52 protein-coding genes and 1 pseudogene (1 of these 53 running past the window's edge) are annotated in these 57,671 nt (G+C 54.7%); 17 read left to right on the forward strand and 36 right to left on the reverse strand.

What is annotated here, in order from left to right:
• Positions 1 to 706: 706 nt before the first annotated feature.
• The gene (locus TH2_RS16860) at positions 707 to 1,879 is read left to right on the forward strand and encodes a M23 family metallopeptidase (RefSeq protein WP_008891648.1); all 1,173 of its coding nucleotides are present in this window, start codon (positions 707 to 709) and stop codon (positions 1,877 to 1,879) included.
• 179 nt (positions 1,880 to 2,058) lie between these two features.
• Here the strand turns inward: TH2_RS16860 and TH2_RS16865 are convergent, their stop codons facing one another.
• Positions 2,059 to 3,855, reverse strand: coding sequence for an ABC transporter transmembrane domain-containing protein (locus TH2_RS16865; RefSeq protein WP_008891649.1), 1,797 nt, complete (start codon positions 3,853 to 3,855; stop codon positions 2,059 to 2,061).
• 49 nt (positions 3,856 to 3,904) lie between these two features.
• Complete coding sequence (cyaY, locus tag TH2_RS16870; RefSeq protein ID WP_008891650.1) at positions 3,905 to 4,243, reverse strand: iron donor protein CyaY; 339 nt, start codon at positions 4,241 to 4,243, stop codon at positions 3,905 to 3,907.
• Positions 4,244 to 4,510: 267 nt separating this feature from the next.
• Here cyaY and rpmE point away from each other — a divergent pair, with 267 nt between their 5' ends.
• Both rpmE and TH2_RS16880 read left to right on the forward strand, forming a co-directional pair.
• Complete coding sequence (rpmE, locus tag TH2_RS16875; RefSeq protein WP_008891651.1) at positions 4,511 to 4,735, forward strand: 50S ribosomal protein L31; 225 nt, start codon at positions 4,511 to 4,513, stop codon at positions 4,733 to 4,735.
• 256 nt (positions 4,736 to 4,991) lie between these two features.
• Positions 4,992 to 6,815 carry an adenylate/guanylate cyclase domain-containing protein gene (locus TH2_RS16880; RefSeq protein WP_008891652.1) on the forward strand — a complete coding sequence of 608 codons (1,824 nt, stop codon included), beginning with the start codon at positions 4,992 to 4,994 and terminating at the stop codon, positions 6,813 to 6,815.
• A gap of 116 nt (positions 6,816 to 6,931) precedes the next feature.
• Here the strand turns inward: TH2_RS16880 and TH2_RS16885 are convergent, their stop codons facing one another.
• Positions 6,932 to 7,378 carry a DUF1465 family protein gene (locus TH2_RS16885; RefSeq protein WP_008891653.1) on the reverse strand — a complete coding sequence of 149 codons (447 nt, stop codon included), beginning with the start codon at positions 7,376 to 7,378 and terminating at the stop codon, positions 6,932 to 6,934.
• Between the two features lie 490 nt (positions 7,379 to 7,868).
• Positions 7,869 to 8,063, reverse strand: a complete 195-nt coding sequence (locus TH2_RS16890; RefSeq protein ID WP_008891654.1) for a DUF1192 domain-containing protein — start codon at positions 8,061 to 8,063, stop codon at positions 7,869 to 7,871.
• A gap of 89 nt (positions 8,064 to 8,152) precedes the next feature.
• Here TH2_RS16890 and TH2_RS16895 point away from each other — a divergent pair, with 89 nt between their 5' ends.
• The 3 genes from TH2_RS16895 (at position 8,153) to TH2_RS16905 (ending at position 11,117) form a co-directional block, all read left to right on the forward strand.
• The gene (locus TH2_RS16895) at positions 8,153 to 9,160 is read left to right on the forward strand and encodes an NAD(P)H-quinone oxidoreductase (RefSeq protein WP_238538726.1); all 1,008 of its coding nucleotides are present in this window, start codon (positions 8,153 to 8,155) and stop codon (positions 9,158 to 9,160) included.
• A 300-nt stretch (positions 9,161 to 9,460) separates the two neighbouring features.
• A complete protein-coding gene (locus TH2_RS16900; protein WP_008891656.1) occupies positions 9,461 to 10,141 on the forward strand; it encodes a DUF1013 domain-containing protein in 681 nt (226 codons plus the stop codon).
• A 166-nt stretch (positions 10,142 to 10,307) separates the two neighbouring features.
• The gene (locus TH2_RS16905; protein WP_008891657.1) at positions 10,308 to 11,117 is read left to right on the forward strand and encodes a DeoR/GlpR family DNA-binding transcription regulator; all 810 of its coding nucleotides are present in this window, start codon (positions 10,308 to 10,310) and stop codon (positions 11,115 to 11,117) included.
• Here the strand turns inward: TH2_RS16905 and TH2_RS16910 are convergent.
• Together TH2_RS16910 and TH2_RS21970 are read right to left on the reverse strand one after the other, a co-directional pair.
• Positions 11,060 to 11,866 (reverse strand): LysR family transcriptional regulator substrate-binding protein, encoded by an 807-nt coding sequence (locus TH2_RS16910; protein WP_420794688.1) that lies wholly within the window; start codon positions 11,864 to 11,866, stop codon positions 11,060 to 11,062. The genes TH2_RS16905 and TH2_RS16910 overlap by 58 nt on opposite strands.
• Positions 11,846 to 12,025, reverse strand: a pseudogene (locus TH2_RS21970) (helix-turn-helix domain-containing protein); the annotation flags it as partial. The pseudogene TH2_RS21970 and the gene TH2_RS16910, both read right to left, overlap by 21 nt.
• Positions 12,026 to 12,125: 100 nt before the next feature.
• Between TH2_RS21970 and TH2_RS16915 the strand changes: the two are divergent.
• The gene (locus TH2_RS16915) at positions 12,126 to 12,698 is read left to right on the forward strand and encodes a GNAT family N-acetyltransferase (protein WP_008891659.1); all 573 of its coding nucleotides are present in this window, start codon (positions 12,126 to 12,128) and stop codon (positions 12,696 to 12,698) included.
• A gap of 98 nt (positions 12,699 to 12,796) precedes the next feature.
• Here the strand turns inward: TH2_RS16915 and TH2_RS16920 are convergent, their stop codons facing one another.
• Together TH2_RS16920 and TH2_RS20800 are read right to left on the reverse strand one after the other, a co-directional pair.
• Entirely contained in the window at positions 12,797 to 14,692 is a 1,896-nt protein-coding gene (locus tag TH2_RS16920; protein ID WP_008891660.1) for a propionyl-CoA synthetase, read from the reverse strand.
• A gap of 395 nt (positions 14,693 to 15,087) precedes the next feature.
• On the reverse strand, positions 15,088 to 15,252 hold the full coding sequence (locus TH2_RS20800; protein ID WP_008891661.1) for a YdcH family protein: 165 nt from the start codon (positions 15,250 to 15,252) through the stop codon (positions 15,088 to 15,090).
• A gap of 115 nt (positions 15,253 to 15,367) precedes the next feature.
• On the opposite strand from TH2_RS20800, the gene TH2_RS16925 reads away from it, so the two are divergent.
• The gene (locus TH2_RS16925) at positions 15,368 to 15,985 is read left to right on the forward strand and encodes a UbiX family flavin prenyltransferase (RefSeq protein ID WP_008891662.1); all 618 of its coding nucleotides are present in this window, start codon (positions 15,368 to 15,370) and stop codon (positions 15,983 to 15,985) included.
• A 12-nt stretch (positions 15,986 to 15,997) separates the two neighbouring features.
• Here TH2_RS16925 and TH2_RS16930 read toward each other — a convergent pair whose 3' ends face one another.
• Together TH2_RS16930 and TH2_RS16935 are read right to left on the reverse strand one after the other, a co-directional pair.
• Positions 15,998 to 16,462, reverse strand: coding sequence for a TIGR02444 family protein (locus tag TH2_RS16930; protein WP_008891663.1), 465 nt, complete (start codon positions 16,460 to 16,462; stop codon positions 15,998 to 16,000).
• A gap of 28 nt (positions 16,463 to 16,490) precedes the next feature.
• The gene (locus TH2_RS16935) at positions 16,491 to 17,597 is read right to left on the reverse strand and encodes an ATP-dependent 6-phosphofructokinase (protein ID WP_008891664.1); all 1,107 of its coding nucleotides are present in this window, start codon (positions 17,595 to 17,597) and stop codon (positions 16,491 to 16,493) included.
• A gap of 120 nt (positions 17,598 to 17,717) precedes the next feature.
• Here TH2_RS16935 and TH2_RS16940 point away from each other — a divergent pair, with 120 nt between their 5' ends.
• Positions 17,718 to 17,924 (forward strand): YdcH family protein, encoded by a 207-nt coding sequence (locus TH2_RS16940; RefSeq protein ID WP_008891665.1) that lies wholly within the window; start codon positions 17,718 to 17,720, stop codon positions 17,922 to 17,924.
• Positions 17,925 to 17,972: 48 nt separating this feature from the next.
• Here TH2_RS16940 and TH2_RS16945 read toward each other — a convergent pair whose 3' ends face one another.
• Entirely contained in the window at positions 17,973 to 18,785 is an 813-nt protein-coding gene (locus tag TH2_RS16945; RefSeq protein WP_040824468.1) for a GGDEF domain-containing protein, read from the reverse strand.
• Positions 18,786 to 19,068: 283 nt separating this feature from the next.
• On the opposite strand from TH2_RS16945, the gene purE reads away from it, so the two are divergent.
• From purE to TH2_RS16960, 3 genes are all read left to right on the forward strand, one after another.
• Entirely contained in the window at positions 19,069 to 19,569 is a 501-nt protein-coding gene (gene purE / locus TH2_RS16950; protein WP_008891667.1) for a 5-(carboxyamino)imidazole ribonucleotide mutase, read from the forward strand.
• Between the two features lie 103 nt (positions 19,570 to 19,672).
• On the forward strand, positions 19,673 to 20,758 hold the full coding sequence (locus TH2_RS16955) for a 5-(carboxyamino)imidazole ribonucleotide synthase (protein WP_008891668.1): 1,086 nt from the start codon (positions 19,673 to 19,675) through the stop codon (positions 20,756 to 20,758).
• 179 nt (positions 20,759 to 20,937) lie between these two features.
• Positions 20,938 to 21,618 (forward strand): thermonuclease family protein, encoded by a 681-nt coding sequence (locus TH2_RS16960; protein WP_008891669.1) that lies wholly within the window; start codon positions 20,938 to 20,940, stop codon positions 21,616 to 21,618.
• A 73-nt stretch (positions 21,619 to 21,691) separates the two neighbouring features.
• Here the strand turns inward: TH2_RS16960 and TH2_RS16965 are convergent, their stop codons facing one another.
• The 5 genes from TH2_RS16965 to TH2_RS16985 are packed head-to-tail and all read right to left on the reverse strand — an operon-like array spanning position 21,692 to position 25,514.
• The gene (locus TH2_RS16965; protein WP_008891670.1) at positions 21,692 to 22,483 is read right to left on the reverse strand and encodes a Cthe_2314 family HEPN domain-containing protein; all 792 of its coding nucleotides are present in this window, start codon (positions 22,481 to 22,483) and stop codon (positions 21,692 to 21,694) included.
• A gap of 60 nt (positions 22,484 to 22,543) precedes the next feature.
• Complete coding sequence (locus TH2_RS16970) at positions 22,544 to 23,239, reverse strand: COQ9 family protein (protein ID WP_008891671.1); 696 nt, start codon at positions 23,237 to 23,239, stop codon at positions 22,544 to 22,546.
• The gene (gene def / locus TH2_RS16975) at positions 23,240 to 23,824 is read right to left on the reverse strand and encodes a peptide deformylase (protein WP_008891672.1); all 585 of its coding nucleotides are present in this window, start codon (positions 23,822 to 23,824) and stop codon (positions 23,240 to 23,242) included.
• 51 nt (positions 23,825 to 23,875) lie between these two features.
• Complete coding sequence (locus TH2_RS16980; protein WP_008891673.1) at positions 23,876 to 25,108, reverse strand: HlyD family secretion protein; 1,233 nt, start codon at positions 25,106 to 25,108, stop codon at positions 23,876 to 23,878.
• Positions 25,101 to 25,514, reverse strand: coding sequence for a hypothetical protein (locus TH2_RS16985; protein ID WP_008891674.1), 414 nt, complete (start codon positions 25,512 to 25,514; stop codon positions 25,101 to 25,103). The genes TH2_RS16980 and TH2_RS16985 overlap by 8 nt, the downstream gene beginning before the upstream one ends.
• Positions 25,515 to 25,875: 361 nt before the next feature.
• Between TH2_RS16985 and rpsU the strand changes: the two genes are divergently transcribed.
• Positions 25,876 to 26,079: a 30S ribosomal protein S21 gene (rpsU, locus tag TH2_RS16990; RefSeq protein WP_008891676.1), complete on the forward strand. Its 204-nt coding sequence runs from the start codon at positions 25,876 to 25,878 to the stop codon at positions 26,077 to 26,079.
• A 152-nt stretch (positions 26,080 to 26,231) separates the two neighbouring features.
• Here the strand turns inward: rpsU and TH2_RS16995 are convergent, their stop codons facing one another.
• From TH2_RS16995 to TH2_RS17025, 7 genes are all read right to left on the reverse strand, one after another.
• Positions 26,232 to 26,996 (reverse strand): SDR family oxidoreductase, encoded by a 765-nt coding sequence (locus TH2_RS16995; RefSeq protein ID WP_008891677.1) that lies wholly within the window; start codon positions 26,994 to 26,996, stop codon positions 26,232 to 26,234.
• Between the two features lie 137 nt (positions 26,997 to 27,133).
• Positions 27,134 to 27,721, reverse strand: a complete 588-nt coding sequence (locus TH2_RS17000; protein WP_008891678.1) for a hypothetical protein — start codon at positions 27,719 to 27,721, stop codon at positions 27,134 to 27,136.
• Positions 27,722 to 27,840: 119 nt separating this feature from the next.
• Entirely contained in the window at positions 27,841 to 29,238 is a 1,398-nt protein-coding gene (locus tag TH2_RS17005) for an NAD(P)(+) transhydrogenase (Re/Si-specific) subunit beta (RefSeq protein ID WP_008891679.1), read from the reverse strand.
• 12 nt (positions 29,239 to 29,250) lie between these two features.
• Positions 29,251 to 29,682: an NAD(P) transhydrogenase subunit alpha part 2 gene (locus TH2_RS17010; RefSeq protein ID WP_008891680.1), complete on the reverse strand. Its 432-nt coding sequence runs from the start codon at positions 29,680 to 29,682 to the stop codon at positions 29,251 to 29,253.
• Entirely contained in the window at positions 29,675 to 30,838 is a 1,164-nt protein-coding gene (locus TH2_RS17015; RefSeq protein WP_008891681.1) for a Re/Si-specific NAD(P)(+) transhydrogenase subunit alpha, read from the reverse strand. The genes TH2_RS17010 and TH2_RS17015 overlap by 8 nt, the downstream gene beginning before the upstream one ends.
• A gap of 771 nt (positions 30,839 to 31,609) precedes the next feature.
• Positions 31,610 to 32,989, reverse strand: coding sequence for an ABC1 kinase family protein (locus TH2_RS17020; RefSeq protein ID WP_008891682.1), 1,380 nt, complete (start codon positions 32,987 to 32,989; stop codon positions 31,610 to 31,612).
• A 1-nt stretch (position 32,990) separates the two neighbouring features.
• Positions 32,991 to 34,766, reverse strand: a complete 1,776-nt coding sequence (locus tag TH2_RS17025) for a M3 family oligoendopeptidase (protein WP_008891683.1) — start codon at positions 34,764 to 34,766, stop codon at positions 32,991 to 32,993.
• A gap of 417 nt (positions 34,767 to 35,183) precedes the next feature.
• On the opposite strand from TH2_RS17025, the gene TH2_RS17030 reads away from it, so the two are divergent.
• Together TH2_RS17030 and TH2_RS17035 are read left to right on the forward strand one after the other, a co-directional pair.
• Entirely contained in the window at positions 35,184 to 37,004 is a 1,821-nt protein-coding gene (locus TH2_RS17030; protein WP_008891684.1) for an AMP-dependent synthetase/ligase, read from the forward strand.
• 27 nt (positions 37,005 to 37,031) lie between these two features.
• Positions 37,032 to 37,454, forward strand: a complete 423-nt coding sequence (locus TH2_RS17035; RefSeq protein ID WP_008891685.1) for an ATP-binding protein — start codon at positions 37,032 to 37,034, stop codon at positions 37,452 to 37,454.
• Positions 37,455 to 37,464: 10 nt separating this feature from the next.
• On the opposite strand, the gene TH2_RS17040 is transcribed toward TH2_RS17035, so the two are convergent.
• On the reverse strand, positions 37,465 to 38,268 hold the full coding sequence (locus TH2_RS17040) for a DUF4197 domain-containing protein (RefSeq protein WP_157194211.1): 804 nt from the start codon (positions 38,266 to 38,268) through the stop codon (positions 37,465 to 37,467).
• Positions 38,269 to 38,393: 125 nt separating this feature from the next.
• Complete coding sequence (gene clpB, locus TH2_RS17045; protein WP_008891687.1) at positions 38,394 to 40,985, reverse strand: ATP-dependent chaperone ClpB; 2,592 nt, start codon at positions 40,983 to 40,985, stop codon at positions 38,394 to 38,396.
• Between the two features lie 373 nt (positions 40,986 to 41,358).
• Here clpB and TH2_RS17050 point away from each other — a divergent pair, with 373 nt between their 5' ends.
• Positions 41,359 to 42,129, forward strand: coding sequence for an MOSC domain-containing protein (locus TH2_RS17050; protein ID WP_008891688.1), 771 nt, complete (start codon positions 41,359 to 41,361; stop codon positions 42,127 to 42,129).
• A gap of 12 nt (positions 42,130 to 42,141) precedes the next feature.
• Here the strand turns inward: TH2_RS17050 and TH2_RS17055 are convergent, their stop codons facing one another.
• From TH2_RS17055 to TH2_RS17105, 11 genes are all read right to left on the reverse strand, one after another.
• Complete coding sequence (locus TH2_RS17055) at positions 42,142 to 43,734, reverse strand: type IV secretory system conjugative DNA transfer family protein (RefSeq protein ID WP_008891689.1); 1,593 nt, start codon at positions 43,732 to 43,734, stop codon at positions 42,142 to 42,144.
• A 283-nt stretch (positions 43,735 to 44,017) separates the two neighbouring features.
• Positions 44,018 to 44,794: a DUF4167 domain-containing protein gene (locus tag TH2_RS17060; protein WP_008891690.1), complete on the reverse strand. Its 777-nt coding sequence runs from the start codon at positions 44,792 to 44,794 to the stop codon at positions 44,018 to 44,020.
• A gap of 292 nt (positions 44,795 to 45,086) precedes the next feature.
• The gene (gene prmC, locus TH2_RS17065; protein ID WP_008891691.1) at positions 45,087 to 45,989 is read right to left on the reverse strand and encodes a peptide chain release factor N(5)-glutamine methyltransferase; all 903 of its coding nucleotides are present in this window, start codon (positions 45,987 to 45,989) and stop codon (positions 45,087 to 45,089) included.
• A gap of 2 nt (positions 45,990 to 45,991) precedes the next feature.
• Positions 45,992 to 47,074, reverse strand: coding sequence for a peptide chain release factor 1 (prfA, locus tag TH2_RS17070; RefSeq protein ID WP_008891692.1), 1,083 nt, complete (start codon positions 47,072 to 47,074; stop codon positions 45,992 to 45,994).
• A complete protein-coding gene (hemA, locus tag TH2_RS17075; protein WP_008891693.1) occupies positions 47,071 to 48,417 on the reverse strand; it encodes a glutamyl-tRNA reductase in 1,347 nt (448 codons plus the stop codon). Before hemA ends, prfA begins: the two co-directional genes overlap by 4 nt.
• Before the next feature lie 7 nt (positions 48,418 to 48,424).
• Positions 48,425 to 49,666, reverse strand: coding sequence for a histidine--tRNA ligase (hisS, locus tag TH2_RS17080; RefSeq protein ID WP_040824508.1), 1,242 nt, complete (start codon positions 49,664 to 49,666; stop codon positions 48,425 to 48,427).
• Positions 49,667 to 49,794: 128 nt separating this feature from the next.
• Positions 49,795 to 50,919 carry a flavodoxin-dependent (E)-4-hydroxy-3-methylbut-2-enyl-diphosphate synthase gene (ispG, locus tag TH2_RS17085; protein WP_008891695.1) on the reverse strand — a complete coding sequence of 375 codons (1,125 nt, stop codon included), beginning with the start codon at positions 50,917 to 50,919 and terminating at the stop codon, positions 49,795 to 49,797.
• A gap of 180 nt (positions 50,920 to 51,099) precedes the next feature.
• Positions 51,100 to 52,302, reverse strand: coding sequence for a helix-turn-helix domain-containing protein (locus TH2_RS17090; protein ID WP_157194213.1), 1,203 nt, complete (start codon positions 52,300 to 52,302; stop codon positions 51,100 to 51,102).
• Between the two features lie 168 nt (positions 52,303 to 52,470).
• On the reverse strand, positions 52,471 to 54,753 hold the full coding sequence (gene ptsP, locus TH2_RS17095) for a phosphoenolpyruvate--protein phosphotransferase (protein WP_008891697.1): 2,283 nt from the start codon (positions 54,751 to 54,753) through the stop codon (positions 52,471 to 52,473).
• A 5-nt stretch (positions 54,754 to 54,758) separates the two neighbouring features.
• Positions 54,759 to 55,787, reverse strand: coding sequence for an NAD(P)H-dependent flavin oxidoreductase (locus tag TH2_RS17100; protein ID WP_008891698.1), 1,029 nt, complete (start codon positions 55,785 to 55,787; stop codon positions 54,759 to 54,761).
• A 139-nt stretch (positions 55,788 to 55,926) separates the two neighbouring features.
• Positions 55,927 to 57,147: an aspartate kinase gene (locus tag TH2_RS17105; protein ID WP_008891699.1), complete on the reverse strand. Its 1,221-nt coding sequence runs from the start codon at positions 57,145 to 57,147 to the stop codon at positions 55,927 to 55,929.
• A 423-nt stretch (positions 57,148 to 57,570) separates the two neighbouring features.
• On the opposite strand from TH2_RS17105, the gene ubiG reads away from it, so the two are divergent.
• Positions 57,571 to 57,671, forward strand: partial view of a bifunctional 2-polyprenyl-6-hydroxyphenol methylase/3-demethylubiquinol 3-O-methyltransferase UbiG gene (gene ubiG, locus TH2_RS17110; protein ID WP_008891700.1) — the start only. It continues 658 nt past the right edge of the window; the window shows 101 of its 759 coding nt (coding positions 1-101); the start codon lies at positions 57,571 to 57,573; the stop codon falls past the right edge of the window.

A 57,671-nucleotide genomic window follows, 5' to 3' on the forward strand; every position in this document is an offset into this window, starting at 1 on the left:
ACCCCGTCGGTGGAGGCGGGTTATAGGGCCCACTCCCAAAACTGTCAAACCCTTTTTTGAGAAAAAACGTCAGAAAAAGACATTTTTGTAAAAAGGGCCAAAACTGGCCGGAACCGGGGGAATTCACCCTTCATCCCGTGGTTGAAAAACCGCGACTGAACATGGATCAGGCCGGTCGACATGCACGTCATTCCATATAGCCCATTTACCACATCAGAAGCCGTCGTTTGCCCACATCAAGAACAGCCAGAGAGCGGCACATATATATATGTCATATCGCGCGCCTGATCGGCGGCCCTGTGAACTGGATTTCATTTTGTTTTCGGCTGCCATGTTCTTGCCACTGTGGGCTGGCACATGATCGCCGCCCATCGTGACCAAGGCAGCAGGATTCCCTCAACGGTTCGTAAAGGAAATCGCGCCATTATGTCGGGACGGGTTCCACTTTTACCTGCGGCAATTCGCATTTCACATCGCCAAATCTTTTATGTATAAGGTTCTTGGCGATGTTGCCAACAAGAGCGACGGCCCGGGTGAACTGACAAATGGCTTTTAGGGGAGTTCTGCGGCAATGGCCGGAAGAGACTTGGTTTCTATTGCGAGCGTGATGGTAATTCTGGGGGGAACAACCGGATATCTGCTATCTGATCATTATTCGAACGCCTCGGATACTGCCCTGTCTGCCAGCGCTGCAGAGAGCTATGTTATGGGGGGTGACGCCGACGTCACAGAAACCGCCAGTATCCCCGATCTTGAACCACGCCGCGAAACGGTTGTCCTTGAAAAGGGCTCCAACCTGATGGCGACACTGACCGCCACAGGCCTTCAGCGGACATCTGCCTATAACGCGATCGAAGCCCTGCGCGATGTCTTCAACCCGCGCAAACTGCGTGCCGGTCAGGAATTCGACCTTGTTTATGCTGCGGACGCCCAGGACGATATCGAACTTTTGGACCAGATGAGCTTCCAGCCGGACCCGGAAACCATTGTTTCGGTTTCGCGCACTGATGACGGCTATCAGGCATCCTCGGACAAAATCGAACTGACGCCTTCGCGCAATGTTGCATCGGGCACGATCGAGCAAAGCCTGTTTCTGGCAGCGGAACGCAACGGTGTTCCGATTCCGGTTCTGATGGAACTGATCGAACTTTATTCCTATGAAGTTGACTTCCAGCGCGACATTCAGCCGGGCGACAGTTTTGAGATCATGTATCAGGAACTGAAAAATGATGCCGGTGAACGCGTACGGTATGGCGATGTGCTTTATGCCAGCATGACACTGAGCGGTCATGAGGTTCGGCTTTATTCCTATACCGACAGCAACGGCGAAACCGACTTCTATAATCAGAAGGGCGAATCTTATCGCCGCGCGCTGATGCGGACACCGATCAACGGCGCACGTCTGTCATCGGGTTATGGCAAACGCAAACACCCGATCCTTGGCTATACCAAAATGCATAAGGGGATCGACTTCGCAGCCCCGACCGGCACACCGATCTTTGCCGCCGGTAACGGCACGATTGCCAAGATTGGCCGCAATGGCGGTTATGGCAATTACATCCAGATCCGCCACAATGATTCCTATGCCACTGCCTATGCCCATATGAATGGCTTTGCCAAGGGCCTGAAGCAGGGGTCGAGGGTCAAACAGGGAGATATCATCGGCTATGTTGGCACAACTGGCCGCTCCACCGGTCCGCACCTGCATTACGAGATCCTGCAAAACAACGCACAGGTCAACCCGATCCGCGTGAAGATGCCGAGTGGCAAGACGCTTAAGGGTGACGAGCTTGATCGCTTCCTTGCAGATTCTGATGTGTTGCGCAAACAGTATGCTGAACTGTCAATCGGCAACCGCAAGATCGCCAGCGCCGAATAAGACCCCGATTGGTCCAAGATCAAAAACCCGCCCTTGTGGCGGGTTTTTTGTTTCTGCGACACCGAGACCGATGTCTGCGCTGTTGAAGCCTAGGCTCAGAGTTTTGGGTCGGGAGAATGTGGTAATAAAGAAAGCTTACAGTGGACACCCATACAGAACGCTTCGGCTTTGCCCTAATATCAGGCTGCGTCGCGTTCAAACTGCAGCTTGGCCAGGCGCCCGTAAAGCGGGGAGCTTTCAAGCAGTTCCTGATGCGTCCCGACTGCTACCAGCTTGCCATCATCAATCACGGCAATCCGGTCTGCATGCAGAACCGTTGCCAAACGATGCGCAATCACGATCGTGGTGCGCTCTTTCATGATGGTTTCAAGTGCCTTTTGAACAACCTGTTCACTTTCGGCATCCAGCGCACTGGTGGCCTCATCCAGAAGCAGGATGGCAGGATTGCGCAGGATCGCGCGCGCAATCGCAATGCGTTGCCGCTGACCGCCCGACAGGCGCACACCCTTTTCACCCAGGAAGGTATTAAAGCCATCCGGCAACCGATCGAGGAACTCGCTGGCATGCGCAGCGTCGGCAGCGGCACGCACATCGGCATCACTTGCCCCCGGACGGCCATAGCGGATGTTGTCCCATGCACTGGCAGCAAAGATCACCGGATCCTGTGCAACAAGACCAATGCGTTCGCGTACTGCGACCGGATCGGCCGTCTTGATGTCGATCCCGTCAACTTTGATCACACCGCTTGCCGGATCATAGAAGCGCAGCAGTAGTTGGAACACGGTGGTCTTGCCTGCCCCCGAAGGGCCAACAAGTGCAACCGTTTCGCCCGGCTTGACCGACAGGCTAAGCCCCTCAAGGGCCGAGCGGTCCGGACGGGCAGGATAATGGAAGGTGACGTTTTCGAAACTGACATGCCCCTGATGGGGTACCGGCAACGCGACTGGGTTTCCCGGGGCCTTGATTTTGGGTTCCGTCGACAGCAACGCAACAAGGCGTTCCGCTGCACCGGCCGCACGTTGCAAATCACCGATCACTTCACTGATGGCGCCAACGGAACCGGCAACCACCACCGCATAGAAGACAAAGGCCGAAAGTTCCCCCGCCGAGATCGCGCCATCAAGCACATCATGCCCACCAATCCACAGGATGGTGCCAACAGCACCAAACACCATGACGATAACAATCGCAGTCAGAAGGGCGCGGGCAGAAATACGCGCAACCGCTGTTCTGAAGGCCCCTTCGACATGGCCGCTGAAACGCTGGCTTTCGATTTCTTCGTGGGTATACGCCTGCACCGTGCGCAGCGCATTGAGGGTTTCTTCGGAAAAGGCGCTGACGTCGGCAACCCGATCCTGGGACTCGCGCGACAAACGCCGCACGCGCCGACCGTATCCGACAATCGGAATGACCACCAACGGCACCACCAGCAAAACAAGGGCTGTGAGCTTGGGACTGGTGATGGCCAACATCGTCAGTCCCCCGACGAACATCAGGGCATTGCGAAGGGCGATCGAGACGCTTGAGCCAATGACGGCCTGAAGCAATGTGGTGTCGGTCGTCAGACGCGAAAGGACTTCACCGGTTCTTGTGACCTCAAAGAAGGCAGAGTCCAGTCGGATGATATGGCGGTATACGGCGGAACGGATATCGGCAACCACACGTTCCCCGATCCAGGAAACCAGGAAGAAGCGCATATAGCTTGCGCCCGCAAGCAACAGGGTTACTGCAAACAGAACGAACAATGCCCGATCCAGCAGCGAGCCGTCACCTTCGGCAAAGCCTTCGTCAACCAGCATGCGCAGGCCATTGCCAAGCGCAAGTACGGTGCCAGACGCGGTCACCAGTGCGATCAGCGCGCCGAACAGCTGCAAACGGTATTTTGTGACGAACGGGACAATGGCACGGAGCGACGAGAGGTTCCGGCTGGTTTCACGATCGGTAAGTTTTGCAGAAGAAGTCGGTGTACGCGCCAAGGCACTTTATTCCGTATGCAGTGGTAACCACGCGGCCGATATAAAGAGATCAGCCAAGATCAAGCTTGTTCCCGGTTTTGACAGCGAGATCAGCCGAAAGCTGATCATGGAGCGTGGTCGAGCCGCGGGTCGAGGTCCAGGTTTCGTTGTCTTCATCAAAGTCATAGTGGCTTGCCCCACTGACCGGCGAAGAAAGCCAGACCTGACGGTTCGGACCATGCTTGTTGATGATGAATTGCTCGCCCGAATCGAGTTCGATGGTCAGGATGCCGGACTGCAGATCAACATCAAGGTCATCGCCCAAGACATCATCAATAACATCAGACAGCGTTTCGATGGTTTCGTCTGCAAGCTGATGGAAGCGGGTTTCCTCAAGGGCCACAGTCATATTCTCCGTCTATCATCGGGGTCCAATCCCCCGGCAAGGCGACAATCAATTGTTGGCGCACCATACTATATAAAGTGGCCTGTGCAAGTATGCATAAGCACGGGTGCGAGAAAAGCTTGAAACATGGGTCAACCACTGTTAAACGACCGCCTGATCGCTACTGCACTCCCCTCATTTGGCGTTAATCGGATAATTACCGGTTACAGGGGTTGCGCGAGCCGATTTTTTACACTATACACCGCGCTTCAAATTCCGGAGTGATAGGCGATGAAAAAAGATATCCATCCCGATTACCATGAGATCACCGTTCAGATGACTGACGGCAGCACCTTCACCACGCAGTCGACCTGGGGCAATCCGGGCGATGTGTTGAAGCTCGACATCGATCCGAAAAGCCACCCGGCTTGGACTGGTGTTCACCGTCTTCTGGACAGCGGCGGGCAGCTTGCTAAGTTCAAAAAGCGCTTCGCTGGTTTCAATATCGGCAACTAAGCAAAGAACACGCTTCTGTGTTCTGTGGGATCAGCGCCCGTCGCATCTTCTTGATGCCGCGGGCGTTTTTCTTTGTCTAAACCCTGAATTTGCATAGCTGCCGACGGTAAAAAGCTATGGTTGGAACAACTCTCGGCTGTTACCCAGCATATCTGATGGTGATTTCGGCTTTTTTTTGCCATAATCCCATTCGTTAGGATAAGGCGGCACCGATTCTGCTGCCCTGTTCTGCTTGCACGCATGATCAGGCTCTTAGATGAATCAAGTGACAGCACGTAACCAGGTTAGCTATGAGGTCTATGTTAAAGACCGTTCAGGCCGGTGGCAGATCCACGGTCACTTTACTGGTGCGCAAAGAAAGCAGGCAGAAGAAGAAGCCAAACAGATCGAGCGCGCAAATCACGTGTCAGGCGTGAAAGTCATTCGCGAGGTTTACGACCACGCAACCAACAGCTCTGACGAATATGTGATTTATGAGACGCGCGGTCAGGGCAGACTGGAAAACACCAACCCGCAGGCAAAACCAAAGCGGTCAGCCCCGCCCAAGGCCGATCCCCAGCGTCTTGCCCCCGCCCCAATGATGCCAAAGGCAGATACATCTGCCGACAAACCCAACGATGCGGCACCTGCGAGCGAAAAGAAACCCGCAGCTGTTCGCCCAAGTGCATCGGTTGCAGAAAGCCAGACCCTTATTGGTCTTGGCCTTAAGATGATGGTCGCCTTCTGTGTTGCGATTGCGGTTGGCCTTGCCACCATGTTGCTTGCTGCCAAGGGGCTTGAATTCCTGCCGGGGATGGGGCTCAAGATCAGTCAGGGCTTTTATGACAAGGCCAACTTCCTGTCCTTCACCGTTGGTTTTTTGGCCAGCGTCGTACCGATGCTGATGGCGCTGACCAAAAAGTTCAAGGGACGTGCCCGCAGATCTTCGATGGCGTCTTTTCGTTCGACAGGTTCCAAAACGGCCCGCACTGGTAATCGCACGGGCAACACACAGGGATCTGGTTCGGATGTGCGCCGCAAGTCAGCCGCAGAAATGGCGGCCGAAATGGCCCGTGAGGATGGTGACACGGACGTAGAGGTCGCAGAAGACGCGCAGGACGACACACCGGCAGAGGCCACACCGGAGCCGATTGACGATACGCCCGAAAAACCGTTGGTCGAAACACGCGAAATGCGGGCGACACGCGAACAGATGCGCGACTTCATCACCGGATCGATCGAAGCCATTCAGCGTAAAGTGACGTCCCTTGATGCCTATCACAAGTTTGGCGTTAACCTTTATGTCGCCGGGGCCTGTGATGCATGCAGTGAAAAACATGCCCTTGATCAAAAGGACGGGCGCGTCATTTTGCGGGATTGCATTTCGGCGATGGGCGCAAACAAAAGCATGGCCGAGACTTTCTGCAAGAATGTCGACGACTATATTCTTGAGCCGAAATACAAGGATATGTATGGCGCGGGCCGCCAGTCGATGGACGCCTATATCAAAGATGAAAAGAGCATCACGTCATCGGTTGCCAAAGCAATCAATGACTGGAGCGACAAACCGGCTGCTGGCCCACAAGGTGCCGGTGGCAAAAAGCTTCATGCCCTAATGTTTACCGACATCGTCAATTCCACGGCCAAGACCCAGGAACTGGGGGATCATGGCGCGCAGCAGATGGTGCATATTCATAACCAGATCGTGCGCACGGCCCTGATCAACAATTATGGCAAGGAAGTCAAACATATGGGCGACGGCATCATGGCCGTGTTCCCGTCCTCGGCGAGTTCGGTAGAGGCCGCCATTGAAATCCAGAAAAACATGGCATCCCACAATGCCAGCCAGGATCTGAAATTCCAGATCCGCATCGGCATCAATGCCGGCGAGGCCATTGCCGAGGAAAACGACCTGTTTGGCAGTGTGGTCCAGCTTGCTGCACGTGTCTGTGCGCAAGCAGGCGGTGACGAAACACTGGTTTCGGAAAACGTCAAGAATACCTATAGCGGCAGTCGGGCAAGCTTTGTCTCGCAAGGCACACGTCAGATGAAGGGCTTTGCCGACCCGATTGAGGTCTTCCAGGTTCAAGCCCGAAGCTGAGCTTTACCCCATCCTCTGCATCCCGTGATCACCAGAATGCGCTATGCGCCGTTATCAACCAACCGCGCCGCAACCAGTCCTGGGCAAAAACAATGTTCGGGTAAGGCTGCAGTCTATTAGCCGTTGCAGCGCGCGGCGACCTGCAATTCCATACGGGCGGTACGCATGTAAAGTGAATGCGCGCGCCCCATCAGGTCCAGAAGTCCGGGCGAGAGGAAACCATATTCCTCGTGCGGGTTGACCGTACAGACCCGAAGATCGACCATCAGATCATCAATATCGACAGCCTCATCCCAAGGGATTTCCCCCGCTTCAACAGCACGCACGGCAAGAAGCCACGCCATTGCCCGTATCAATCGCGTGGTCATGCGCATCTCTTCGACGCATTGTGCAACGGCTTCGCGACTGCCCTGTTTCTTGCTTTGGCCACGATGGGCGGAAAGGTAATTCCGTGCCTCTATCAGCAGTGTAAAGGCTTCATCGTAGGTACGCGAAAAATGAACAACCGAGAAATTGCTTTGATACGACGCCGCCTTTGACGTCGGGGGATGCTCGTGAGTCATCCTGAATATATTGGGAAGGTTTTGAGCGGCTTCAAGACGGGGATTGCGCAAATAGAAAGACCGCCCACTTTCGGGGCGGTCTCACCTCAACCTGCTAAACTTGCCGGACTTTTTTTGGTTTTGTTTTTGTTGTGTGCGAACTTTAGCCAGCGCTTAAGAGGCGGTCAAGGCTATTCATGGCACAAATGTGACAATACGTATTAACCCGTACCTTTTTGCAGATCAATACGCAAAAACAGATGCGCACTGCCTTATTTGGCAAGCCACTAAGTCGCTAAAAATCAATCACAAAGAAAAAGAACCGCCCAAAAAAGGGCGGCTCAGTTTAACAGGGAGGCATCGAAACATCACGTTCGACAAGAGAGCCATCAGATGACCCTCTATTCCACATATAAGACGGCAAGTTTAATTTTCAATTAACCGCAGGTTTAAAAAAATCATCCTCACGTCTAGTAATCGAACATGCCGCGCCGAAGCATCCAGATGGGGGTCAGCTCTTGAACAATGCTTCTGCACCCTCGGTCACACCTTTGCGGTGTGCGAGCGTCTCATCCACATGTTTAATTTCACGCTCCAGCGCGGCGCGATAGTCTTTGAGACTGGTAACCGACATTCCTTCAAGATTGCGCGGCAAGCCAAATTCACCCGATTTGAGAACAGCAAACTCTTCTTCGTCCACAATCATCCTCCATTATTCCCTGTCAGGTCAGGGGCATTGAATTTCCTTCATGTCCTAGATAGGTATAAAACGCAGTTTTCGCCAACGAGGTCCCGATGTCCAATCCAGAATTTCCCAGAAAGATGAAAGCCGTCGAGATCACGAAAGACACCGACACCCCTGCCCTTGTGCTGGGTGATGTCGTGGTGCCGGACCATGGCCCGGATGATGTCTTGGTGCGGGTTGTAGCAAGTGGGGTGAATAGACCGGACCTGATGCAAGTTGCCGGCATGTATCCGCCCCCGCCCGGTGCGTCAGAAATCCCGGGGCTTGAATTGTCGGGCGAAATTGTTGCTGTTGGATCAAACGTCACCGACTGGAAATGCGGGGATAAGGTTTGCGCACTGGTAACCGGCGGCGGCTATGCCCAATATGCCGCAGTGCCAGCGGCGCAATGCCTGCCGGTGCCCAAAGGCATGTCGATGATAGCCGCCGCCGGAGTGCCCGAAACCTTTTTCACGGTCTGGCATAACGTCTTTGACAAAGCTGATTTGAAGGCGGGCGAGACATTTCTGGTGCATGGTGGCACATCGGGGATCGGCACCACCGCCATCCAGCTTGCCAAGGCATTTGGCGCCAAGGTGATTGCCACCGCCGGAACGGACGAAAAATGTCAGGCATGCCGTGACTTGGGGGCAGATGTCGCGATCAACTACAAGACCCAGGACTTTGTCGAAGAGGTCAAAGCCGCAACCGATGGAAAAGGCGCAGATGTTATTCTGGATATGGTCGCAGGCGACTATGTCAGTCGGAATTTCAAGGCAGCTGCATTTGAAGCCCGCATTCTGATCATTGCCTTTTTGCGCGGACCCAAGGCGGAAACCAACTTTACCCCGCTGTTGCTCAAACGTCTGACGCTGATGGGATCAACCCTGCGTGCGCAGCCGGTTGCCAACAAAGGCGCAATTGCCACTTCGTTGCGCGAAAAAGTCTGGCCGCTTCTGGAATCCGGTCAAGTTGCGCCCGTGATTTACAAGACCTTCCCGCTTGAACAGGCATCGGAGGCACATGCCACATTGAAGGGTGGCGCACACATCGGAAAAGTGATACTGGAAGTCGACTGATCGCGTATGGACGAAGGTCTGATAAGTTTTATCTGACCGATCCAAGGCAACATTGCTATGCTTGCGGTCCTGAAAGAAATATTCTTTTCAGAACACCGCAACAGATTGTTGCATTTACCCGCACATTGATCGAAAAGAACGCAATGGCGGATCCGATGATGCGCAGCAACCCCCGCGGTTGACCTTGCTGCATTGCCGGACCACCTAAAGAGATTATATTCTGGGGCAGACATTCCCGCGCTTTTTGGGCCTTATACCCATCGCCGGTCTCCAGAGAGAAAGAAGGAAACAGGAGGAAATATGGCACAGCCCCTCATGCCCAAAGCAACCGCTGTATGGCTTATCGACAATACCGGCTTGTCGTTCCGGCAGATTGCTGCCTTTACCGAACTCCATGAGCTTGAAATTCAGGCCATCGCAGACGGCGACGTCGGCCAAGGTATCGTTGGCCTCGATCCGGTTGCCAATGGTCAGCTGACCAAAGAAGAAATCGCGCGTTGCGAAAAAGACCCGCGCGAATTCCTGAAAATGGCGAAATCCGACCTGCCGCGCCCGCGCGCGCAGTCGAAGGGTGCACGCTATACTCCGGTTTCCAAACGCCAGGACCGCCCGAATGCAATTGCATGGCTTCTCAAACACCATCCGGAACTTTCCGATGCGCAGGTTTGCAAGCTGATCGGCACCACCAAGGACACCATCGGCAAGATCCGTGATCGTTCGCACTGGAACTCGGCCAACCTGACACCGCGCAACCCGGTCACCATGGGCCTTTGCACCGAGCTTGACCTTGAAAAACAGGTCGTGATTGCCCGTTCGAAGAACCCGGAAAAGATCGCCAAGGATGTCGAGCCGGATCCGCTGCCCGAAGAACTGCAGATCAATCCGGAACCGGATTATCCGGGCAAGAAAAAGGACGAGAAGAAAGACGAGCCGAAAACTTCCGATTACATGGAAGCGGCCGAAAACCTCTTCAAATCCTGATCGAATTTTAAAGGCCGCCCGTTGGGCGGCCTTTTTCGTTGGGGTTTACGCCCTGCTTGCGTAAGGTTTGTTTCACAGTATTGCCGCGAAACGGTAACGCAACCGACATGGTCGCGACATACCATTCGGCTGCTTTTCAAATGAACAACACCGAAGACACGTTTCCATGCAAAAACGCCCAACCGAACGCCAGGCAGGTATTGTCGAACTTGTCCGTGCTGATGGCTTTCGCACCATCGAACAACTTGCAGAACGCTTTGACGTTACCCCGCAAACCATCCGGCGCGACGTGAATGCGTTGTGTGATGAGGGCCTGCTACGCCGTCGCCACGGCGGTGTTGAACCCGCCCTTGAGCATGAAAACATCGCCTATCGGGCGCGCAAGGTTCTGAACGTCAATGACAAGCGCAAGATCGCGGCCCTGGTGGCGCGCGAAATTCCCAACGGGGCGTCGCTGTTCTTTTCGATTGGCACCACCCCGGAACTTGTCGCCAACGCGCTGTTGCAACATCGCGATCTTCGGATTTTCACCAACAACCTGAATGTCGCCTATGTCGCGGCCACCAATGACAGCTTTGAGGTGACCCTGATTGGTGGGCGTCTGCGCAACCGTGACCGCGATGTCCTGGGTCCCGAGGTCGAGGCGTTCTTTAACAGCTACAAGGTTGATTACGGCATCTTTGGCGTCGGCGGAATTGATCCGGATGGCAGCCTTCTTGATTTCGATGAACAGGAAGTCCGCGCCCGATCTGCCATCCTGAAAAATGCCCGGAAATCCTATCTGGTTGCCGATCACACTAAGTTTGGCCGCAACGCCGTTGTACGCGGCGGCTCCATCCGCGATGTCAGCGCATTCTTCATCGATTGCCCGCCCCCGGATCATATCGCCGAAATGATCACGACGGCTGGTGTGGCGCTTCACGCGCCGGAGCCGGATGCGGATTTTCCAACCTTCTTCATTTCTGAGGAAGACTGACCGGTTTGCGGATCAGTTTTGCGCCTGTCAGCAGCTGCTTTCAGGCTATTGCAGACAGCCTGTAGCCCCGGCGTCAGAGTTTTATCGCGACGCATGATCAGCGCCAGTTCGCGCACGAGTGGCGGTGACAACGGGCGGGTGTTGATGGGAAACTGGGTTCGATCTGGTCTTGCGCCCATTTCGGGCAGGATCGTCGCACCGATGCCTGCCCCGACAAGTTCCCTGATCGCCTCCACACTGCCGAGTTCCATGACCGAACGGCCATTAACCCCGGATTTGCGCAACCAATCATCGACCAATGTGCGCGTCAATCCGCCGCGTTCATAAAGCACCAATGGCATCGCTTCCAGATCGGCAGGGCGAATAACATCCCCGACATCGGCATCCGCGTGAAAGATTGCGACAAACGGATCGGTCATGATCGGCGTTACCGAAAGGCTCCGCCCACTGCATGGCATGGTCACAAGGCCGATATCGAGCTTTTTATCCTCAATCGCACGAACGATGTCGCCAGCATTGCCAGTACGAACCATGATTTCGAGTTTTGGGAAGCTGCGTTGAAGCTTTTCAAGAATTGCCGGCAGGAAATAGATACAGGCGGTTGCCCCGGTTCCGATCCGCACGCGACCGGCTGCACCACTTGAAAATCCGGCCACTGCATCCTCGGCGGCGCGCACGGATGCATCAATGTCGCTGATATGGGCCAAAAGGGCCAACCCCGCCGGTGTGGCTTCGGCACGTTTGCCCACGCGTTCAATCAATTTGACACCCATGCGGGTTTCAAGCTGACGCACCTGCTGGCTGATGGCAGGCTGACTGAGATTAAGCTTATCGGCTGCGGCCGAAAAACTTCCCAGTGCCACAACATCGGCAAGGGCATGAAGCTGATCAAGGTTAAGTGCACGCATACCAAACTTTTCCTTATGCTGTGCATAATTTATCAAAGCTAAACTTATGCTGCATTTGGGCGTAATGTCAGCTCAAACATCATCATGCCGGATAAAAAACATGCCTTCGAACACCGCTACCAAAGACGATGCCACAGCCCTGTTACCAAACATCACCATCCGCGACGCCGGACTTGAAGACATCCCGGCCATCACGGCGATTTATCGCCACCATGTTCTGCATGGCACGGCATCGTTTGAGGAAACCGCACCTGCCGAGGCCGAAATTGCCAATCGGTTCGCCGCCATTCGCGATAAAGGCCTGCCCTATCTTGTTGCCGTGCGCAGCAATACTATTGTTGGCTACTGTTATGCTGGCACCTATCGCCCGCGCACGGCCTATCGCCATACGGTCGAAAATTCGATCTACGTGGCCCATGATTGTGTTGGCCAGGGTGTTGGCAGCCTTCTGATGGCGGCCCTGATTAAACGGTGTGAAGAGGGTCCGTGGCGCCAAATGGTTGCCGTGATCGGGGATAGTGCGAACAAGGCATCGATCAGCCTGCATCAACGCCATGGCTTTGAAATGGTCGGTACGTTTAAAAAGGTCGGCTACAAGTTTGACCGCTGGCTTGATTCGGTCCTGATGCAACGGCCACTTGGCGACGACAGCCCGATCATTCCCAAAACTTGATCCTTCAAAAAAGCACCCGCTTTTGAAAGCAAAAGCGGGTGCAAGGATGCTCCGTTAAGTTGGGAGCGGGAGTTTGCATCTGTGATGGGCGGGTCTATCTATTTTGCATAACCGATTTCTTTGAGGACCTCGGCGATTTCGGGAAGAATTGCCGGATCATCAATCGTTGCCGGGGTGTTATAGCTTTCACCATCAGCGATAGAACGCATGGTCTTGCGCAGGATCTTGCCCGATCGGGTCTTGGGCAGGCGTTCGACCACAGTCGCTTTCTTGAATGCTGCCACCGGGCCAATCTGATCGCGGACCATGGCAACGACTTCGGCCAAGATCGCGTCGTGCGGTCGGGTGACCCCGGACTTCAACACGATAAAGCCCAGCGGCAATTGCCCCTTAAGATCATCATGCACACCAATGACCGCGCATTCGGCAACATCTGGATGGCTTGAAAGCACTTCTTCCATCCCCCCGGTCGACAGGCGATGCCCGGCAACATTGATTATGTCGTCAGTGCGCGACATGACGTAGATGTAGCCATCTTCGTCAATAAAACCGGCATCCCCCGTGGCATAAAAGCCCGGAAACTCTTCAAGATAGGATGACTTGAACCGGTCATCATTCTGCCAAAGGGTTGGAAGCGTCCCCGGTGGCAGCGGCAATTTGGCGGCAAGCGCACCAATCTGACCGCGTTCAAGCGGTTTTCCAGCCTCGTCCAGAACCTGTACATCCCAACCGCAGGCTGCCACCGTTGGCGAGCCGTACTTGATCGGAAGCAATTCAATCCCGCGCGGGTTGGCACAGATCGACCAGCCAGTTTCGGTCTGCCACCAGTGATCAATCACCGGCACACCAAGGCTGTTTTCCGCCCATTGCAGGGTATCGGGGTCCGAACGTTCACCCGCCAGATACAGCGCCTTAAGGCTGCCAAGGTCATAGTTGGCCATGTGTGCGGCCTTGGGATCGTCGCGTTTGATCGCACGGAACGCGGTTGGTGCCGTAAACAGCACCTTGACCTTGTGCTGGGAAATGACCCGCCAGAACGCACCGGCATCCGGCGTTCCGACCGGTTTGCCTTCATACATCACCGTCGTGCACCCGGCCAGAAGCGGCGCGTAAACGATATAAGAATGGCCAACCACCCACCCAACGTCGGACGCCGCCCAGTAAACGTCACCGGCATCGACATCATAGATGTTCTTCATCGACCAGTTGAGGGCCACCATATGCCCGCCATTGTCGCGGACAACGCCCTTGGGCTGGCCCGTCGTGCCGGACGTATAAAGGATATAAAGCGGATCGGTGGCATCAACCGGGACACAGTCAGACGGTGCGGCCTTGGCACATTCGACTTCCCAGTCGTAATCACGGCCATCCATCAGCAACGCATCGCTTTGTGGCCGCTGGAACAGAATGACGCTTTCGGGTTTGTGATCCGCCATGGCGATGGCTTTATCCAGCAGCGGTTTATATTCAATGACGCGCGATCCTTCGATGCCGCAGCTTGCAGTCAGGATCAGTTTTGGCTTTGCATCATTGATGCGGGTCGCCAGTTCGTTGGATGCAAAACCACCAAACACAACAGAATGGATTGCGCCGATCCGCGCACAGGCCAGCATGGCCATCGCGGCCTGCGGGATCATCGGCATATAGATGATCACCCGATCACCCTTGGTCACCCCGCGCGCATGCAGCGCCCCGGCAAGGCGGGCGACATCATCACGCAAATGGGAATAGGTGAATGTCTGAACCGTGTTGGTGACCGGGCTGTCATAAATCAGGGCTGCCTGATCACCACGACCGTTTTCGATGTGACGATCCAGTGCGTTATAGCAAGTATTGACCTTGCCACCGGCAAACCAGCGGTAAAACGGCGCGTTACTGTCATCGAGAACGCGATCCCATTTCTTGTACCAGGAAATGTTTTCAGCAGCTTCTGCCCAAAAGCCTTCCTTGTCGGCGATCGAACGTTCGTAGATTTCCTGATAGCGACCGGTCATTGGTGAAATACCCTCCCGCGGCGTTTGGTCTGGCGTCGAATTCGGACGCATGCGGAGCTATATGCTCGCAAATCGGCATCATAATACCGATTTAATTTGCACATACCCCTTAGACATTGGTAGCGCCCTGTAATCCTTGGTTTCTGCGGATTACAATTACTCAAAACAGACACGCGATTGATCCCCTCCGTCAGGGATTTCGTATCTGTTTGCAGCGATATGATGAATGTGGGAAGTTGCCCGTGATTTTGAAGTGCAGACATAAAGTTGCCGCCTCAAGCGTGGGCGTTAAGATGAGGCGGCAAAAGCAAGAGTTAGGAAATCTTTGAGGTCGTCAAACCGTTCGCATGGGGGATCGCGTGTTCTTGATCACGCGTTTGGCCATGCCACAACGGCTAATGGGTTATTCGGTTTATCTCGTCCTTGATTTCAAGCTTGCGGCGTTTAATGTCTGCAACAACGGAATCGTTGGGCGCCGGGCGGCGCGTCTCGAGGTGGAGTTCCTGCTCTAGTGCAGCATGTTTGGCAGTTAGAGCTTCGATATGGCTTTGAACGCTCATTCGCCTACTCCTTATATCTGACATTGCCCACAACAAGATGGTATTAATTTCGTAACATGATTTCCAGTGTTTCGATCAGAAACGTGAACAAGAACACAGCCCGGCAAGGATTGGCATGACGCAAAAAGATCGACTTATCATTGGCATAACTGGCGCATCGGGTGTGATTTACGGCATACGTTTTTTACAGTTGCTGAAAAATACGCCAATCGAGACTCATCTGGTTCTTTCCAAAGCAGCCGAGCGCACCATCGCCTATGAGACCGATTTTAAAATCCGCGAAATCAAGGAGATGGCTGACGTTGCCCATGACAATGCCGACATCGGTGCATCGATTGCGTCGGGTTCCTTTCGCGCCCGCGGTATGATCATTGCCCCCTGCTCGATGAAGTCTCTGGCCGAGGTCGCAAGCGGAGTCGCAGATAATCTGATCGCGCGTGCCGCCGATGTGATCCTTAAGGAGCGCAAGCGTCTTGTCCTGATGGCGCGCGAAACACCGCTTCATGCCGGCCATATCCGCAACATGGCGCTGGCGACAGAAAACGGCGCAATCATTGCCCCGCCGGTCCCGGCATTCTATGCCCGGCCGCAATCCCTTGATGAAATGGTGACACAAAGCTGCGGACGCATTCTTGATCTGTTTGAGATTGATCTGCCCGAAACCGCCCGCTGGGGCGATACCGAGGCCGCCAATCCAATCCCGGTCACCGGCAAACCCAAAACAGGCGCATAGAATAACCGCGCGCTAGGCGATCCCCATCATCCGCGTCAGGTCGCCAAGCGCCCTGTCACAGGCCTGCTGATCCAACGCGAACCGGTTGGGTGATAAATAGGCGTGGGCGGCGGCCATCGGATCATCACTGGGCACGGTTTCAACCGCTTCGCACAGGATGTGCTGCTCGATGCGTTCGGCCTGCAATTCGTCTGACTTGACCTTCTGGCGTAATTCCTGTGCGCTGGCGCGCGGATCATCGCGCAGGTGTCGCCGTGTCTGGCGCAGTGGCTTGATCACGTTTTCGCGCCAGTCGCGTACAGATGCCTCAAGTGCTGAAATGCTTAGCGGTGCCAATCCCTTCTGGCCCAGAAAGAACATGAAAAGCAGCATATTCACATCAAGGTCACAGCGTTCCTGAAGATCAAGGCACAGCTTGGCGACGCCATCGCGACCGTACATCGCGACCGTAAAGGCCCAGACTTCTTCCTGATCCATTCCCAACCTGCTGTGTTTTTATTGGATATCAAACGGTTTTGGCCGTTTTGGCAACTTTCGGCGGATGTCCCATATAGGCGCCAAGCCCCTTGGCGGTCGAGACCATCGTGCCTTGGGTATCAACAAGCCGCGGGCCGACAATAACATCTTCCATCGCAACATCGACGACTTTGCGTTGTTGCCAGGCGCAGACACGGTCAAATTTCCTTTCTGCGATCAAGTCCACCGCATGCACCCCAAAGGCCGAAGCAATCACACGGTCACGCGGTGACGGTGTGCCACCGCGCTGAACATGCCCCAACACCGTGACACGGGTTTCCCAGCCGGTGCGTGCGCCCAGTTCATCGGCAAGCCAATGGCCGATGCCGCCATAGCGGACTTTTTGGCCGTCATCGCCAAGGGTTACCGCCGATCCGTCATCACGTTTGACCGCCTCGGCAACGATCACCAGCGCATGGTTGCGGCCGCTTTTGCGGATATTGAGGCAATGCTGGCTAAGCTCATCCAGGTCATAATCCATTTCCGGGATCAGGATGACGTCCGCGCCGCCCGCAACCCCGGCAAACAGGGCAATATGCCCGGCATCACGGCCCATGACCTCAAGGATCATGATCCGTTCATGGGATGCCGCGGTTGGTTGCAAACGATCAAGGGCGTCGGTTGCGACATTCACCGCCGTGGTAAAGCCGATGGAATATTCCGTCTGGGCAAGGTCGTTATCAACCGTCTTGGGGATACCTACCAGATTGATGCCGCCCATCTTGGCCAAACGATGCAGGATCGCCATGCTGCCATCGCCGCCAATGCCAATCAGGGCATCAAGGCCAAGCTTGTGATAGCCTTCAATGACTTCGCTTGATCGGTCGGCAAAGCTGCCATCAGGCATCGGATAATGGAACGGATCGCCCTTGTTCACAGTGCCAAGGATCGTACCGCCAAGGCGCAACAACCCGTCACTATTGACCTGATCATTAAGGTCAATGGCATGGGGCGGGTCCTGCATCAGGCCATGGGTTCCCTGACGAATACCGACAACATCCCAGCCATAGCCAAGAACCGCACGGCGGACCACCGCAAGAATAACCGCGTTCAATCCGGCGCAATCACCGCCACTGGTCAAAACTCCGATGCGCATTTGTTTCCTTCCCGATCGTGGCAAATTTGTTTTACAGGGTGGTACAAATCATATGGGTTGCCAACATGATATCTGGTATTATCACTGTCCCCTCGCATTGGTTATTAAGCTGGATCAAAAATGGACGAAATCAATCAGATCGAGATTGAAAAGAGACTTCTTTCGCTCCGCGAGGAACACCGTGATCTGGACGTCGCCATCGAACAAATGGTTCAGGCCCCCCATCATGATCAACTGCGTCTTGGCCGCATGAAAAAACGCAAATTGGCCTTAAAGGACGAAATCCTTTATATCGAGTCGCAGCTGGTCCCAGACATTATCGCCTGATTTACCAGCGGCCACGTCAAAATCTGCCTGATGTAAAATGGGAAGTAATCAGATGCCCTGCGGAATGCGATCCAGCCGGGCCAGATACATTTCCTTGTGTGCACGCAGGGCCGCATCTGTCGCCTTCAGGGCCGAGGCCGGTGTATCACCGCTTTGCGCGTGATAAAGCCCGAATACCGGCACAACCGGGATTGGTTTGCCCTTGTGGGTATAGGGATGTTGATCAAGCCATCTTGTGATGGCGTCAACGCGTTGCCAGACATCTTCCTCGTCAACATTGTACATCAGGGCGGCAAAGTCATTGCAGCCGAGATATCCCAAATGATGCGGCGCCATGATGAAATCGGCCATGATGCGCCGGACATAGTTAAACAGGCCGTCTTTGCAGTCCTGCCCGTGAAGTTGCAGGATATCGTCAAGATTGGCCAACTCGCACATCAACACCATGCGGCTTGTCCGGTCCGCGCCAACCAGTGACATTTCGTTTTCAAGGATCTGCATGAAGGCCGGCCTGCTGATCGCGCCGGTAAAGGGATCGCGGCCCTCATTGCGGGCAAGATGGGCCTGGCGTTGCTTCAGTTCATTGAGATTTTCGGTCAGGCCGTTGATGCGCACCATCAGGCGACCAATCGCCTGTTCTACCGCAGGTGTAACCTGTTGATCCGGAATACCCAGAACGTTTGCGATATCGGGGGTGTGATAGGGTGTCTTGTCGACCGGATCAGGTATGGCGTCGGTGTCGATATCAACCTGATGGTCCTGATTTGGCGCACGACGACGGCCCGCATCCTTGCCATATGCAAGAATCCCGTAAGGGCTTGATGGATATCGTCCATCCCCGCCCCCCATAGAGGGTGTCATTGATCCTGGTCTTGTGACTTTCATGTCTGACCTTCGCGTGCTACCTGCACAGTTATATAAGGCAATGGTAAATAATAGATCAAAAACGCAATTAATTCACCAATATTTTCAATCCTGAGTGACATTGGCTGCGATTTGCCATTACTTCATGGATTTCTTAATAAGGTCAGCATCATATACAAGGCTTTTCCCGATAAGACAATCCCGCAAGCAAGCTTGCATGATAGAACTTGCTGCATATAATGCGGGCCTTCATGAAACCGCCCGAAACGGAGCCGCCACTATGAGCGATCAAACCCCGGTCATCGGCATTATCATGGGAAGCCAGTCAGACTGGGAAACCATGAAAAATGCAGCAGATGTCCTTGATGCGTTGAACGTCGCGTACGAGACCAAGATCGTCTCCGCCCATCGCACGCCTGATCGCCTGTATGACTATGCCAAAACGGCAAAGTCGCGCGGCCTTAAGGTCATCATCGCCGGTGCCGGTGGTGCGGCCCACCTTCCGGGCATGGCTGCGGCCATGACCCCGCTTCCGGTTCTGGGTGTTCCGGTTCAAAGCCGTACCCTTAAGGGCCTTGATAGCCTGCTTTCCATCGTTCAGATGCCGGGCGGCGTTCCGGTCGGCACCCTTGCCATCGGTTCTGCCGGTGCCAAGAATGCTGGCCTGATGGCGGCCGAAATCATGGCCCTTATGGATGATGGCCTTGCCGCCCGCCTTGATGACTGGCGCGCAGCCCAGACCGCATCGGTCGCAGACGAGCCGGTCGACCCGGCACCCTGATATCCTGATCTGAAAAAGGCGCCCCCGACGGGGCGCGTTTTTGTTTGATTGCACCAGATTTGACGATTGCCCGACAGATGGGCGAGTTTTGATCGAGGAATACATGACGGATTTCGACACGCGCATCATCGCCCCGGGCAGCATCATTGGCATTATGGGCAACGGTCAGCTTGGCCGCATGGCTGCCTTCTGTGCGGCGGAGCTTGGCTATAAGGTCCATGTGTTTGGCCCCGGTGCCGACAGCCCGACCGAACAGGTCTGCGCCAAGGCAACTGTTGCCGATTACAGCGACCTTGATGCCCTGCGCGCCTTTGCCGAGGATGTCGATGTGGTGACGTTTGAATTTGAAAACGTCCCGCATGACAGCGTCAAACTGCTGGCCGATCTTGTGCCGGTCCGTCCGGGCTGGAAATGCCTGCACATTTCGCAAAACCGCCTGCGCGAAAAGACCTTCTGCAATGATCATGGCATTGGCACCGCGCCGTTTGAGGCGGTCCGATCCCTTGCCGATCTTGGGGCCGCCGTTGCCAAGCTTGGCCGTCCGTCGGTTCTGAAAACAACTGAACTGGGTTATGACGGCAAGGGGCAAGTCAAGATCGCTGCTGATACCGACCTTGCCGAAGCCTGGTCTGAAATGGGCGGGGCCGAGGCCATCCTTGAAGGCTTCATCTCGTTCGAGCGCGAGATTTCCGTCATTGTTGCCCGTGGCGTTAAAGGCGACACCGCCTGTTTCTGCCCGGTCGAGAACGTGCACACCAATCACATCCTTGATGTCACCGTTGCCCCGGCTGAAATCGCAGACGACCTTTCGAAAAAGGCCGAAGACATCGCGATCAAGCTGGTCAGCGCGATGGAATTTGTCGGGCTTCTGGCGGTTGAAATGTTTGTCACCTCTGAAGGCGACATTCTGGTCAATGAAGTCGCGCCGCGTCCGCACAATTCCGGTCACTGGACGATTGATGCCTGCATCACCAGCCAGTTCGAACAGTTCATCCGGGCTGTTTGCGGCCTGCCGCTGGGCGATCCGGCCCATCATTCCAAGGCCCGCATGAAGAACCTTCTGGGTGACGACATCAATGACTGGCAGGCAATTTTGACCGAGCCGAATGCCAAACTGCATCTCTATGGCAAGGCCGAAGCAAAGCCTGGACGCAAGATGGGCCATGTGACCTGGGTTCTGCCGAAATAAGGCAAACTTGAACACCGACCAAAACAACAAGAAGCCCCGGATGCCAAGTGTCTCCGGGGCTTTTTCGTATGTGATTCATAACGTTACACAAAACATCACTCGACTGGCATTTTATGCCCAGTTGATTGGCATCCGGTTTGCTGTTGAAGGGGCAGGAAACTCTTAACGGATGACATGTGATGAAAAAACTTCTGATCATTCTTTCACTGACCCTTGGCCTGATCGCTGTTGAAAGCCGCACGAACCAAGCCACGGCCACACCGGGTGCCGCAGGCTTCCCGGATGTGATCGAAGGCGACAAGCTGCGCTTTGGCAATCTGATTGTCGAACTGTTTGGCATTCGCGCGCCAAAACCCGGCATGATCTGCCGGGCCGGATCGGTCGAATTCCAGTGTGGTGCGGCGGCGGCTCAGGCGCTTGATCGCATCATTGAAAACTATGCGATCAAATGTCAGCAGGTCTCGGACGTGCAACTGTTCCCGATGCTGACCGAATGCCAGATGGGTCAGGTCGATCTGAACCGCCTGATCCTGCGCGCCGGGTGGGCGATGGTCGATATGGTCAGCTGCGACACCCATCCGAGCTGCAGCACCTATTTGCGTGATCAGCAGTTCGCCAAGGACAACAAAAAGGGCATCTGGATGGGCACCCCGCCGTCCGAACTGGTCGCCCTTGCTGCCAAGCCGCCAAAATATGACCTTCAGGAAGCCGATGACGCCAACGCGCTTAAGACCCTGATTGAGGATGAGCTTGAACCACAGCGCCCGGAAAATCCGATCGAGATTGATCTGGCATCTGAAATGGAAGAAGCCAACAAACCCGACATGACGCTTTTAAGTTTCCTGACAAACACCTTCTGATCAGGACACACCAAAGCTTTCGTGAGAGAGTTCCTACTAAATCACCAAACGTTGGAGAATTTGGATCAGAACCTTAAATACGATGTCTTTTAGACAGCTTTAGATAGCCGTAGCCAGTTTCGGGATCATTAAACTTCTTGTGGAAGCGGTCCTCAAACTCAGGTTCGATCATCTCGTAGATGCATTTCAGTAAACCTTGAACTTTGTTGCACGATTTATTGAACTCTGTTTGCATTTCCGAGAGCCCCTCTCTCATATATCGAGAGGTATCAATTTTTATACCATTACGGTCAACGCCAGTAATTTTATTACCATGATGTTCATGAAAACTCACATCACGAAATGCTTGACTGTCTGAAGAGATGCCTCTTTCGAAGCCATGATGAAAACGTTGATTTCTCTCTGTGCGCAGCTCTTCGGGGGCACTCTGTAAATCGGCCAGAATCTGACATACCTCTTCCGGTATATCAGCCTTGAATAACTTCTGGACTGTACATTTTCTGGCCGGCAAACCTGTTTCATATACTTCGTTTACAAGCAATGCTGCGCAGTCAGATAGAGACGTTATCCTCATTAAAAATGAATCTGCCGAGAAGTTTATCCATTCAAACTTTGAGACTGGTAATCGTCCTTGGATAAACTCCTCTGAAAGCCAGAACAAGTCACCTACGCTGTTGAGGGACTCCACCCGAGTGACTAAGCTTCCAACCCGTCCTTGAACATTGAATACGTATAAGCAGTCAGGATACTTCGACAACTCCTCGTACGTATCGAAGTAGCCAACACAGATTCCCAAGTCATAAACCCGACCAACAAAGCTATGACCGTCTGAACTGAGATAGCATCTGTCGTTTTTTTCAGGCACCCCAGACCTCTTCAGCCTTATTGGGTTAACGCAAAGATATGATACTCCAAACTGCCAGGTCTAACCACCAAACTGACGGCGCATCCGGCCCGGCGTTGGCATGCAACGCGCAATCTTGGCCCCCATTTTAAACGGGGCGGCGGCAAACTTGCCAGCCTTGCCAATCTTGGCGGTGATTTTCGGGATCTGCATGACATTGCCAATCCGGCGATCCAGGAATGCCCAGCTATCGGCATGGCCTTCGGACGTGTCATCCAGCCAATAGGCAAGCGTTGATCCATAGACACCAGCCAGCAGCATCCGCTTGGTGTACCAGTTATGATCGGTCGAGGTATCACCGGCCGCAACCCACATCTTGTCCACAGTGCCATGGGTCAGTTTCAGACCAAGGGCGGCATTCTGCGGCAGGGTCATATAGGCAAGGGCTGCGCGCACGGTATCTTTCTGATCTTCGACCAGATCAAGGCGGGTCTTGACCGCCGCCGCAATGCGATCACGAATTTTAAGGTTCTCAAGGCCCATTTCATCAAGGGCAGCGACCATCTTGCGATCGGTCAGCTCGACATAGGTGACGATGGCCTGACGAATGCCGTTGGGCAGCAGTCGGTCGACCTCGCCCGGGGCAAGGTCAAGGTCCTCTGCACCAGCCTGCAGGGCCTGTTTGGTCCAGCCATCAAACGGCACATGCTCAAGGGCTGCCTCGACCAGTGCTTCGCGCTGGGCTTGCAGGCGGGTCATGCTTTCAGTGACAGACATTCAGGCCTCCTCATCATCAGATCCGGCATCGGTCGCAACCGACTGCCTAAAGGTAGTCTCGGGCGGGTTTTCGCGCAATTCCTCGTTAAATCCAAGCAACGACATATCTTCCATACGTTCGGGATACATCACCCCGATCAAATGATCATATTCGTGCTGAACCACGCGGGCATGGAAACCACCGGCGGTGTGTTCCACAGCTTCGCCCTTCTCATTTAACCCGCGGTAACGGATTTTGTTCCATCGCGGCACCACACCCTGAAGGCCCGGGATCGACAAACAACCTTCCCAGCCATCAACGATTTCATCGCCAATCGGCTCGATTTCCGGGTTGATCAGAACGCTCAAGGGCACCTCGCCATCGTCGGGATCGTTGCTTTTGCGAAGGGCCGGCACGTAATAGACCATGATCGCCAGGGACTGAAACACCTGTGGTGCCGCAAGGCCAACGCCCCCGGCATCCTTCATGGTGTCCTTCATATCAGCAATCAGGCGCTGAATTTCGGGATCAAGCGGGTCTTCGACACGGTCTGCAACGCGGCGCAGAACCGGGTGGCCCATCCGGGCAATTTTAAGGATCGACATGGCCCTATATCCAACCAAAAACGACCGGCTGTAAAGTCCTAATGCCCTGCCCTAGTGTCCCGCAAAGACCAGAGTCTGGATCGGCCAGATCAATGCCTGCACGCGCAACAGGATGGCATGCACGGCACCGACTGTTTGCACCATATGCAAAAACAGCCACCGCCCTGTTCCGATATCAGGATCTTCAAGCTGATCATGGGTGTTGGTATAGGCATTGGCGGCACATTTACTGCCAAGCGGCACATCACGGATCGTTTCCGGATAAAGCGGCACCATCTTGGCAAGGAAGGTGCCCGGCCGTGCGCGATCAGTGATATCAAGCAACTGGTCCGTTGGCCGGAATTGGCCAGCGGCAATGACCGGCTGCACGTCGGTCACCACCATCGGGATGATTTCAAACGGCAATGACGCACAGGTAACCTCGGTAATCACACCGGGCTTGACCACCTGTGTGGCGATCTGGGCAAAGCCTGCCTGATAGATCGTCTCGCCGTCCTTTTCCGGGATCAGGATTCCCGCCGGACGCAGGACCGGACTGACATAATCACCAACTTGCAGGGCAAATTGCTGGATCTTTCCGGCCACACCGGCACGCACCACGGTTTTGGAAAGCTCCGCCTCTGCCGATCTTAGTGCCGCTTGCGCATTGGCAAGCTGCGCCGGAAGCAGGCTTTGAAGCTTGGTTTCAATCACCGTCATACTTGCAAGGGCCGCGTTCAGCCCGCCTTGCCGGGTTGTTAGGGAAACTTCCAGGCGTTCGACCTCGCGGCGCGAAACCGCATTGTTCCCGCGCGACAAAAGATCGGCTTTGACTTCAAGCTCGTCGCGCACCTGATTATAGGCACCGCGGGCCTGTTCAACATTGCCCTCGGCGACGGCAAGGTCGGCACGGGTGACATCCAACTGGGCGCGGATTTCGGCAATGAGCTGCTCGGCCATGGCGACGGCTTCGCGTTCGACCCTATTATCAATGCGAAACAGCGGATCACCGCCCGCGACGACCTGCTCGTTATCGACATAAATCTCGACCACGCGCCCGCCCTTTTCCGGCAGGATCGTCACTGTTCTGAAAAATGACGACACATTCATGGTCGATGGATGGAAATAGAAAATAGTCGCAATAAGCGTGATCGTCAGGATCGCACAGCCAACAATGCCATAGCGCAGCTCATACCAGACGGAAAACAGGGTGATTTCCTTGCCGATGCGTTTGCCCTGCTTGTAACGGCGGAACAGGTAATCGGGCAAGATGGTGAACAGCGAACACAAAAGAAGCTCAAACATCTTTGGCATTCTCCTGCGTCGTTACTGGCTCTGACACAACGGGCGAGTCGTCGACAGTCCCCTTGTTGCGCGCCATTGCCTTGACAGACTGGGCAATCGACTGGAGCGGGCTATAGAAATCCGGCACCTGAACCACCGCAATTACAAGGGCAGCCAACCAGAACAGGTTGTTATGGGTAAACAATGCCAGAAGGGTCAGGATACTAATCAGCTGGATTTGCGTATGGTTGGCGTGATGGGCCATGCGTTCGGGCAGTGCATGCAGGCTAAGATAAAGCGCCCCTGCACCAAACACCGCCAACACCACGAACCAGACAACAATGGTGAATAAAACATCTGTTTCACCGGGGGCAGTAACAAAAAACGGCGCATGTGCAATCGCCGTTTCGCGCAAACCACCTTCCATTTCCCATCCTCCGAGCTGTTTGCATATCCCGCCCGGAAATCCGGGGAAACCAGATCATCTACCCGATCAGGATCAGGCAATAGATGTTGTTATCTCAAAGCATTATAACAACCTTTAATGCATTTCTACCATATGGTTATCGCCACATGGTTTTAAAGCAACCAAACCGGAAAACCCGGTAATTGCCCAAAGGGTTCGCCAAAACGCGGCCAATAAACGCCCAAGGCGAATATCCCCTTCCCTCTTTTCTTTTTGCCAGATTTGCACTATATACAGCCCACGGTCAGTTTGACCGTAAATCCAACCGGGGGGCATTCCGCACTCCGGGTGTTTTTGTTTTTTTGAAAGGAGCGTGGTTTCCGTGCAGGTAATCGTTCGCGACAACAATGTCGATCAGGCTCTGAAAGCGCTTAAGAAAAAGATGCAGCGCGAGGGCATTTTCCGTGAGATGAAACTCCGTCGCCACTTTGAAAAGCCGTCGGAGAAGAAAGCTCGCGAAGGGGCGGAAGCAATCCGTCGTGCCCGCAAGCTGGAGCGTAAGCGCATCGAGCGCGAAGGCTTCTAGTCTTTTTCACTTTCGGGGTATCTCGAACGTGACTGTACGATCGAATTTAGTTCGCTAAATTCGGACCCGTGCGCCAAGCCCGCCTCGGAGCAATCCGGGCGGGTTTGGTTTTTCTGGGCCTTGGCATCAGTCATGGCTTGGTCAAGAATTGATCAGGCAGCCTTGCAGATCGAGTTGCCACCATCGGCCAGCATGGCCGATCCGGTCACAAAGCTTGAATGATCAGATGCCAGAAACAATGCCGCCTTGGCAATTTCGTCTGGCGCGGCGATCCGACCGAGCGCATGGAACTTTTCCACCATTGCCCGTGCTTCCGGATCATTGGCAAAGCTTGCCACCATCGGGGTATCTGTTCCGCCCGGCAACAACGCATTTACCCGCACATTGGCGCCGCCATATTCCACGGCCAGACATTGCGCCATCCCGATCAGGCCCATTTTACTTGCCGCATAGGCCGTCATGCCCGGCAGGCCAATGGTATGTCCAACAAAGGTAGAAGTAAAAATAACCGATCCGCCGCCGCGTTTGGCAATTGCGGGCATCTGGTATTTCGCCCCGAACATGGCAGATGTCAGGTTGGTTCGAATGGTTTTCTCCCACTCCCCAACATCAATATCACTCAGCGCACCGGGTGATCCGAGGGTTCCGGCATTGTTGAACCCCACATCAAGCCCACCATATTCATCAATCGCTGCATCAACCAATGCCTTGGCAAACGCCTCGTCGCAGACATCCCCGGCAAGGGCAAATGCCTTGCCGCCTGCCCCATTGATTTCCGCCACAACCTGATCAAGTCGGTCTTCCGAGCGTGCCGCAAGCACAAGCTTTGCCCCTTCCCGGGCAAACAGTTTGGCCGATGCAGCGCCGATCCCGGAACTTGCACCGGTGATGATAACAACCTTGTCTTCAAGCAACATGATCTATCCAATCCATCTGGCACCGGTTCAGTTGACTGAGCGGTGCGGTTAACGATGGCAAAAGGATATGGGGCAGAGCCCAGTGTTGCTCGCCGGTTTCGGACCTCACGTTCCTGTCGCGCAGAAACCCGGATGTATCAGTTGCCCGATACCCACGCCCGGACGTCATCCATCATCGTCGGCTCATAGCCAATCGGATCAGGCATCGGCTCAGACCGGACAATGATGCCCGACTGGGTGCGATAGACGGTATAAAGCGTGTCTTGCTTGATATCGGTAAAGGTTGAACTGCCATATTCGGCATCGACCAGAAAATTCCATTCCGCCAGATAGTTCATCAGATCAAGCACATCGCCCTGCCCCAGATCATAGGCCATCTTCGGCTTGGTGTTCTCATCATTGATATCGCGATAGCGCCCCTCAAAACGCACCAGCTTATAGCGCGCATCCATGCCCATCACATTGGCCCAGGGTTTCAGCTTGATGAACTCGGCATCAATCCGCCACTGATCGCCATAAATCTCAAAGATGCCGACATCCCCGCCTTCGCCCGCCGCCAGATGGGCCTCGAACAAATCCTCCCCAAGCGGCTCGAAATACATCTTGGCAATCGGCTCCTCGGCCGTCAGCCGGACATAGGTCAGGATCGTCAGCCCCATGGACGCAACCAGCGCCACAGACAGCACAACCACCAGAAACAGAGAAACCCTTACCAAGCGAAACATGCGACCTTCCGAACCAAAACTTCAGGGCGAAGCATGACAGAACTATAAGACGTTGTAGCGCCGAAAAAAAGGCGGCCCCATCGGAGCCGCCTTTTGTCTTTTCAAACCGAATGGCTTGATCAGTTATCGAGATGCATGACGATTTCTTCGCACATCTTTTTGGCATCGCCGAACAACATCATGGTGTTGTCCTTGAAGAACAGTTCGTTCTGGATGCCAGCGTAACCGGCTGACATGCCGCGTTTGACGAACAGGACCGTTTTGGCCTTTTCGACTTCAAGGATCGGCATGCCAAAGATCGGGCTTGCCGGGTCGGTTTTGGCTGCCGGGTTGGTGATATCATTGGCACCAATCACGAAGGCAACGTCAGCCGATCCGAAATCACGGTTGATTTCTTCCATTTCCAGCACGTCGTCATAAGGCACGCTGGCCTCGGCCAGAAGCACGTTCATGTGACCCGGCATACGTCCGGCCACCGGATGGATGGCGTAACGGACTTTGACACCCTCGGCTTTGAGGATATCGGCCATTTCACGCAGCGCATGCTGTGCCTGTGCCACGGCCATACCGTAGCCCGGCACGATGATGACGCTCGATGCGTTCTTCATGATGAAGGACGCATCATCGGCCGAGCCGGATTTGACCGACCGATCACCATCGCCGCCAGCACCTGCGGCTGCTTCGCCCTCTGCGCCAAAGCCACCAAAGATGACATTGAAGATCGAGCGGTTCATGCCCTTGCACATGATGTAGGACAGGATCGCACCCGACGCACCGACAAGCGCCCCGGTAATGATCAGCGCACTGTTCTGAAGCGTAAAGCCGATGCCACATGCCGCCCAACCCGAATACGAGTTCAGCATGGAAACAACGACCGGCATGTCTGCGCCGCCAATCGGAATGATCAGCGTAACCCCCAGAACAAGGGCAAGTGCAACAAGGATCCAGAATGCGGTATGGCTTTCGGTCACCACAAGGATGATGCCAAAGACAACAATGGCAATCCCGATGGCAAGGTTAAGCATATGCTGCCCCTTGAACCGGACAGGCGTGCCCGAAACAATTCCCTGCAACTTACCAAACGCAATCAGGGATCCGGTGAAGGTAATCGCACCAATCGCAACACCAAGCCCCATTTCAATCAGGCTGGCCGCACCGATATTGCCCGCCGTTCCGATGCCATAGGCACCCGGCGAATAAAGTGCTGCGCCTGCGACAAACACCGCCGCCAGACCGACCAGCGAGTGGAAGGCCGCAACTAGTTGTGGCAGGGCGGTCATCTGGATCTTGAGCGCGATGACCGTACCAATCGCACCACCGATCAGAATACCGACGATGATGGTTGTGTATGACAGCACGGCCGGACTTGCCAGCGTGGTAAAGATGGCGATTGCCATACCCACCATGCCAAGGATGTTCCCGGTCCGGGCCGATTCAGGTGACGAAAGTCCGCGCAACGAAAGAATGAAGCAGACCGAGGCCACCAGATACAGGAAAGCCGATAGGTTTTCCGACATTGTGTGTTCCCCCTACTTCTTTTTCTTGAACATATGCAGCATGCGCTGGGCGACGATGAAGCCACCGAAAATGTTGACCGAGGCCAACACCACCGCAATGAAGCCCATCATCTTGGAGAAGTTCATCTCCACCGGGCCTGCTGCCAGAAGCGCACCGACGATAATCACCGACGAAATGGCGTTGGTCACAGCCATCAGGGGTGAATGAAGGGCCGGGGTAACTTTCCACACGACGTAATAGCCAACAAAGCAGGCCAAGACGAATACGGTCAGGCCAAGGACAGTCGGACTAACGCCTGATCCCTGTACCGCGACCGCGGCCGTGCCAGCGGCATCGGACGCACCACTTGCCAGACTATCGGCAAGCTTTGCGGCCTTTTCCGCAAGGCCAAGGGCGGCATCGCGGAGTTCATTTGCATTCTGGGCTACGGATTGATCAGCCATTTGCGACCTCCTCCCCGCCGAATTTCGGATGAACGACCTTTCCATCATGGGTCAGGCGCGTCTCGGCGATGATCTGGTCCTCGCCATTAAACGACAGCGTGCCTTTGTCCTTATCGACAGAAAGGGTGATGAAGTTCAAAAGGTTCTTGGCATACATCGCCGTTGCATCGGTTGCGACGGAACTGGTGATGTTGGCAGGACCGATCAGCTTGACGCCATTATCGGTCATCACCGTTTCACCAAGTTTCACACCTGCAACGTTGCCACCACGCTCAGCCGCCAGATCAATAATGACCGAACCCGGCTTCATGCCCGCCACCATATCAGCAGTGACGATTTCCGGTGCCGGACGGCCCGGAATAAGCGCTGTGGTAATGACGATGTCGGTTTTGGTCAGAACCTCTTTCAGCTTTTCAGCCTGTTTCTTTTTGTAGTCGTCCGACATTTCCTTGGCATAGCCACCGGAAGTTTCGGCATCAGATGCCGTGTCGTCTTCGACTTCAATAAAGGTCCCGCCAAGCGACTGAACCTGTTCTTTCACGGCCGGGCGCACATCAAATGCCGATACAACGGCACCAAGGCGCTTGGCGGTTGCAATTGCCTGCAGGCCGGCAACACCGGCCCCGACCACGACAACGCGTGCAGGTGCAAGTGTGCCCGCCGCCGTCATCATCATCGGATAGATGCGGCCAAATTCATGGGCGGCATCCAGAACGGCGCGATAACCCGCCAGGTTGGATTGCGAGGACAGCACATCCATCGACTGTGCGCGTGAAATACGCGGCATCAGTTCCATCGAATAGCCATCAACACCGGCCTTTGCCATCGCTTCGATCAGGTCCTTGCGATCATAGGGCTCAAGCAGGGCCACAACGGCGGCCCCCTTTTTATAGGCGGTTAATTCGTTGGTTTTGCCGTCAATGACAGGTGGGCGCACCTTGAAGATGACATCGGCATCCTTCACGGTGGTTTTCATTGTTTTGGCAATGGTTGCACCAGCATCGACAAAGCGATCATCCGGTATGGCGGCGTCTATTCCGGCGCCAGCCTCGATTGCAACGTCAAACCCCAGAGCCTTAAGCTTTTTTACGGTCTCTGGCGTGACGGCAACGCGCTTTTCCCCGGGCCATATTTCCTTTGGAACGGCCAGTTTCATCGCGTTTGACCTCCTTCCCTAAATGATTGGTCAGTTTGACAATCCGTCTTCATTCAAAGCAACCGGTTCCAGAACGTCATTTCGCGTTCCTTTTGGACCGATCACCGGGCAACCCTTGTCCAGTTCAAATCATCCGGGCCAGCACACCTACACCTAAAGCGGCCCGAAAAAGAAAAAGGCGGTTCTTCAGCAATCGCAGAAGAAACCGCCCACTTTCCCACCACGCATTACAAGGAAAAAACCTTGCTGACATATCAGGTCCCACCCGCCATTGGTGCTCAGGACAAACAATCAATGACGCCCTGCATGTCTGCGTTGAAAGCAAGATGCGATTTCTGATCCGCAACCACAATCCGAAAAACCGACAAAAAATCACTTTAACTTTATATCAGTTAATATATCGAAAAATCCATTATGTGCGGAAATTCGCACATTTCATTTCCATTATGGAACAGGTCCTGATCCGGATCGTCACACAATAGAACGTTGATTTTTGGCAGTTTCCCCTGTTTTCGCCTCACGTTGTAAGTGAATATTATCTTACAAATAAACGCCCAAGTCTTCATTTATTCCCAAATGGGCACGCAATAGGGAACGCTGCAAACGCAAAAAGGTTCGCAAAAATATTCTCGATTTTTGGGAAACCAAACCGGATCAGACATCAAAAATCGGATTTTCCATCGCGCAATTTGCCCAAACGGGCACTCGACTCTGCATTGAAAACCCGACTCGCTTGGGTCCGGATATGTTGGTGAATGCGCCTGGCGCGCCTTATTGGTCGGGGCGTTCCAAACCGATCTGGGCCAGTGCATCTTTTTGACGGGCTTCAAGTTTTGCCACGTCAAAATCGCCGACAAGATCGTTAAACAGGCGATACCAGTTCACCTCTGCATCAAGACGCAGGAACACCGCGCCAAGCCCGACCGCTGCGCGGTCAACCAGAACGAACTCGCGGGGTGGTTTGACACCGCCGACACGGCGGAGTTCCTGATGAACCTTGCCCGCGACCTCTGCGCCATAGGCGACAGAGTTGGTTTCACCCATCTTGCGTTCGCGGTCATCCAGGATCGGGCCATACACAAAGCTGGCCCAGATATTGAGCACATCAATCAGTTCACGTGATGGGTTTTCAAAGCCCCAGCTTTCATAGGCTGAAACAGCCTTTTCCTCGTCCTCGTCACGGAGCGCCTCATAAAGTGTGATCACCGCTCTTACGAAATCGGGCTTGAAAATGCGGATACAGCCGAAATCCAGAAGATTGACTGAAAGGTCATCACGCAGCGTGTAATTGCCCAGATGCGGATCGCCATGGATCACGCCATAACGGTAAAACGGCACATACCAAGCGCGAAACATATTAAGCGCCACCTGATTGCGCGCATCCTGATCGGGATCGCTTTCAAGGAAGTGTTTGAATTTCTGCCCGGTTTGCCAGGTCATGGTCAAAAGCCGTTTGGTGGTCAGCTCATCAACCGGTTCTGGCACATGAACACACGCCTCATCGGCCAGCATATGGCGATAAAGGCGCATATGCTTGGCTTCACGCTCATAGTCGAGTTCTTCACGCAGGCGGGCGGTCAGTTCTTCCTGAATGTTTTGCGCATCAATCGCGCTGTCATAGCGCTTGTATATCGCAAAGGCTGCGCGCAGTTGCTTAAGGTCGGCCTCAACCGTTGCCGACATATCCGGATATTGCAGCTTACACGCCACATCGCGCCCATCAGGCAGGACTGCCTTGTGCACCTGCCCAAGTGACGCGGCCGCCACGGCATCGTGGCTGAATTCTGTGAATTTCGATTGCCATCCGGCCCCAAGTTCGCTTCGCATGCGGCGTTTGACAAACAGCCAGCCCATGCTGGGCGCATCGGCCTGAAGCTCTGCCAGGGCCTGGGTATATTCCTTGGGCAGGGCATCGGGAATGGTGGACAGGATCTGGGCGACCTTCATCAGCGGCCCCTTAAGCCCACCAAGGGCAGATGTCAGTTCGGCGGCGTATTTGGCGTGATCAATCTCGCCGCCGAACATTTTTCCGGTGGCTAGGCGCGCGGCCAGTTTACTGGCCGAAGCCCCCACCCGTGCATAACGACGAACCCGCCCGCCAAACCTGTTTTCCTCGTTCGCGGCGGTGTAATCATCGTCGTTATCACTCATCTCAGGAAAGCTCCTCCAGCTCGTCGATCATACGCTTGATCATATTAAGGCCCCGCTGCCAGAAGGCCGGGTCCGATGCATCAAGTCCGAACGGTGCCAGAAGTTCCTGATGCCGCTTGGTGCCCCCGGCTTTCAGCATATCAAGATACTTCTGCTGGAAGCCGTCTTCGGCACCCTGATAAACATCATAAAGCGAGTTCACCAGGCAATCGCCAAAGGCATAGGCATAAACATAGAACGGCGAATGGATGAAGTGCGGAATATAAGACCAGTAGTACTTGTATTCATCTTCATAGCGTATGGCATCGCCCAGGCTTTCATGCTGTACGGCAATCCAGATCTCGCAGATCTCATCAACGGTCAATTCACCTTCGCGGCGCTTTTCATGCACGCGTTTTTCGAATTCAAAGAACGCGATCTGACGCACGACGGTGTTGAGCATGTCCTCAACCTTGCCCGCCAGCATGATGCGCTTCATCTTCGGATCACTTTCCGAACGCAGCATCGACTGGAAGGTCAGCATTTCACCAAATACCGACGCAGTTTCCGCCAGGGTCAGTGGCGTATCAGACAGGAAATAGCCCTGCTCTGCAGCCAGAACCTGATGCACACCATGGCCCAACTCATGGGCCAGCGTCATCACATCACGGGTTTTGCCGTGATAATTCAGCAAAAGGTACGGATGCGCAGACGGCACGGTCGGATGGGCAAATGCGCCCGATGACTTGCCCGCACGGGGCGGCACATCAATCCACGGGTTATCAAAGAATTTCTGACCGACTTCTGCCAGTTCCGGGGAAAACTCGCCATACGCCTTCAACACGGTCGAACGCGCGGTATCCCAGTCGATCTGACGATCATCATCATCGGGCAGTGGCGCGTTGCGATCCCAGTAATCAAGCTGATCAACACCAAACCATTTCGCTTTCAGGCGATAATACCGGTGCGACAGATCGGCATGGCTGTTTTTCACGGCTGTATTAAGCGCATCAACAACTTCATCCTCGACCTGGTTGGACAGGTTGCGTGATGAAACCGGGGTTGCAAAGTTGCGCAGGCGATCATCAATTTCCTTGTCCTTGGCAAGGGTATTGGTGATGTGCGCCAGAAGCTTGATGTTCTTGCCCAGAACGTCACCGATTGATTTCGCGGCTTTCTTGCGATCTTCGACCTTGCTTGATGACAGCATGTTCGCAGCGTCCGACATAGTCAGCTCTTCGCCATCAATCGGGAAGCGCAATTCCGCCATGGTCTGGTCAAACAGGCGCACCCATGCGGCCGATCCGGCGACGCGGCGCTCATGCAGGACCTGCTCGACCTCATCGGAAAGCTGGTGCGGGCGGAAAGCACGGTTTTCGTCAAGCCACGGGCGATAACGACGCAGTGCTTCGCTTTGTTCGTATTTCGCATCCAGTGACGCGTCTTCGATCCGGTTGATTTCAAGACCAAAGAACAGCGACAGGCTGGAAATGCCGGTCATTTCTTCCTGAACGAACTGATAGAACTGGCCGATGGCCGCGTCCGAGCTATCACCCGCATATTTCAACTGGGCAAAGGAGCCGATCTTGCCACAGATTTCGCTGATGGCTTCGTATTCGGCAATGGCAGTTGCCAGTTCATCACCGGACAGGTCATTGAGCTTGCCCTGATAGGTCTGCTGAAATGCCTGAGAGCGGCTTTTGGCATCATCAAGATCGCGCCGGATATTCGGGTCTTTCAGATCGTTATAGAGATCGGTCAGATCCCAGGTCGGCAAATTCTTGTTGATCGCGTTCATTTGTCCTCCAGACAGTCTCTTTGATCATCCTGACCCGATATATAGCCTGTGAAAGCCATAGCACCAGACCTGTTGACAGATACGGTTTCAAATTGCTGGGTCGATCATATCGTTCCTTGCACCATCGACAACCGCAAAGCCATATCCAGCCCAAACAAACTGCAATTTGCAGTACAGTTACACCGGAACAAGGCATTGAAACGCACGTTGCTGTGATATCGGTGACAATTCGGACTTTAAAATGTCATTTTCAGGCTGCGCAATTGTGCAATCCCTGATAACAAATTCATCTTGGAACGTTCGTTTATTCCAATCTGCGCGGCCGTTGTGCAGGTATAAGGTTTATTGCAACGTCCCCATCAGGGCAGCGCAAAGATTGCCCGTTCCCGTGATCAAAAAGTGAGGCAAGGAAACGTCATGACGAGTTTGCAGGATTATGCCGACTGGCAAAACTTGCCGACCATGTTTTTTGAAAAAGCCAAGAAACATGGCGATACGCCGTTTCTTTGGACCAAGGATTCCGAAGGCAAGGAATTTATCCCCACCAACTGGCAAGAGGCCGCCGATCAGGTCCGCGCACTTGCACGTGCGCTTTATGACATCGGTGTGCGTCCCGGCGACCGGGTTTTGCTGGTGTCGGAAAACCGCACCGAATGGGGCATAGCCGATCTTGCCATCATGTGCGTTGGCGCAATGACCGTTCCCGCCTACACCACCAATACCGAACGCGACCACCTGCACGCGATCGAGGACAGTGGTGCGGCGATTGCCATCATCTCGACCAAGAAACTAGCTCAGCCCTTCCTGCACGCCGCCCTTGATAGCGGGCGCTGCCGCCATGCGATCATGATGGAAGAATGGGGCCAAAGCTTTGTTGGTGATATCACCATTTCACGCTGGGACGATCTGATTGCCAAGGGGCGCGGCCTGACCCATGACGTTGATGCCTGGATTTCGACGATCAAACGCGATGATCTTGCCTGCCTGATTTATACATCCGGCACGGGCGGATCGCCCAAAGGTGTGATGCTGAGCCACGGGGCGATCTTGTCGAACTGCATGGGTGCGTTTGACATCATCGAAACCCTTGGCATTGATGAAGAAATCTTCCTGTCCTTCCTGCCGCTGTCGCATTCCTATGAACATACTGCGGGGCTTTATTTCCCGATCAGTATTGATGCGCAGATCTATTATGCCGAGGGACTTGATAAACTGGCCGCCAACCTTGCCGAAGTACGCCCGACCATCATGACGGCTGTGCCGCGCCTGTATGAAATGCTCTATCAGCGCATGAGCCGCATGGTCGAAAAGGAAGGCGGCATCAAGCAAAAGCTGTTTAACCTGACCCTGCGTCTGGGGCGCAAGAATTACGAAGGCGAACGGCTTAACCTTCTAGAAAAGCTTCAGAACTTTGCCTGCGAGTTGCTTCTGCGTCGCAAGCTACGCCAGCGCTTTGGCGGTCGGATCAAGGCGATGGTATCGGGCGGCGGACCGCTGAATTATGAACTGGGTGTTCTGTTTGTGTCTTGCGGCATTCGCATTCTTCAGGGATATGGCCAGACCGAATTTGCCCCGGTGGTTTCGTGCAACCGTGCCGAAAACAACAAATTGCGCACAGTCGGCCCGCCTATGGTCGGCGCGGAAGTCAAAATCGCCGAAGATGGTGAAATCCTGCTTCGCGGCGAAAGCATGATGAAGGGTTACTGGAACCTGCCCGACGTGACGGCTGCCGCCATCATTGATGGCTGGCTGCATACCGGTGACATCGGCAAGTTCGATGAACAGGGCAGCCTGATGATCACGGATCGCAAGAAGGACATCATCGTCAATTCCGGCGGCGACAACATTTCGCCCCAGCGGATCGAAGGCCTGATGACGCTCGAGACCGAGATTTCACAAGCCATGGTCTATGGCGATGACAAACCCTATCTGGTGGCGGTTGTCTGGCCGGACGAAGACTTCATGCGCGAATTTGCCCGCGATAATGGACTATCCAATGATATTGAAGTCCTCGGCAAAAACGAAGAATTCCGCAAAGTCATCCGCACTGCGATTGATCACGTCAATCAACGCCTGTCGACCATTGAAAAGGTACGCAGCTTCATGTTTGCCGAAGCAGCCTTTACCATCGACAACGAAATGCTGACGCCGTCGATGAAAATTCGTCGCCACAAAATCCGCGAAGCCTATGCCAAGCAGCTTGATGGCCTTTATCAGCGTAAACGCAGCGGCCAATAAAAAGCCAAACGACAGACCAGATTGACGATGACCCGCCCCAAAGAAATAAAACAAACCCTAACCCTGGTCCGGGGTCTTCCCGGATCAGGTAAATCGACCCTTGCCAAGAATCTCTGTCAGGCGACTGGTGCTGTTCATCTGGAAGCCGACATGTTCATGGTCGACCATGAAGGGTTTTACGAGTTTGACGGCACCCGCCTGTCGCAAACCCACGCCCGCTGCGAAGCCGAATGCCATAACGCCCTGTCGGAGGGATATGACGTTGTTGTGTCCAACACCTTTACCCGTTTCTGGGAAATGAAGGCCTATATCGACATGGCGGAAAAGCACGACATTCTGTTGCAGATTGTCGAATGCCATGGCCGTTTCGGCAGTATCCATATGGTGCCCGACGAAACCCTTGCCGACATGCGCGATCGCTGGGAACCGTTGCCGGAAAAGTACCGCTAGGAGCGCGTCCCTAGTTTACGGTTGAAAAGACCTTTTTGAGGATATCGGTGGTCCAACGCGTCGGGTCGCTTCGGATATCAGCTTCCTGCACGGCGATATAATGGAACAGACCATCCATCGCCTTGGCGGTTGCGTGATCGGTCAGAGATGCCTTTAGGTCCGGCACAAACGGCAACTGGTCATATTGACCAAGCATCTGATCATAAAGCGATAACGCCCCAGTGTCGGACAGCGCATCGGTGATCATTGGCCGCAAACGTCCTTCGATATCAGTGCCTGACACACGGCGTAGATACTGGGTCGCGGCATCATCCGGGCCCTGCAAAATGCCCTTGGCGTCGGCGACCGTCATCTGGCGCACCGCATTAACCAGAATATCGCCAGCATCCTGCATGGTCTGTTCTGCTGCACGGTTCATACGTAATTCGATTTCATCGGCATAGCTACCAAGCCCCGCCGCGCTTAGCAATTTCTGCGCGGCCTGTACTTCGTCGGGCAACGGAATATGCGCAACCGGATCGGCGTTAAAACCATCAACCGCACCAAGTTGGTCGGTGACCAGTTCAACACCCATATCAAGTGCCTGTTTCAAGCCCTGCTCGACCGTGTCGGATGAAAGCGCGGAAACGCCAGAACCAGAACCACCAGCCGTGCTTCCCGACCCCGATGAGTTCATCGCATCGCCAAGGGCTTCTTTGGCCTTGTCAAAGAACGACTGGGCATTTGCGGGAACGATTGCCCCCACAGCCATAACACCCATGACAAGTGCCACTGCACCGGTTTTTAAAAGGAAATTGGAATTGCGTTTGCGCATCTGCGACCCTGCGGTTTTTGATTGTTGTGTATCAGCAAACAAGACAATGGCCAAAAAACATGGCCCGAAAAAGACAAAACCCCGGTTAACCAACCGGGGTTTTGCATGTGAGGTATCAGGCGACCTTATTCAACAACCTCGACCTTTTTGCCATTAAGTAAAAGATCATTGGCTTCGGTCGAAACCGGAACGGTATCACCATCCTTGATCCCGCCTTCGAGGATCTGCATCGCCAGCGGGTTCTGCAGATAACGCTGGATCACGCGTTTGAGCGGACGGGCCCCATAAACCGGGTCATAGCCTTTTTCAGCCAACCAGTCCTTGGCGGCATCATCAAGTTTCAGGGTGATCTTGCGATCAACCAGCAACTTATCAAGGCGACCAAGCTGGATATCGACAATCTTGCTCATCTGATCGCGATGCAAACGATGGAACAGAATGGTTTCATCCAGACGGTTGAGGAATTCCGGACGGAACGATGCCCGAACGATTTCCATGACCTGGGCCCGGACTTCGCCGCTGTCATGACCCGGTTCCTGATTGGCAAGGATTTCCCCGCCCAGATTCGAGGTCAGAATAATCAGCGTGTTGCGGAAATCCACAACCCGGCCCTGGCCATCGGTCAGGCGACCTTCATCAAGAACCTGCAGAAGGACGTTGAACACATCGGGATGTGCCTTTTCGACCTCGTCAAACAGGACAACCTGATATGGACGACGACGTACCGCCTCGGTCAGCGAACCGCCTTCCTCATAGCCGACATAGCCCGGAGGCGCACCGATCAGGCGGGCCACCGCATGCTTTTCCATGAATTCGGACATATCAATCCGCACCATGGCCTGTTCATCATCAAACAGGAACTGGGCAAGGGCCTTGGTCAGCTCGGTTTTACCGACACCCGTCGGACCAAGGAACAGGAACGAACCGATCGGTCGGTTTGGATCTTGCAAGCCAGCACGCGCACGGCGCACCGCGTTCGAGATTGATCGAACGGCATCATCCTGACCGACAACCCGTTTGCGCAGCGTGTCTTCCATTTCAAGAAGCTTTTCACGCTCACCCTCGAGCATCTTGTCGACCGGAATACCGGTCCAGCGCGAAACCACGGACGCGATGTGTTTTTCGGTAACCGCTTCTTCCTTGATGCCACGCGACGGATCGTTTTCTGCCTTTTCAAGCAGCGCCTGAAGGGCCGGGATTTCTTCGTATTGAAGCTGTCCGGCGCGATCAAGCTTGCCATCGCGCATCGCACGTTCAAGTTCACCACGCGCCTGATCAAGCTGTTCCTTGATGTGGGTCGATGCGGCAAGTTCCTTCTTCTGGGCTTCCCACTTCGCGGTCAGCTCAGCCGATTTGCCTTCCAGCTCGGCCAGTTCCTTTTCCAGACGGCCAAGACGGTCCTTGGATGCACTATCCTGCTCTTTCTTGAGCGCTTCACGCTCGATCTTGAGCTGGATGATCCGGCGATCCAGTTCGTCGATTTCCTCTGGCTTGGAATCAAGCTCCATACGCAGACGGGACGATGCTTCGTCCATCAAATCGATCGCCTTGTCAGGCAGGAACCGATCCGTGATGTAACGGTTCGAAAGCGTTGCTGCTGCGACCAGTGCGGCATCGGCAATACGGACCCCGTGATGAAGCTCGTACTTGTCCTTGATCCCGCGCAGGATCGATACCGTGTCGGAAACCGACGGCTCACTGACAAATACCGGCTGGAAACGACGGGCAAGGGCCGCGTCCTTTTCGATATGCTTACGGTATTCATCCAAAGTCGTCGCACCCACACAGTGCAACTCGCCACGGGCCAAAGCCGGTTTTAAAAGGTTCGATGCATCCATCGATCCTTCGGCCTTGCCAGCGCCCACAAGCGTATGCAGTTCGTCGATGAACAGGACGACCTGACCGGCCTCTGATTCAATCTCGCTCAGGACCGCTTTCAGGCGTTCTTCAAATTCACCACGGAATTTCGCACCGGCAATCAACGCACCAAGGTCAAGCGACAGAAGTTTCTTGTCCTTAAGCGTTTCGGGAACGTCACCCTTGACGATACGAAGTGCCAGACCTTCGGCAATTGCGGTTTTACCAACCCCGGGCTCACCGATCAGAACCGGATTGTTCTTGGTCCGGCGTGACAGAACCTGCACCGCACGACGGATTTCTTCATCACGGCCAATGACAGGATCAAGTTTACCTTCGCGCGCCGCCTCAGTCAGGTCACGGGCATATTTCTTAAGTGCGTCATACTGATTTTCGGCACCCGCACTGTCGGCCGTGCGGCCCTTGCGGATGTCATTGATCGCACCGTTCAGCGCCTGTGCCGTAACACCGGCATCGGCCAGTACCTTGCCCGCGGTTGACTTCGGATCAAGTGCAATGGTCAGAAGCAACCGTTCAGCCGTGACAAAGCTGTCACCGGCTTTTTTGGCGACTTCCTGTGCCTGATCAATCAGGCGGGCAAATTCAGATGAAAGATAAATCTGACCATTGCCGCCGGAAACCTTTGGCAATTTCGCCAGTTCCTGCGCACACCGTTCTTGGGCAAGCTTGGGCTTGCCGCCGGATGCCTTGATCAGATTGGCTGCCAGACCTTCTTCGTCGTCAAGCAGCACCTTAAGCAGATGAATCGGGACAAATTGCTGATGGTTTTCACGCAACGCAAGCGATTGCGCTGACTGCAGAAAGCCTTTTGACCGATCCGTAAAGTTCTCAAATTCCATTCCTGTCACTCCTTGAGCCAACAGTATTCAAACGATGTGGACCTTCTTGGAAGCGTCCACGGCATTGGTGTCATTACCGAATTCTAAAATTATAGATTATTTCGACAGCGACAACATTGATATGTCTCAGTCTAGCGTGTTTGCAACCATATACCCCTACAAAAGTTGCAAGAATTATTTGTGCACCGCAGCACAACTTTCTGTCATTATTCTAGATATCATATGAGGATACTGAACTAAGGACATTGCCAGCCAGTCCCTTCGGGGTTGCCCTTGGCAAAACAACGTTCTAACGTCGCTCGAATAGACAAACCAGACATGCCATTCGTCCCGTTTTTCCGGCATGCCAAAGCGCCATACAGGAATAATGATCATGACGATCGAACTCAAAGCCATCAAAAGATACCCGGTCAAGGGAATGCGCGGTGTTGACCTTAAACAGGCAAAAATCAGCGCACACCACATGATTACCGATGATCGTCGCTTTGTGATTGCAACCCAATCATCTGTCGGACAGGAAGGTGTTCATGAATGGGCCCGCAAAAGCAACTTCCTGCAATTGGTCAACACGCCCAAGCTGGCTGAAATCGGCACCGAATATGACGACGCCACCTGCACCCTGACCATCCTTCGAAATGGCCGCGCCATCTGCAAAGGCAAGCTGGACGATAGCATGGGCCGCACCGTGGTTGAGGATTTCCTGAAGGCGTTTTTGAAAAACGAGATCGCCGGCACGCCCAAGATCTACTCAGTTCCCGATACGAATTTCGGCGATATGAAAGAACCTTACATATCGCTGCTGAACCTGGCATCGATCCGTGATTTTGGTTCGCGCATCGTGCAAAGCGAAATCGATCCGATGCGTTTTCGTGGCAACCTGTTGATCGACGGGCTGGAGCCGTGGAAAGAGCTTGAATGGAACGAAGACAAGATCATCAAGATCAATGATGTGTCGTTCCGCGTTGTCCATCCGATCACGCGCTGCAAGGCAACAAGCGTTAATCCCGACACGGCGATTTCCGACATCAATGTGCCGCTGATGCTGCGCAAAGGGGTAAACCACCTATATATGGGGATTTACATCGAAGCGCTTGAAGACGGCGTGATCACACCGGGTGACAAGCTGAGCGTGACCGTCGCCTAAGGGCCCCGGTGATCAGTTGCCGGAATTGAATGTCGGGGCATGCACGGCGATGCCCTTGAACATCTCGTCGTGATACCAATCAATGCGGTGCGCACGAATGGGCGGGCATCCCTTGCGGAACAAAATCTGTTCTTCCTTGGGGAAGCGCGCCACTTCGGCTGATCGCAGGATGGGCTGATTATCCTGAGACCGTAAATGCACCGGGCGGCTGGTATCCTTACCGCCGCCGGTGTCATCAAATTTCGACATTGCGGTCAGGCCCGAAACCCAATCCAGGTTAAATGCACCTTCCTGGCTCAGAACCGAAATAGCGTCCACCCGGCCGACGACATTTTCCCAGTTCAGGCAAACATCCATCAGGCCGCTGACACCAGAGAACCCCGGCCAAACGATCATGCCCTCCCCATATCCGCCGCCCAGAAGGCGCTCAAACAACGGCATCCGGCCAACATTTTCGATCCCATCCAACAAGACCAGGAATTCCGGATCGCCCGACTTCCAGCCACGCTGATTAAGCAGGTTCATCATGCCCGTCAGCATCACGCGGCTAAAGGATGGCTGAACTTCCGGGTTATCACCGCCAAGCTGACCAACGATAAAGATCGAAACCGGGCCACTGTTGATGTCTTCAAGTGTGAAGCTGCTTTTGCTGACCAAGCGTGCGATTTGCGGATTGTCGAATTCTTCGGTGGCCGCACGGCAGGCCTCGATGATCTTCATCCGCTGATCTTCGGTCATATCAAGGATATTCAGCGCGACCTCGGATATGCGGCCATCCGCAGACTCAATCCCCATCAGTTCTTCAAGGGTTTTGTAGAACCGGTGCGACGGCATAGTCAGGTTGCGGCGTACCTCGGCAAGGTTGCGGTCTTCCTTGGCACTGCGCTGGATCGTGTAAACGATAAAGCCCTGCAACAACGTCCGTGCAATACGGACTTCCTGTTCGTCGAGTTCCTTGACAAATACCGGCGCCAAAAGCGTATCGGCGATAAAGCCGGTATCGGTGATCATTCCTTCCCCCTGCTGGCGGATGAAATCGAACGGATTGAACTGTTGGGTTTCGACACCGGTTTGTTTGTGCGGATCAATGACAATCAGTCTTTGTCCAAGCTTGGTACGGCGATCATGAATGGCGCGAAAGATGCTCCCATGGCGCTCATAGACAAACAGGTTGCCAGTGTGCAAAAGCGCGTTTGGCTCTGCCGAGGCGCGATAGAATTCTTCGGGTTTGGTCGAAAAGGTAATGACCCGCTTAAGGCCCTTGGCCCCGATCAGGCGCTTGTCATCCCCCCAACGCCCCAGGACGAAGGACGGATTGCTTTCAAGAAGCTTGCGACCGTTAAGGTCTTCAAGAGTGGCCCACGCCCCCTCGCCACGACCACCAGATCCTTTTCCGCCCAGTTTTTTCTTTTGCGATTTGGACGATGATGATGGCTTCATTCGGTTCAGGACGATGACAACCAGCGGAATGAACATCGGGACGATGAAACAGACAGCCCCCAACAGGGCCAACTCGTAATCACCATTAAACAGCCCAAGGGCGATAACCATACCGCCAAGAGCCCACAGCAAAACCATGACGACCCGAAATAAACCAGTCCCCATCAATCACTCCCCACGAATGCGCCTGCACCGTGAAAAGATGCCGGTTCTTTTATCCCGATCTTGCTTCCACGGTTTTATTGATGATTTGTCCCAGAACCCGCGCGAAAAATAATCGAAGGTTGCACGGGATGTTCAATTATATGCTTATACAGTTTTACGACCCTTAAAGCACTGAGTCTTTGGGGGAATGCGCGGTTTTTGCAGATGATCCAAACGACAACACCCCTGCAAGCGATGGGCTTGCAGGGGTGTTTGTCATGTTGAAAGACCGCCTCGGGTCAGATCAGGCCGAAACCGGCTCGGATCCTTCGTCAGAGGTGGCACCTTCTTCGTCATCGCGACCTGCTGCACGGCTACGACCGCGGCGGGCCGTCGGATGGCGGCCACGGGTACGTGCAGTACCGCTTGCGGCACGGCGCGGTTTCTTTTCACCGTCTTCGCCCTGCTCTGCAGTGTCGGTTTTGTCGGCACTTGCCGGTGCATCATCACCAGATGCTTCTGCCGGAGCGCTTTCCTCTGCGCTGGCGTCATCATCTGATTTCCGCGGACGACCACGGCCCGGACCACGTGCATCCGAACGGCGCGCACGCGGCGCGCGTTTCGGACGGCCACCATCATCATCCGACGTTTCAGCAGAAGTGTTTTCTGCTTCTACCGGGGTGTTGTCGTCGCCATTGTTTGACGCAGATTCTGCGTTTTCGTTGGCGTCACCCTGTTGATCATCGTTCTGATTTGACTGGCCATCACTGCGGTCGTCACGGCCACGATTGTTGCGCTGACGATTGTTGTCACCACCACGTTCCTCACGGCGCTGGTTTTCCCATTCCTGGGCAGCCTGAAGGATGCGGTGGTAATGTTCCGCGTGCTGATAGAAGTTTTCCGCAAGAACCGGATCGTCGGTGCAATCCTTCGCAAGGGAAATGTATTTTTCATAGACCTGTTGGGCGTTACCGCGTACGCGGCCGTCCGGTCCATTACTGTCAAAATTCTGAAATTTTGGATTTACTGGACGTTTATTCGACTGTTGCCGTCCGCGCGGACGTTTATTGTTATTTCTCATATCAACATGACTTTGGTGTTGAAGGACAATCCGGTAGCATCATCGGCTCCGGAACCACTCCGTCTGAAAAACATATTTCCCGCTAAACAGCGCCGATCACGGCATTATTTTTACAAACCTGCCGGGAACCTTGAAAGGAACGGAGATTGTCGACTGTTTACAGGGGAACACGGCGCTTTCATAAGCGCGTTGGGCACCCGGCCCGTTCGATTCAACCTATATGGCTTGATCGGTTATTCCAACTGTTTTTTTTACTCGCCTGCGCTTTTTTTACATCACAGGTGCGGAAATATCAGATTATGCAACGTCCGACGGAACAACGGGTTTTCTTTGCCGCAACGCAACGGACAATTCCGCCAAGGTCTTCGCGATACTCCACCCCGACAAAACCGGCCTCGACCAGCATCTGGCCGACATCGTTTTCCTGCCCGCGACCGATTTCAAAGATGACGAAACCGCCGGGCTTTGCCAGATCAAACGCGACACGCGACAAAACGCGATAGGCCGCCAAGCCATCCCCCTCATCGGTCAGGGCAAGACGGGGGTCAAACTTTTGCACCTCTGGCGACAGGGTCGTCATCTCGTCGACTGTAATGTAGGGCGGGTTTGACATCACAAGATCAAACCCCTCGGCCCGGTCTTGATCGTCAAGGGCACTGTCCCAATCCGAGACGCGAAACTCGACGTTTTCTTCAAGCTCAAGCAGCTTGGCATTTTCACGCGCACAGGCGACCGCACCGTCGCTTAGATCAAGTCCGATGCCCGTCGCGCCTGGCAGATCGCCAATCGCCGACAGCAACAAACACCCCGTCCCGGTGCCGAAATCAACAATCCGCGGGGCATCGGCATCCTCAAGGAAATCAATCGCCCATTCGACAAGTGTTTCACTATCCGGGCGGGGCTCAAGCGTTTCGGGTGACAGCTTGAAGGTATGGCGCCAGAAATCACGTTCGCCCAATATTCGACCGACCGGTTCATGCCCGACGCGGCGCGCAATCATGCCCCGAAAGGTTTCCGCCTTGTCATCAGGCACAATATCTTCGGGCCATGCACTGATCCGGCCCCCATCAACACCCGCGGCGCGCGCCAGAAGAATACGTGCATCCATTCGCGGGTTTTCAATACCGGCATCGGTTAAGGCCGCGACGGCCTCAGCCATCAGGCTGCCAAGGGTCGATGGGGTGTCAGAAGACATGATCAGCTTTCAATTTCGGCAAGCTTCTGGGCCTGCTCTTCGGCGATCAGGGCATCAATCATTTCATCAACCGCCGGACCACCGGCAATGAAATCATCCAGGCGATAAAGTGTGAGGTTAATACGATGATCGGACACGCGCCCTTGCGGGAAGTTATAGGTGCGAATGCGTTCCGAACGGTCGCCTGAACCGACCTGTGATTTACGGTCGGCCGCACGCTCGCTGTCCTTGCTTTCGCGTTCCTGATCATAAAGACGCGACATCAGCATCTTCATGGCTTTTTCTTTGTTCTTGTGCTGCGACTTAGCTTCCTGGCTGGCGGCAACCACACCGGTCGGAATATGGGTAATGCGCACCGCACTATCGGTGGTGTTAACGTGCTGACCGCCCGCGCCCTGCGATCGATAGGTATCAATACGCAGATCCTTGGGATCGATCTTGATATCGACTTCTTCGGCCTCTGGCAGAACGGCCACGGTCGCAGCCGAGGTATGAATACGCCCGCCACCTTCGGTCACCGGCACGCGCTGCACGCGATGCACACCACTTTCAAATTTCAGGCGGGCAAACACATCCGTACCCGATACGTTGACGATCACTTCCTTGAAACCGCCAAGGTCGTTTTCGCTGGCGTCCATCTGTTCGAATTTCCAGCCGCGCCCTTCGGCATAACGCTGATACATGCGATACAAATCGGCGGCAAACAGGGCTGCTTCTTCACCGCCAGTACCGGCGCGAATTTCAAGAATGGCGTTCTTGGTGTCGGCTGTGTCTTTCGGGATCAGCATCAGTTTCATCTGACGCTCTGCCTCAGGCAACTTATCCTGAATGTCGTATTTTTCTGCCTCGGCCATTTCGCGCATATCGCGATCGCTTTGCGGATCGGCCAGGATTTCCTCGGCTTCTTCCAGATCGTTCAGAAGCTTTTTATACGCTTCGATCGCCTCGACCACCGGGGCCAGTTCTGCATGTTCGCGCGACAGCTTGGAAAAGCCATCCCCATCAAGCTCTCCGCTTGAAAGAAGCGAATTGAGTTCGTCGAACCGGCGCGTAACGCCTTCGAGTTTCCCAAGGTCCAAACTCACTCTTTATTCTCCTGTTCAGGGTCGCTTGGCACGTCATCGCGGCCAAGCGGCTTGTCTTCAAGTTCAAACAGGCGCGACAACAGTTTCTGGGCCTTGACCCATTCGACGGTGCCCGCACCGTCTGTTGTCGTCGCCAAATCTTTCAATGCCTGTGTCGGCGTATGCAAAAGGCGATTGATCAAAAGCCTTGTCGCCTTTTCCGCGTCCCCGTGACTTTCGGCCAGTGCATCTGCGCGCACCGCTTCAAACCGTTTGCGCAGATCGGCAATTGCCGGCACGGCTGCGCGCTGCGCACGGTCACGCACAAAATTATCAATTTCCGCTTCGATCAACGCCCAGGCCTGATCGGCCTTTTCTTCGCGGCCGCCGCGCCCTTCGGCCGCGATCTTTTCCAGATCCTCGATCCGGTAAAAGAAAACCTCGTCAATCTCGTCGACCTGCGGATCAATATCCCCTGGCACGGCCGTATCGATCATCAGAACCGGGCGGAACCGGCGACGCTTGACCGCCGCCATCGCACGATCCTTGTCGATCATGTAACGCCGCGATCCACCTGCGGTCAGAACAAGGTCGGCCTCGGCCAGAAGCCGGTCCAGATCATCGATTTCCGACCAGTGGCAATCCAGCCTGCGCGCCACCAGACGCGCACGGGCCGCCAAACGATCTGTTACCAGAATGCGGCCGATGCCCCGTTCCGCCAGTGATGCAGCAATCAGTTCCCCCATGTCGCCGGCCCCCGCCAAAAGCAGGGTACAGTCGCCAAGATCGCCATGCAGATCGCGCGCAACCGATTGCGCTGCGGCGGCAATTGATACAGCCCCCTGCCCGATCCCGGTCTGATTACGGACCTTTTTGGCAATGGCATAGGCCGTCTGATAGACCAGTTCCAACTCGCGCCCGACCAGATCATGCTTGCGCGCGATCCGGTGCGCATCCTTGACCTGACCAAATACTTCGGGCTCGCCGATCACCAGACTGTCGAGTGACGCCGCGACGGCAAACATATGGCGAAGCGCATCCCGGCCAGACCGGATGTAAAGCTCGGTCGCAAGCTGATCACGATCCAGATCCGCCCACAGCGACATCAGATCAATCAGGCGTTCACGCCCGCGTTCGGCCTCGGACGCCAAAAGATGAACTTCGGTACGATTGCAGGTTGAAACGACAACCGCCTGACCGAGACGGGCCTGTTCAATGGCTGCCAAAAACTGTGGCAGACGGGCTTCTTCGATGAAAAGACGGTCGCGGGTATCCTCGCTTGAGCGCCGATGATTGGTGCCGATCACCATCAGGCGATCCAGCGGCCAATCCCCGGCATCCTCATGCGAAATCGCGTCCGTCACACCATTCTCACTTTTTGCCGATCACATCAGCCAGTTGATCAAGCGCCACTTCCTGCTGCTCGCCACTGTCAAGGTCACGCAACTGGGCCACCCCCTTGGCAAGTTCATCATCCCCAAGGATAACCGCCTTGCAGGCATTGGCCTTGTCCGCACGTTTCATGCGTTTTTTCATGTTGCCGGAATAACCAAGCTCGACCGCGACACCCGCTTCGCGCAGGGTCTGGGCAAGGGTGCGACATTTGGCCTCGGCAGCGTCACCCATCGGGATCAGTGCCACGGGGCGTGCACCCGCCGGGGCTTCGCCCACCATCAATGCCAGGCGTTCAACACCGGCTGCCCAGCCAACACCGGCCGTCTGCGGACCACCCATGGTCGAAATTAGCCCGTCATACCGGCCACCGGCCATGACAGTACCCTGCGCGCCAAGGGTGTTGGTGGTGAACTCGAAACAGGTGTGGCAGTAATAATCAAGACCACGCACCAGACGCGGGTTGAGTTCATAATTGATGCCGATATCGCCAAGGCCCTCGGTCAGGCCCTTGAAGAATTCCTTGGAATGCTCATTGAGGTATTCGGCAAACAGCGGTGCGTTGGCCACAAGTTCACGATCGCCTTCGTCCTTGGAATCAAGGATACGCAACGGGTTCTTTTCAAGGCGCGAACGGCTGTCTTCCGACAGCTTGTCAAAATGGCCTTTGAAGTAATCAACCAGCACATCGCGATACGCCGCACGGCTTTCCGGGTCACCAAGGGTGTTAAGCTCAAGCGTGATGCTGTCCCAAAGACCAAGGGCCTTCAGGATATGCGCGCCATAGCCGATCATTTCGATATCGCCCGCGACCTGTTCAACGCCAAGCAGTTCGGCACCGATCTGGTGGAACTGGCGCTGACGGCCTTTTTGCGGGCGTTCATAACGGAACATCGGGCCATAATAGCTGACCTTGACCGGTGACATCTGCTGCATACCATTGGAAATATAGGCACGCGCAATACCCGCCGTCCCTTCGGGACGCAGGGTGATCTGTTCGCCGCCGCGATCTTCAAAGGTGTACATTTCCTTGGTGACAACGTCGGACGTGTCGCCAAGGGTGCGTGCAAACACCTCGGTAAATTCGAAGATCGGCGTGGTCATGCGATGGTAGCCATACAACTCGCCGATTTCGCGTGCGGTATTCGCGATGTAATCCTGCAGACGGTTCTGTTCCGGCAGAAGGTCGTGCGTGCCACGGACGGGTTGAAGCGATGCCACTTTGGGTCTCCGATCTAACTTGAATTCCAGATATTTGCGCGAAACATCAATCGGCGCAAACACATGCGAACATGAAAATAGCTTTCCGCCGGTGTGGCGGAAAGCCAAAAGTAGTCAATACTGCCTTGCTATTCCGCCGCGGTTTTCTTGGCGGCTTCTTCGGCTTCGATCTTGGCTGCACGTTCTTCGACCAGTTCGACGATATGGTCGACCATCTTTTCCGTGCTGATATTGTGATCCGGGCGGCCGGAAATATACATCTTGTGGTTCCCACCACCGCCACCGGTAAGACCGATATCTGTCTCACGCGCCTCGCCCGGACCATTGACGATACAGCCAATGATCGACAGCGAAATCGGGGTGGAAATATGGGCAAGGCGCTTTTCAAGCTCTGCCACGGTTTCGACCACGTTAAAGCCCTGACGCGCGCAAGACGGGCAGGAAATGATTTGAACCCCACGGGTCCGCAGACCCAGCGATTTCAGAATATCAAAACCAACATGGATTTCCTCAACCGGGTCGGCAGACAGCGACACACGCAAGGTGTCACCAATACCCGCCCACAGCAGATTGCCCATGCCAATCGAGGACTTTACAGTACCACCACGCAGACCACCGGCCTCAGTGATGCCAAGATGCAGCGGATAGTCGCATGCCTCGGCAAGACCGTAATAGGCGGCAACCGCCAGGAACACATCCGACGCCTTGACCGAGATTTTGAATTCACGGAAATCCTGATCTTCAAGGATTTTGGCATGGTTCAACGCACTTTCGACCATCGCCTCTGGGCATGGTTCGCCGTAACGTTCCAGCAGTTCCTTTTCAAGCGACCCGGCATTCACACCGATACGCATCGAACAGCCATGATCCTTGGCGGCCTTCACAACTTCACGCACACGTTCGGTCGAGCCGATATTGCCCGGGTTGATGCGCAGGCATGCGGCGCCAGCTTCGGCGGCCTCGATCGCGCGTTTGTAATGGAAATGGATGTCGGCCACGATCGGGACATGCACCTGTTTGATGATGTCTTTCAGGGCCGCAGTTGATTCCCGATCCGGGCAGGACACACGAACGATATCCGCACCGGATTCTTCCAGTCGATGGATCTGCGCAACGGTCGCGTTCACATCGGTGGTCAGGGTATTGGTCATCGACTGCACCGAGATCGGTGCATCCCCGCCAACTTCCACGTCACCGACACGGATTTTGCGGCTTTGACGGCGTTCAATATCGCGATATGGGCGGACGCTCATTTCCGGTTCCAAAATGTTCAAGATGTCTTGAGGGAGTATATAGCTTATCAAACGCGGTTTAGAAACCGTTGGCTAACAGATTTTCCGCCAGATTTCGCATAGCTGTCACGAAAAAGGCGACCCGTTCGGATCGCCTTTCGCATTTTGTCTGTTTTCATCGCCCGCAGGCGTTGGCCAAACCTATTGAACGGTTGGTTCTTCTGCCTGGGTCAGATCACCGACATCAAGCGAGAAGTCCGAAATCACCGCGCCATATTCCCCGACCGGCTGGGCTTCGGAACCATCGATGCTATAGGTCAGCGCACCGGCATTGCCGACTTCAAGTTTCAAACCGTCACGATTCGGAACCATATAGGTATCACCGGCTGTCAGCATCCGGGTCAGCAGAACATTGCCATCTGCCTCACGGATACGAACCCAGCTGGTTTCAACCGCCGAAATGGTAACCCGGCTATCAACATTGACCGCCCCAAATACGCGTGCGCCACCGGCCTCGTCAACTTCGGGTGCTGCGGGAACCGATGCAACTTCCGCTGCCGGTGCTGCCGGCGTTTCTGCGGCTGGTGCCTCTGCGACTTCGGCTTCAACCGGTGCCTGTTCTGTGGTGGTTACCACTTCGTTGGCAACGGGTGCAGCTTCCTGCGCCGGGGCTTCGGCAACTTCCTCGGAAACGACAGGTGCTGCTGCCGGTTCTTCGGTTGCTTCTGCGACTTCGGCTACGGGTTCAGATGCGGGTTCTGCGACCGGGGCCTCGGAAACGGTGGTTTCTTCAACCGTTGCTTCCGAGTTGCCGGCACTTTCCGGTGCAGAGGCAACAGGTGCCCCCTGATCGGCAACGATTGGTGCAGGCGTTGTTATTTCTGCCTCGGCGGCCTGTGCATCTGCGGCGTTTTCAAGATTACGCGGCGCTGAATCCTGGCTTGCCGTTGTCGAGTAGCTTGCAAGTCGCTCTGGCAACGGATCAACCAGATCGGCAATGGTTTTGCCCTGGCTCGACAGGTAGTACCATCCGCCATAAGCACCAAGACCAAGCATAACCGCGATTAGCAATACCGCCCCACCGGGTACACGGCTTTCCTGAACGGGTTTTGGGAAGGACAGTTCACTACGCACGGCCGGCGCATTGCTTTCTGCGCGGAAGCGACGTGCGATTTCTGCACCGTCCAGTCCAAGATGTTCGGCGTATGCCTTTACGAAGCCAAGGCCATAAGGACCATTCGGCAATGCCGCATAGTCGCTGCTTTCAATGGCTTCGATGTAAATTTTGCGAATACGAAGCATGCGGCAAACGTCTTCGACTGTTTGCCCCAAACCAACACGGGTCGCCTTCAAAAGGCTCCCGACCTCGGTATAACCACCGATCTGGTCTTTATGTTCGTCCATCACACTGTCATTTGCAGACGAATCCCCGGACAAAGGCCTGAAACGAAGGCGTTCTCGGGTTTCGTCATCCAAATGATCTTCCTTTCGCTTTTTGATCGCCAACTGCGCACCCCCACGTTACGATCTAGCAATAAAACTAGCAGATATCCCCACCAAAAGCGATTGTTTTTAAAGTTTTACACCGTGATCTATTGCGAAAGCCTTAAGACGCGAACGCAATGATCTGGTCGGATTATCCATTATCGTCAGAATATAACTCTCGACTTCAGACTTACACATGCTTCTGACCATTTCCTTGACCGGACCAACAGAGGCAGGCGCCATCGACAAGCGTTTAATTCCCAAACCGATAAGGGCCATCGCCTCAAGCGGACGTCCTGCCATTTCACCACAGATGGTCAGGCGAACGTCCTTTTGATCGCACAATGTCACCAACTGGCGCATGAACGCGAACACACTTGGCGACAGCGTGTCATACCGGCCCTCGATCCTCGGATTGCCGCGGTCAGCAGCAAACATGAACTGCAACAGATCATTCGTCCCAACCGAGAGGAAATCAACCCGTTGCAGCAAGGCCGGAGCCTGCCAGATCAGGGCGGGGACTTCAAGCATGGCTCCGACTTCGACCTTGCGCGGGATAAATCCGCGTACGGCTTCACGTTTGAGCTGCTCGTCAAGAACCGCCTTTGCCTGATCAAATTCAGCAACTTCGGCGATCATCGGGAACATGACATAAAGATCGCGGTCATGCCCGGCCCGGATCAGTGCACGCAACTGATGCACAAGCACCGCCGGACGATCCAGTGTAATCCGGATCGATCGCCAGCCCATCGCCGGATTCTCTTCTGTCATATCCTCCCAATAGGGCAGCAATTTGTCACCGCCCACATCAAGAGTCCTGAAAACCACCGGTCGGCCTTCGGCCTGTTCGAAAATACGATCATAAAGACGGGTCTGATCGGTAATGTCAGGCATGGCGGATCGGACCATGAACGGAATTTCCGTCCGATACAGGCCAATTCCGTCCGCCCCGCTTTCAATCACGTGCGGAACATCAATCAAAAGCCCGGCATTCACATTAAGTGAAATCTCCGCCCCGTCGGTCGTTTCGGCCGGCAGGTCGCGCATCTGGGCGTAAAGCGCTTTTCGCTCTGCCCGGGCGCGCAACGCGCCATCAATCACCGCACGGACGTCTTCGCTTGGTCGAACGAAAAGCTGGCTGTTATCTGAATCGACAATCAGCGGATCACCGGCCTCGACCTTATCAAGCACACCTTTGACCCCGCCCAGAACCGGGATATCAAGGGCGCGTGCAACGATTGCGACGTGCGAGGTATGCGACCCTTCTTCAAGGGCAAGACCGCGCAGACGCGTGTGATCGTAATCAAGAAGTTCTGCCGGGCCGATATTGCGCGCCACCAGAATGATATCATCGGGCAAATCGCCAAAGGCCGGGGATTGGTACTGCCCCGAAAGATGTTGCAGCAATCGGTTGGCCAGATCTTCAAGATCGTGCAACCGTTCGCGCAAATAGGGGTCGGTCACCTGCGCCATGCGCGCACGGGTATCGTCATGCACCTTCTGAACCGCGGCCTCGGCCGTCAGGCCGGTATGCACAGCCTCGGTAATGCGGTTTAGCCAGCCGGTATCCTGGGCAATCATCCGATAGGCTTCAAGGATGTCGCCCGGATCATCGCCTTCATCCATGCCGTTGATGCCTGAAACAGCTTCCAGCATCTTATCAAGATGGTTCTGAAGGCCGTGCATGGCTTCGCGCAGGCGGGTCAGTTCTTCTTCCGGGTCATCAGAAACCATGCGGTCAATGACGATGCGCGGCTCGTGCAAGACGGCAATGCCCTTGCCGATCCCCGGTGCCAGACGCGCCCCGCCCAGACGCAGCGGCAACAACGCGATACCGTCGGCCGGGATCAGTTCCTCGCGGCTGACAAGTTCGCCACCGGCGACCATTTCGGCCAGCACCATGGCGACGTTTTCAAGCGCTTCCTGTTCGTCCTCGGAATACAGGCGTTCGGTCCGGTTCTGCACGGCAAGGACGCCGATAATACGGCCCCCGCGCAGGATCGGCACACCGATCATCGAATGATAGATTTCCTCGCCGGTTTCCGGACGATAGGCAAAGTTCGGATGGCCTTGCGCGTCCTTGAGGTTAAGCGGACGCGCATGGGCGGCGACAAAACCAACAATCCCCTCGCCCACGCGAAGGCGGGTCAAGTGAACCGCTTCCTTGGACAGACCACAGGTCGCAAACAGTTCCAGCACTTCGCCCGCACGCATCACATAGACCGAGCACACCTCTGCCACCATATCAGCAGCGATGATGGTCACGATCTGTCCGAGGCGTTCTTCAGCAGTCCCCGGTCCAGCCATGACGTCGCGCACACGCTTTAGAAGGCGTCGCGGACCTGTGACTGCGGCGGACGGAATGCTCATTTGACTTAGCTGTCTCTCTTAACCAGGGATTGAACGGCCTGTTCGACCAACTCTTCGAGGATTTCGGAAACCGGTTGTTCTTTCTTTACCATACCAACCGACTGTCCTGCCATAACCGATCCGCTTTCGACGTCACCATCGATCACCGCACGGCGCAGGGCACCGGCCCAGAAATGTTCAATTTCAAGCTGTGCAGCGCCTTGGTCAAGTTCGCCTGCGCGGAACTTTTCAATCACGGCACGCTGGGTATTGCGGAATTCTTCGGTGCCCTTGTTGGCAAGCGCGCGTACCGGAATAACCGGGAAACGATCATCAAGCTGCACGGTGGTCACCGCATCGCGCGCACTTGCGCGGATAAAGGCCTTTTTGAAGTCAGGATGCGCAATGCATTCCTCGGCACAAACAAGCCGCGTGCCGATCTGAACACCCGATGCGCCCTGTTCAAGCAAACCGGTAATCGCTTCACCGCGACCAATCCCCCCGGCGCAGAAAACAGGAATGTCGGAAACTTCCGGCAGGATTTCCTGTGCCAGAACCGTCAGCGATACCGGACCAACATGGCCACCAGCTTCGCTGCCCTCGATCACCAGCGCATCAGCACCCGAGCGGATCAGCTTCTTGGCCAGAACCAGTGCCGGGGCAAAGCAGATAACCTTGGCAAATTCCTTGGCCTGCTTGATCGAGTTTGATGACGGCAGGCCGCCAGCCAGAACCACGTGACCAACGCTGTGTTCACGGCACACTTCGATCAGTTCATTGAGCTGCGGGTGCATGGTGATCAGGTTGACGCCAAACGGCTTGCTGGTCATTTCCTTGGTGGCGGCGATTTCAGCCGACAACAGATCCGGGGTCATCGACCCGCAGGCAATCACACCAAAACCACCCGCATTGGAGACCGCCGAAACAAGGTGACGCTCTGAAACCCAGGACATGGCGCCGGCCATAATGGCGTAGTCGGTGCCAAGGAATTCCTTGCCCGACGCCCACAGGTTTTCCAGGCGCGCCCGTGCGGCGTCAATTTTCGGATCACTCATATTCTCTGTACCCCAAAGCAGAAACGCAGGAGACCAGTGGTCTCCTGCCATTTCATTACAAAGGCTGAAACACACTGCTCCAGCTAGTATGTATTATTACAGGTAATTTAACAGCGGCTTAATCGCCAAACTGTTGAACTTACTCGGCATCCAGACCGTATGCCGTGTGCAACGCACGAACGGCAAGTTCGGTATATTCCTCGGCGATCAGAACACTGACCTTGATTTCCGAGGTCGAGATGACCTGAATGTTGATGCCTTTTTCCGCAAGGGTTTCAAACATCTTGCGCGCAACACCGACGTGGGAACGCATACCCACACCAATGATCGACACCTTGGTCACATCAGAGGTGCTAAGCAGTTCCTGATAGGCGATCTTGTCTTTGTTCTTTTCGATCACCTGAAGCGCACGCTGGAATTCACCACGCGGAACGGTAAAGGTCATGTCCGTGCTTTTGCCGTCTTCTGAGACGTTCTGCACGATCATGTCGACATTGATATTGGCATCAGCCAGCGGGCTGAAGATTGAAGCGGCAATACCCGGCTTGTCCGCAACTTTCACCAAGGTGATCTTGGCTTCATCACGGCTATAGGCAATTCCGCTGACGACTTCCTGTTCCACGATCTCGTCCTCGTCTACAACAAGTGTTCCTTCTGCATCACTAAAGGTAGAACGGACCTGCACCCGGACGCGATGGTTCATTGCCATCTCGACAGAACGGGTTTGCAGAACCTTTGCACCAAGAGATGCGAGTTCCAGCATTTCTTCGTAGGTAATCTTTTCGATCTTGCGCGCCTTGGGCACAATGCGCGGATCGGTGGTGTAAACACCATCGACATCGGTATAGATGTCGCAACGATCTGCGTTAAGTGCCGCGGCAAGGGCGACCGCCGACGTATCCGAACCGCCACGCCCAAGTGTGGTGATACGGTTGTCGGGTGCGATCCCCTGGAAACCGGCCACGCAAACGACTTCGCCGCCATTCATGCGCTTATCAAGCTCGGTGGTGTCGATTTCCTTGATGCGGGCCTTGGCATGTGCGCCGTCGGTCTTGATCGGGATCTGCCAGCCAAGCCAGGAACGTGCAGGCACATCCATGCTTTGCAGCGCCATCGCCAGCAAACCGACAGTCACCTGTTCGCCCGACGATACGATCACGTCATATTCACGTGCATCATACATCGGCGAAACTTCCTGCGCCCAGCCAACCAGTTCGTTGGTCTTGCCCGACATGGCGGACACGACAACAGCAACCTGATTGCCGGCATCGACCTCGGATTTCACCCGGCGCGCGACATTCTTGATTTTCTCGACATCGGCGACCGAAGTGCCGCCAAATTTCATGACAATACGGGCCATGAAGTATCCCCGCTATGCTCGCCGTCCATCGGCTGTCCGAACGTGACGGCATGTGATCCGGTCCCGGCCCAGGTAAGCATGCCGAATTTGCGGCGCTTCCCCTGATCCAAGCGGCGTAATCAATACTGCCATAATCCCTGCGAAACAAGCGTCAAGGATGCCGATAAATTGCGTGAGAGCAATTTTTTTGACCTGATAATGTCCCAAACCGTCCGAATGCGGCAAATTGCGTCGCATATCATGCGAAAATTACCCAGTAACCCTGATGATATGCATCACCTGAACATGGCTGCCTTGCTTTGAATTTCTGCCAGATCCCCGTCATCGCACCGTCATTTGACAGGTGAGTATTGCCTTGCCGTGCGCGCACGCGTAAACAGGGCGTCATACAGCAACGTTGTTTTACGCCTTCGGAGCCACACCATGTCGGACGCATCCGCCCCCACCAGCCGCACCGCCAATGCCGATGAAATCGCACGTTTTTCTGCGATGTCGGAAAAATGGTGGGATCCAAATGGTGTGAT

The organism is Thalassospira profundimaris WP0211, assembly GCF_000300275.1.
In the GTDB taxonomy this organism is placed as follows: Bacteria; Pseudomonadota; Alphaproteobacteria; order Rhodospirillales; family Thalassospiraceae; genus Thalassospira; species Thalassospira profundimaris.

Coding starts and splice junctions, on each gene's coding strand:
- TH2_RS16860 (WP_008891648.1), top strand. CDS start 707: ATGGGGGGTGACGCCGACGTCACAGAAACCGCCAGTATCCCCGATCTT.
- cyaY (WP_008891650.1), bottom strand. CDS start 4,243: ATGACTGTGGCCCTTGAGGAAACCCGCTTCCATCAGCTTGCAGACGAA.
- rpmE (WP_008891651.1), top strand. CDS start 4,511: ATGAAAAAAGATATCCATCCCGATTACCATGAGATCACCGTTCAGATG.
- TH2_RS16880 (WP_008891652.1), top strand. CDS start 4,992: ATGAATCAAGTGACAGCACGTAACCAGGTTAGCTATGAGGTCTATGTT.
- TH2_RS16885 (WP_008891653.1), bottom strand. CDS start 7,378: ATGACTCACGAGCATCCCCCGACGTCAAAGGCGGCGTCGTATCAAAGC.
- TH2_RS16890 (WP_008891654.1), bottom strand. CDS start 8,063: ATGATTGTGGACGAAGAAGAGTTTGCTGTTCTCAAATCGGGTGAATTT.
- TH2_RS16895 (WP_238538726.1), top strand. CDS start 8,153: ATGTCCAATCCAGAATTTCCCAGAAAGATGAAAGCCGTCGAGATCACG.
- TH2_RS16900 (WP_008891656.1), top strand. CDS start 9,461: ATGGCACAGCCCCTCATGCCCAAAGCAACCGCTGTATGGCTTATCGAC.
- TH2_RS16905 (WP_008891657.1), top strand. CDS start 10,308: ATGCAAAAACGCCCAACCGAACGCCAGGCAGGTATTGTCGAACTTGTC.
- TH2_RS16915 (WP_008891659.1), top strand. CDS start 12,126: ATGCCTTCGAACACCGCTACCAAAGACGATGCCACAGCCCTGTTACCA.
- TH2_RS16920 (WP_008891660.1), bottom strand. CDS start 14,692: ATGACCGGTCGCTATCAGGAAATCTACGAACGTTCGATCGCCGACAAG.
- TH2_RS20800 (WP_008891661.1), bottom strand. CDS start 15,252: ATGAGCGTTCAAAGCCATATCGAAGCTCTAACTGCCAAACATGCTGCA.
- TH2_RS16925 (WP_008891662.1), top strand. CDS start 15,368: ATGACGCAAAAAGATCGACTTATCATTGGCATAACTGGCGCATCGGGT.
- TH2_RS16930 (WP_008891663.1), bottom strand. CDS start 16,462: ATGGATCAGGAAGAAGTCTGGGCCTTTACGGTCGCGATGTACGGTCGC.
- TH2_RS16935 (WP_008891664.1), bottom strand. CDS start 17,597: ATGCGCATCGGAGTTTTGACCAGTGGCGGTGATTGCGCCGGATTGAAC.
- TH2_RS16940 (WP_008891665.1), top strand. CDS start 17,718: ATGGACGAAATCAATCAGATCGAGATTGAAAAGAGACTTCTTTCGCTC.
- TH2_RS16945 (WP_040824468.1), bottom strand. CDS start 18,785: ATGACACCCTCTATGGGGGGCGGGGATGGACGATATCCATCAAGCCCT.
- purE (WP_008891667.1), top strand. CDS start 19,069: ATGAGCGATCAAACCCCGGTCATCGGCATTATCATGGGAAGCCAGTCA.
- TH2_RS16955 (WP_008891668.1), top strand. CDS start 19,673: ATGACGGATTTCGACACGCGCATCATCGCCCCGGGCAGCATCATTGGC.
- TH2_RS16960 (WP_008891669.1), top strand. CDS start 20,938: ATGAAAAAACTTCTGATCATTCTTTCACTGACCCTTGGCCTGATCGCT.
- TH2_RS16970 (WP_008891671.1), bottom strand. CDS start 23,239: ATGTCTGTCACTGAAAGCATGACCCGCCTGCAAGCCCAGCGCGAAGCA.
- def (WP_008891672.1), bottom strand. CDS start 23,824: ATGTCGATCCTTAAAATTGCCCGGATGGGCCACCCGGTTCTGCGCCGC.
- TH2_RS16980 (WP_008891673.1), bottom strand. CDS start 25,108: ATGTTTGAGCTTCTTTTGTGTTCGCTGTTCACCATCTTGCCCGATTAC.
- TH2_RS16985 (WP_008891674.1), bottom strand. CDS start 25,514: ATGGAAGGTGGTTTGCGCGAAACGGCGATTGCACATGCGCCGTTTTTT.
- TH2_RS16995 (WP_008891677.1), bottom strand. CDS start 26,996: ATGTTGCTTGAAGACAAGGTTGTTATCATCACCGGTGCAAGTTCCGGG.
- TH2_RS17000 (WP_008891678.1), bottom strand. CDS start 27,721: ATGTTTCGCTTGGTAAGGGTTTCTCTGTTTCTGGTGGTTGTGCTGTCT.
- TH2_RS17005 (WP_008891679.1), bottom strand. CDS start 29,238: ATGTCGGAAAACCTATCGGCTTTCCTGTATCTGGTGGCCTCGGTCTGC.
- TH2_RS17010 (WP_008891680.1), bottom strand. CDS start 29,682: ATGGCTGATCAATCCGTAGCCCAGAATGCAAATGAACTCCGCGATGCC.
- TH2_RS17015 (WP_008891681.1), bottom strand. CDS start 30,838: ATGAAACTGGCCGTTCCAAAGGAAATATGGCCCGGGGAAAAGCGCGTT.
- TH2_RS17020 (WP_008891682.1), bottom strand. CDS start 32,989: ATGAGTGATAACGACGATGATTACACCGCCGCGAACGAGGAAAACAGG.
- TH2_RS17025 (WP_008891683.1), bottom strand. CDS start 34,766: ATGAACGCGATCAACAAGAATTTGCCGACCTGGGATCTGACCGATCTC.
- TH2_RS17030 (WP_008891684.1), top strand. CDS start 35,184: ATGACGAGTTTGCAGGATTATGCCGACTGGCAAAACTTGCCGACCATG.
- TH2_RS17035 (WP_008891685.1), top strand. CDS start 37,032: ATGACCCGCCCCAAAGAAATAAAACAAACCCTAACCCTGGTCCGGGGT.
- TH2_RS17040 (WP_157194211.1), bottom strand. CDS start 38,268: ATGCGCAAACGCAATTCCAATTTCCTTTTAAAAACCGGTGCAGTGGCA.
- clpB (WP_008891687.1), bottom strand. CDS start 40,985: ATGGAATTTGAGAACTTTACGGATCGGTCAAAAGGCTTTCTGCAGTCA.
- TH2_RS17050 (WP_008891688.1), top strand. CDS start 41,359: ATGACGATCGAACTCAAAGCCATCAAAAGATACCCGGTCAAGGGAATG.
- TH2_RS17055 (WP_008891689.1), bottom strand. CDS start 43,734: ATGGGGACTGGTTTATTTCGGGTCGTCATGGTTTTGCTGTGGGCTCTT.
- TH2_RS17060 (WP_008891690.1), bottom strand. CDS start 44,794: ATGAGAAATAACAATAAACGTCCGCGCGGACGGCAACAGTCGAATAAA.
- prmC (WP_008891691.1), bottom strand. CDS start 45,989: ATGTCTTCTGACACCCCATCGACCCTTGGCAGCCTGATGGCTGAGGCC.
- ispG (WP_008891695.1), bottom strand. CDS start 50,919: ATGAGCGTCCGCCCATATCGCGATATTGAACGCCGTCAAAGCCGCAAA.
- TH2_RS17090 (WP_157194213.1), bottom strand. CDS start 52,302: ATGGACGAACATAAAGACCAGATCGGTGGTTATACCGAGGTCGGGAGC.
- ptsP (WP_008891697.1), bottom strand. CDS start 54,753: ATGAGCATTCCGTCCGCCGCAGTCACAGGTCCGCGACGCCTTCTAAAG.
- TH2_RS17100 (WP_008891698.1), bottom strand. CDS start 55,787: ATGAGTGATCCGAAAATTGACGCCGCACGGGCGCGCCTGGAAAACCTG.
- TH2_RS17105 (WP_008891699.1), bottom strand. CDS start 57,147: ATGGCCCGTATTGTCATGAAATTTGGCGGCACTTCGGTCGCCGATGTC.